The following is a 56,001-nucleotide window of genomic DNA, read 5'->3' on the forward strand; positions in this document are numbered from 1 at the left end:
CGTGCTCATCAAGGAAGGAGTTTTCTTTCTCGAAAACGTTTATAGACTTGATCTGACTGGAATGGGGTTTTCCTGCCAAAATCTCCAGCAATTCACGAGGGAGCGTTAATTCAAACCCTATGTGAAAATCTTCGGTATCGCGTTCATTCGCCAAAACACTGTAACCGATTAGTTCTTTAATCTTGTCAAACAAAACAACAACCTATTTAAATTCACATCAAACGTCTAGTGTAGAGCAGGAACATGACAGAAATGTGACAAGCTCATTTCGTCATTCCCATATCGTTTTCCATTACGTCATGCTGATTGATCTTGAATATTTTAAAACGCGCCCGCATCCGCTATATCCTGCATCGTCATGCCATCGCTCATGGCTTGTGGCTGGAGATTGTCGATCATTTAAGTCTGTTGCAAGGCCTGACTGCCGTTGAAAAAGCCCATCTACGGGAACTGACGACCTTGTTTTTGTATGAAAAAAATTTTATCGGGGCTCAAGGTTTTCAACTGACTGACTACATGCGAGTAGGCATCGCTGTGCAAACCTGCCTGTGCATATTGGAAATTGGACTGAGCTGCTTATCAGGTTGGACGGATGTCATTGTCTACCGAGGTCCTTTTCGCGTGAGTCGGGATACGGCAGATGCCGTTGGTGTCGTTCATCATCAAGACCACGTCTTAAGCGGCGAATCCTGGTCGCGCGGGCCAATCGTGCTATCCTGGGCTGATGTTGAGCAGGATATGCAGCAAAGCCCTCGTAATGTCGTGATCCATGAAATCGCCCATAAACTGGACGCATTGAACGGAACTACCAATGGTTATCCGCCATTGCATTATGGCATGTCTGTATCCGAATGGACGGAGGTCATGAGTCAAGCTTATGAAGCTCTGAATCATAGCCTCGAATACCAATATAACAGTGGGTTAGACCCTTACGCGGCCCACAGTCCTGCTGAATTTTTTGCGGTGGTCAGTGAAGTTTTTTTCTGTCATCCAGAACGGCTGGATAGCCAATTTCCCGAAGTCTATCGGCAATTGCAGTTGTATTATCGTCAAGATCCTAAGCGGCGATTGCACGCTGCTTCCAGAATGATTTAGCCAACTGAATTCATGCATGAAACTACTCAAGAAGCCTGCTAACACCCCAAAGTCCAATCTTTATGCTTGGGTGATCGTTGCCATTGTTTGTGGCGGACTTTTGGGTTAGGCGCAGGGGCAGTCATGGCATTCACGATCGGCAAATATGGTGTAGAAGCCCTCAAGCCGCTGGCGATGCTAATGGGCAGTTTTTATTTGACCTGTAGCTTGTTTGTGGTGGGGGTTTTAGGTGTTATTGGTAGAATGACCCAATTGAGTATTTTTAAGTTGCTTCGCTACATCAAAGAAGAATTGCTGATCGTTTTAGGGACTTAATCATCGGAATCCGCCTTGGTGCCGCTGATGCATAAATTGGAGCAGTTGGGCTGTCCGCGTTCGGTCTTGGGTTTGGTCACGCCATCCGGTTATTCGTTTAACTTGGACGGTACCAATATCTATTTGACCATGGCGGCGCTATTTGTGGCACAAGCCTTGAACATCGAGCTTTCACTGACACAACAGCTAACGCTTCTGTTGGTCGCCATGCTCACCAGCAAAGCGGCTTCAGCCGTGACAGACGCTGGATTCATTACTTTAGCCGCTACCTTGGCTTGTTGTACCGACGGTGCCGGTTGCCACATTGTCTCTGATCTTGGGCATCGACCGATTCATGTCCGAAGCACGGGCGATCACCAACATGATCGGTAATGCCGTTGCCACCATTGTGATCTCGCATTCGGAGCAAGAATTGGATCGGGAAAAGTTACAAGCTGGATTGAATCGACGGACCAAAACATGAAAAAACTTCTGCTATCTATACTGGCGATCATCCTGATCATTGAAGAGTGGCTTTGGGATGCATTATCTGCCTTTGGTCATGTTCTGATTAGGCTGCTCCACCTGGAAGTTGTAGAACGCTGGCTCAGTCAAGCTTCGCCGCACGTCGCATTGATGGCGTTTACGATTCCGCTTCTGATTGTGACGCCAATCAATCTCGCCGCCTTTGCGCTACTTGCACATGGCCTGATTTTGCAGGGCGTATTGCTGGAAATCGTCGCTAAACTTTTGGGTACGTTGCTGGTTTCAAGGGTGTTCGCCCTGACCAAACCACAGCTCCTTACTTTTAGGGTTTTGGCCTTTGTTTACGCGACAATTAGGCGTTGGTTGCGTTGGGCTCATCAAAAAATAACGGAAACCAAGGTTTATAAGATCGCCAAAGCGCTGAAAGCCGAGGTTAAGCAGCGTTTTGCGGCTTGGTTTAAATCAATAAAGCACCATGCCAATGATTGATAATCCTTTGATCCCCGAAGTAACCAGAGCCTTAATTAACGCTCGTCTGCATGTCATTGCCAAAGCACATCAAATTCAAATCCTCTATGCCTGCGAATCTGGCTGTCGGGCCTGGGGCTATCCGTCGCCTGATAGCGATTACGACGTGCGATTTATTTATGTTCATCCTTTGGAATGGTACCTGTCGCCCGTTGACTACGAATTGCAGCTTAAAGCTGCTTAGCTGTGTGTCCGGAAAAGTGTTGACACATCACAAAGGCTCGGCCATTGACGGCCGCACAACCCGACACGACGGTTACCGCAAGAGCCTCAAAATCCGCAAACGGATCGAAGAAGTATTCGGCTGGGCCAAGACCGTTGGCCCGCTACGGCAAACCAAATTCCGTGGTTTGAAGAAGGTCGCCGCGCAAACGATTTTTACCTTTGCCGCTTATAACCTGACGCGAATGGGGGCCATTTTCGGCTGGCGTTACAGTACCGCCTAGGCGGTCGTGCGCCTGAAATCCGCCAAAAGGCGGAATTTAACCCCCTTCGGGGCGAATATAATCGGCTAAAACCGAGTTTTGAAGCCTGATCGGGCTTCCAGGCTGCCAAAAACTCGAAAAAGGGCAGCGAATCCGAAGGTATGCGGGCAATTTTCAACAGCCTGTTAATAGGGGGGCAGCAAACGCCGAAAGCCATGCATCAGTACCAGAAGGAAGAATCCAACATTTCTGATTGCCAGACCAGTGATTGAGAGGGAATGAGCTTTGTCTGGTTTTCCACTCTGGACGGCCATGACTGCCTTTCTTGCCAGATTTTCCATCCAGAAAACTGTGCGAGGCCATTCAATCAGGTCATCCAACCATTGATGGGGAATACCTTGTTTACCGACGCCGGCTCCGATAATGGCTCCCAACATGGCAGCAGTTGTATCCGTATCGCCACCACAGCGAATGATTGCCCGAAGAGCGCTATGAAAATCGTTAGGATAGGACTGCCAAGCGTGCAGCACGGCCGGCACGCTGTGATAAACGTAACCGGTTACTTCCTTTTGGCAACCCAATTTTTTTACAAATTGTTCGGTAGATTCTCCGATATTGACGCTCTCTCGGATCATGATCGCCAGCTCTTGCAGTTCATGACCCGCTTGGAGATGTTCTCGGGTCAAGCGTGCTAAATCTTCTATGAATTCGTCGAAAGATTGATGTCGCATTGAGTTTCTGGCGGCTAATGCGATCGCGAGCGCCCCACATTCTGCTTTAGGATCGGTATGGGTTAGTCGAGTGCTAATCCGAACAAACTGTTTCAACCGGTTTTCGTCCTCAGCGAAGCAAACACCTAATATCGCACTTCGCATGGCAGGGCCATTGCCGGCAGAATAAACACCCTGGTATTTTTTTGGCAGAAATAGCCATAGCTTGAGAATGGAACGGAGCGTGCCTAAGCCGATCCCAGCGGGAAGCCCAGCTAACCACCACCGCAAACGCCAAGCAAAATCCCGTGCAAAACTTTGCTCATTACTGCCAGATACGAGTATCGATTGGGTAATCATGCAGGTATGTTCGGTGTCATCGGAGCAGAGCCCTTTGCCCAATAACAGATGATAGCCATCCAAGGATGGAAACCAGCGGCGTTGACGACGTCTGGAAAGTCCTTCACAGGGCAAACCTAAGGCATCACCAACAGCGGTTCCCAGGATACTGCCAATAGCGGCTTCAGTTAAATCCTTTGCGTTTCTTGTCGACATACTCCCCCAGTGTCACCATGGCCGGCATATAGAGCGCTTTGCGCAGGAAGGCATGGCCGATTTTGGAAAGCCTGGGTTTGCCCTTGATGCTACTGCCCGATTCGTATTGCCTAGGATCGAGTCCGGCAAAAGCTGCGGCTTGTCGGCTATTGGCGAAGCGCGAGGTATCAGCATAGAACGCCAGGATAATAGCGCTGGTGCGCTCACCAATGCCGGGGATGCTGTCGAGCAGTTCGCGTTGTTGCTTTAGATCGGGATGGTGGTCGATATGATCGTTGATGGCGTCAATCAACTGCTGGATAGCGGCATCTAGCCAATTCAGATGCTGCTGAATGTCCTCGCGCACGGCTTCGCGGGCTACCTGTAAGCGGTTGCTTTCTTGGGTGCGCATGGTTTGTAAGGCGTCAAGGCGTAACACGAGTGCGCGTAGTGTCACTTCGGCCTCGCTACGCGGTTGCCAGACAGGCGGTTGACGCTCGGCGCAGAAATCGGCGATGAGCTTGGCATCAATCGTATCGGTTTTACTGCGGGTGAGCCGTGAAGCACCATAGGCCTTGATTTGCGCAGGATTGACGACGCTGACGGTTAAGCCGGCGGTTGCCAGATGCTGAGCAACGTCTTCCCAATAAATGCCGGTCGCTTCCATGCAGACGTGCACGGATTCGGCTTTTTGGGTGTTTAACCACGTCAATAAAGTCGCAAAGCCTTCGAGAGAGTTGGGTATGACTTTGGCGCGAGACTTGCCGCTCGGCAAGCGTAACGCGCAATCCAGCTTGGCTTTTGAAACATCGATACCGAGATAAAAATGGGACATGAAAACCTCAAATGATCTACCTTGTGAATACAGGCTGCCGGAATCCGGGCCGAAGAGACTGTCCGATCGTTGATCGAGGGTGGGTCACTGCTGCAATGATCTACGCGGGGGATTTAAAAATCCAAGCTCCGATACGGCATCCAGTGACCCAAACCTGAGGCGCCCCTCAGGTGTGTTTTCACGGTTGATTATCCCTTGAAAAGCACGGTTTGATAATACAAGGTCCGATTAGCGACAGCGTAATCGGACGCATGTTTTGATTGAAATACCTTTAGGTTTAATGGTTTCGCTATCGCGAAGCTTGATTTAACGCCGGTTCGCGGACCGGCAACCGCGATACTTTTCTTTGCTTGTCCAAAGAAAAGTATCCAAAAGAAAAGACACCCGGATGCCGCTTATTCCCTGCGTTCCTCGCTTTCGGCGGGGGTTGCCGGAAGGCACGTCCCTGTTACCTCCGGCAACGTGCGGCATCCATGCCGCACCCCTTTGGGCTGATCCCGCCGAAAGCTCCGGTACTCGGCGCGGCATACGGGACTAACCCCGTTTGACTGGTAACCAAGCTCCAGCTTGGTTACGCGATTTTGGAAGCTCTAGCTTCCCGATCAAATCAATGAAAGCTGGAGCTTTCAAGGCGTCGTTCCCAAACCGGAGTTTGGGAACCAGATCATGGTAGCCGAGTAGGGTGGGCACGGTTTGTGCCCACGCGGCATTGTTTTAACTGGTAACCAAGCTCCAGCTTGGTTACTTGATCTTGGAAGCTCTGGCTTCCCGACCAAATTAATGAAAGCTGGAGCTTTCAAGACGTGATTCCCAAACTGGAGTTTGGGAACCAGTTATGTAGGCCGGAATAAGCATAAGTGTTTCCTGCGCCTACCGATATGCCAATGTCCATGGAATGCCTACCCCCTCTGGCTAACAAGATTGTGTATTAAAACGATAGCCTTGGATTTTTTCAAGGCAAGCTGTCTCCAATTTTGCTTAAAAACCATCGGCTAGAGTTAGTCACTTGCCGCCACAACTGACTCCACTTCTCCTTGGTTTTGGCGTCCTTCAAACATCTTAGTAAGCGCGCTCGATTGGCTTCATCCATTTGCCGCCCCATGGCTAACAATAACGAATCGATGTTATAGGGTCCCAAGCCGTCGTTATGACTCAGGCTAACCGGAACGATGAGCGTATTTTCAAGTAGCGATAAATCCAGTTGAATAGCATCCATGGCGGCCCGAATGTTGGCGGCCTTGGCACAATTGGGCTCGACCACATCATAGGGTGGCTGCCATTCTCGAACCGGACGCAGCTGATCGATATGTGTAACCGCCACTATCATGGGTGGAATTTTTCGGTTTGGTTGGTCCTTGAAGTGTTGCTGAAATTCCTGTAGAAACCGGCGATCAGCCGATCTAGCGGCATTATTGGCATTACAGACCAATATGACCAAATCGGTTTTATCTAACTCTTGCCGATTGTCAGCCAACCAAGCGGTGTTTTCGCCATAACCCGGCGTGTCGAAAATTAAGCCGGAAAACCGGCCTTCGCTCTCCAGTACATAGGGTACGATGGCGTCCGTGCAAGACACCACATCTGCCGCCGCGCGTGGCGAATCGAACAAGCTATTGATCAAGGTTGATTTGCCGGCATTGGTTTGTCCGGCCAGCAAAAACCGTAACGGTTCTTGGTTCGATGCCGTCTTCAGCGCTTGTTGACCGTCTTCCTTCGACTTGGCTGACAAGACATCAATTTTTTGCGGCTCTACCGCCATGCGCCCGCTGTACAACAAAATCGCATAATGCCCTACTTTCTGAATATACATCTCCAGCAGCCAATCTTGAAGCCGGGGCAGCGTTAAGGCTAACACTTTGGTTTGGGCATAATTTTTAGCTTCGTATAAACCGCCCGTCAGGGGATTTAATATCAGCCGGCCTAAACGAAACGCTGCATTGGCATCACTCAAATGATCCAGCCAACGCTGAAGATTCAATCCATCGGCCAAAGTCACTACATGGCTAAGCGGAAAATTGCTCTGAATTTGTTCATGCAAATCATGGCAAACCTGCTCGGCCATACGCAACAGCTCGGTAACCGGTATATCCATTTCAGGGTGCTTAGCCTTGGGACGATAATGGCGAGCCACCAACACCAATACCTGCTGACCAATCGCCAGCCAGGTATCGATTTGATCCAGTTTTTGCCGAGTCTCTTGGCTAATCCTGGGTATCGAAGCCCGCACCGCGTCCCAAGCCGCTTGGTCGCGTTGCGAAAATGGGGTGTCGAATTTAATAGCGTTATCGGCGAACGGCTTTTTTTGATAGCGATTGAGCTGACGTGCCGCAATCCAGACCATGCCGGCACACAATAGCGCCAGATTTAGCCATAGCCAAAACCAGTGTTGTTGCCATACCCACCATGCCCCGATCACCAACAAGACCAAGAAAGGGATTATCCCAATAACCAATAATGCCAACCAAGGCCATAGCGCATGTTTCATCATGATTCGGATTTTTGCCTGAAGCGTGCTTTTAGCAGTTCGCGCCCACGTTGTAACTGTTCTTCATAAACCGCCTTCAGCATTTTCTCGGTAAACGCATGGCCTTGTTGAGTTTGAGCGTAGTAATAGCCTAAGGTCATGCCCAATGCATAGGTAATGGCGGCGGTGGATAGCCCGGAAATCAAAGATCCCCAGCCGGGAATCAATTTGGCCAGTTCGCGTGCGCCATAGCCAATGCTCAGCCCACCGATACCCACCGCACTGATCACTTCGTAAACGCTCCGTTTCGTCAGCGACACGCCATAAATCGAAGCAATGCTGTGAAACATTTTGCCTTGTACCGCGACGACCAAGGGTATGCCGGCGGCCGGAATTGGGGTCATCGCCAACAGCCCGGCGGAAATGGCATAACCCATCACATGGGGATAAGCATGTTGCGCATAGACATCGTTGAGTTGAGCGGAATGCAATTGGTTTTGCAATAACATTTGCCGCAAGCCCATCGGTAGCGCTGATTCGATGGCGGACCATAATGCATCCAGTCCGTAGTGCACCGGGGCATAGCCATCTTCCGCCTGCGTCAAATCGACGGCGACAAATTGTGCGTTTAAGGCTTTGAAATGCTGCCTTTGCACGCTGATCGAGCGGGCCAAATCCGCTGGGCAATGAATGTCGAATTGATCGCCTGAAAACGGATAGGGTTGAGGATGGTTCGTGGCCTTACTCGGATAGCCTTCATGCAGACAGGTCTGTATGACGAGTAACGGCCATTCAGGATGAGCCATCCGGACTGCTCGAGTTGCCGATAGCACGCCATCCAGCTCATGATCCATCGCTTTGATGACAACCACTAGCAAATGCGCTTGGCTCTGACACCAAGCCATGTCTTCGCTGGGATCATAGTCCGCTTCGCCCAAACCCTTGGTATCCAGAAATCGCACGAAAGCGGTATCTTCGTTGGGAAAGTCAAACACCGCCGACTGCCGTGTACACGACCGAAAGCCTTGCCCAATCTCGGCGCGACTCGAACCGGTTAAAGCTTGAATGATCGAGGACTTACCGCTTTGTGTTTTACCTAATAACCAAAACACCGGAATCGGCATATTTTGACGCGCTTGTTCCAGCTTTTCATGTAACTGGCTATCCGACACGCTGGGATTGAATATTCGATTTATCCAATCCCTGTTCAAAAGTTTATTGATCATAGATTTATTTTGTTACAAAGCGACGCTGGTGATATTGATTGTAACCAATTCAACCGGTTTCAATGGTCCGACCTTTATTTAGGCTGAAGTCTGGCGGCTCATGGTGTTGGATGTTAACCGGTTTAATGGTATGCCGGAACATCGGGAAAGGGGTTTATTCGGCCGGGAGTTTAAGCAGGATCGAAACAACTTGAATCCGCGGGGGTGAAAAGGAGTATAAGTTTAGTATCGGATTGTTTCGATTCGTTGGTGTTCACTGGCAAACAGGCATCATTTCCATGATTTTCAGAAAAACCCCATCAATAGTTTGGAGCAGGCACCATGAGTAAGATGCAAAAAAGCAATAAAGAAAACAAGAAACAACCCTCCCTAAGCCCTAAGGAGAAAAAAGCCGCGAAAAAAGCCAAGAAAGAGTCTATTGGTCAATAAAGGCAAACTCGGCTCGAAAGCCGGCGCAAATTCGACACTAGCCAGGTTCAAAACATAATACGGCGTGGGCACGATAAAGTGCCTACCCTATCCATCTTTGGATAACAATCATTTTCCCAAAGCATGGGATCGGGTTGATTACAGTAAATCCGCGGATGCGCCAATGCACGGGACGCATTTTTCAGGATGTTGAAGTTTGCCATCGCTTGGTAGGCCTATAAAATGGCTTCGAGTACACTTCCGCTTGCCGCGAATTCGGGTGATCGAATGGCCCGATCATCCGTTTTTCATCGGTACCTTATTCGCGTCGCAAGCACGGTCCGTGGCTGAGAAACCGCATCAGGAGTAGGTATTAAAGGGTCTGATGGCAGTCTTAAATTCTGAAATGAAGCAACCTGACAATACCCGTGTTCGTATGATAGACGCGACTTACCGGACGCATGCCCGTGCCGTATTTGCCGCCTTGATCCGTTTGCTGAAGGATTTCGATGTCGCGGAAGAAGCCCTGCAGGATGCCTTCAAGGCCGCTTTGGAACAATGGCCGAAGGACGGCGTTCCGGCCAATCCCAAAGCGTGGCTGGTGTCGGCCGGCCGGTTTAAAGGCATCGACATTATCCGCCGCCGAAGTCGGTACGCGGCTTTGCCGGACGAATTCGAAGACCAGTTAAGCGCCGATGATACCGTTGATTACGACAGCGAAACTATCGAAGACGACCGTTTGCGGCTGATCTTTACCTGTTGTCACCCGGCGTTATCGCCCGAGTCTCGGATTGCGTTGACCTTGCGCGAAGTTTGCGGTTTAAGGACCGAGGACATAGCCAACGCCTTCCTGATTCCGGCACCGACCCTGGCACAACGCATCGTGCGGGCTAAAACCAAAATCCGCGAAACGCGCATCCCTTACTCAAATACCGGCGCCGGACAGGTTGTCGGAACGTCTGGACAGTGTGTTGCACGTCATTTATCTGATTTTTAACGAAGGCTATTTTGCTTCTTCCGGCGATTTATTGACCCGGCCGGACTATCGGCGGATGCCATTCGCCTGGGTCGGTTATTGGTTGAACTATTGCCGGACCCGGAGGCCGTCGGCCTGCTGGCGTTGATGCTGCTGCAGGAATCCAGGCGAGCGGCCAGAACCTTACCCTCCGGCGACTTGGTGCTGCTGGAAGATCAGGATCGCAGCTTATGGGATAGTAGCCGGATTGCCGAAGGCGCCGCTCTGGTCGAACTGGCGTTGGTCTCGCAAAGTTACGGCGTCTATACCGCGCAAGCCGCCATCGCCGCCGTTCACGCCAACGCCTCCAGCGCGGCAGTCACGGACTGGCGGGAAATCGTCGCGCTGTACGATGTGTTACTGGGCATCCAATCCTCGCCGATTATCGAACTGAACCGTGCCGCCGCAGTGGCCATGCGGGACGGACCGGCCAATGGCCTTGCCTTGATCGATGCTTTGCTGAGCCGGGGCGAGCTGACTCGATACCATCTGGCCCATTCGGCCAGGGCGGATTTGCTACGGCGGCTTGGACAAACGGAAGCGGCCAAATCCGCTTATCAGATCGCGCTCCAGCAGGCTCAACAGGAACCGGAACGGCGCTTTTGGGAACGTAGGCTGGGCGAATTGGGGGGTGAATGGTCAGGCCCGACCAATGATTCCCTAAGTTAATCTTCAACCTTAATATTTATGTTCGGCGCGGGGGCTGGAGCTGGTTCTTTAATCACTTGAACTGGGCCAGGAACTTGAACTTCTCGGACTGGGCCTGGAACTTGAACTTCTCGGACTGGACCTGGAACTTGAACTTCTCGAACTGTTGTTTCTGGTGGTAATACACGGCCAGTGCCTTGAGTATGAGTACTTTGAGTAGAATGTGTTTCTTCGGTTTGTTGTGTATATTCTGCGTTTGCGTTGACAGAGATGCCAAGTGCAGCGAATATAATTACTATAATGATTTTTTTCATGTTTTTTATAAATTTAATATTGAGTTATAATTCGGTGGTATTAAACCAGTTATTGAGCCAATGAACGACTCACCATTAATGATAGTGAATTGTCAAGAAGTCTTCAGTGCGCTGACGTACATAGCCCGAAATATCTCCATTTCCCGATTTCTAGCTAACCGCAATTAGGCCACTTTGCGACATTCAATGATTTCAGTGTGTGGCAGCAGTTAAAACCGAAAGCAGCCGTTTAACATTTAATTTAACGGGAGTGTTAGTACGTTTCGATTAAGTTCAACAAGGAATTAGATAGTTAACCAGTATATCTGCTGACAAATGTTGTTCTACACAATAAGCTCTTGATCAGTACAGGATTTTCTATTCCGTATATCATCGCTGTCAGGCGATTATGGCCGATGATGATCAAATTGCAGTCATTGGATCAGATTAAACAATTTGTCCGCAACGCGTCGAACTGAAGCGACCATTGTCCGATCCTGTCTTGATAAATCGTATTATTTTTTTCAACCAGTGTACTCTCATGGTAAAGCTTACTTGGCAGATGTAAATACTACCAAATGAGCAAATACGCTCATCTATTTACCGGGGATGAATAGGCGTGCTTCGCTTTGTGCTGGCTTTGCAACTGAGTTTTGATGGAAGATAATTAGCCGCCTAAAAAAAATTTTTTTCACACCCTGTCGATTTGTCACATCCTGGTTCGACTATAGAGAAAATCACCCAACCCTTAAGCCAAGGAGTCAAGACCATGAGCAAAACCGTCAACCCTGTCCCCGAGCATTGCCCATCCTTAATGCCGTATCTGACTGTCCGCCGCGCCGCCGAAGCGATCGATTTTTATCAGCAGGTTTTCGGTGCGGTGGAAGTCATGCGGCTGAACGCGCCGGATGGCAGCATCGGCCATGCCGAAATCAAAATCGGCGACGCCGCCATCATGCTGTCGGAAGAAAATCCGGCCTGGGGCTCGCAAGCACCGGAAACCTTGGGCGGCAGTCCGGTCACGCTATTTTTGTATGTAGCCGACGTCGATGCGACGGTTGCCGCCGCCATCCAAGCCGGCGCGAAGGAAACGATGCTGGTGGCGGACCGTTTTTGGGGAGATCGCACCGGCCAGGTGATCGACCCTTTTGGGCATCATTGGCACATCGGCACGCATATTGAAGACGTAGAACCTAGCGAACTGCCACAGCGGATGGCCGCAGCCTGTTATGCGGATCAATAGGAGCCTACGATGAGCAACGTAATCAGCGACGTTTTTAACCCGGAGTTTGACCTTAGGTTTGAACGCATTGTCGATGTGCCACCGGAAAAAATCTGGGCGGCTTGGACTACGCCGGACTTGCTTAAACCGTGGTTTTGCCCGTTGCCGTGGCGCACGGTGGCCTGCGAAATCGATCTGCGGCCAGGCGGCAAGTTCAACACCGTGATGCGCTCGCCGGAAGGGAGGGAGTTTCCGAACAGCGGTTGTTACCTGGAAATTGTGCCGAACCAGCGGCTGGTTTGGACCAATGCCTTGCTGCCCGGCTTCCGTCCGGCCGAATTGCCGGAATCCGACGGCAGCTGCGGTGCGTTCGCTTTCACCGGCGGTATTATCTTAAACCCGCACCCGCAAGGCACACTCTATCTGGCGGTCGTTCTGCACGCCGACCAGGCGGGACGCGACCAACATGCCGCCATGGGTTTCGAGGAGGGGTGGGGGAAAGCGCTCGATCAAATGATAGCGATGATCAAGGCCTGGTAAGCGGCATATCATTTTTACGACTTAGCTTTTTCAGGAAATCTCATGACCGAAAGCATTCTTATCGCGATCGTCCTGGCAGTCATCGGTATTCTGGTTTATGTCGGTAAAAAGCCTGACGATTTTCAAATTCAGCGCTCGATCACCATCAACGCTACGGCGGAAAAAATCTTTCCGATGATTAACGACTTGCGCATCAGCCAAACCTGGTCGGCGTGGGAAAAAGTCGACCCCGGCATGCAGCGCCGTTTCGACGGGCCGGCAAGCGGTATCGGGGCAAAATATGCCTGGAGCGGTAACCGGGAAATCGGCCAGGGGGAAATGGAAATCGCGCTATCCAGTCCGAATACGAAAGTCCGCTATCACATGCATTTCATCAGGCCGTTCGAAGGCCGTAGCGATATCGACTTCGACTTATCCGAAAACGGTGGGCAAACGCGGGTGACCCAGACCATGCGCGGCAAGAGCGCCGGAATATTACCCAAGCTGATGTGCGCCTTGTTCTTTGACCAAGACAAGATGATCGGCGGCAAATTCGAACAAGGCCTGGCTGCCTTAAAAACACTTATGGAGGCTTGATATGCAACGAATTACCCCTTGTTTATGGTTCGACCATCAGGCCGAGGAAGCGGCCGTTTTTTATACCGACATCTTTAAAAATTCGAAGATTCTGGATACCGCTAGATATACCGAGTCCGGCCACGAACTTCATGGCATGCCTTCGGGTTCGGTGATGACCGTCAGTTTCGAGCTCGACGGACAATGCTTCACCGCGTTGAACGGTGGCCCGGTATTTACTTTTAGCGAAGCGATTTCCCTGCAAGTCGATTGCGAAACGCAGCAGGAAGTCGATTACTACTGGGAAAAGCTGTCGGAAGGCGGCGATCCCAATGCCCGGCAATGCGGCTGGCTCAAGGACAAGTTCGGCGTATCGTGGCAAATCGTGCCTAACCTGTTACCGAAACTTTTGGCCGACGCCACCAAGGCCAAACCGGTCATGGATGCGGTGTTTAAAATGCAAAAAATCGATATTGCCGAATTGCAACGAATTGCGGCCGAGCGCTAATGATGGACCAGCTTGTGGACGCAATTCAGGGAGGCTTTGCCGTCTCTTGGCTCCCAGGCCGGGAATAGAATCACACGCCAAGGCGGAAATAAAAGACGTTTTTACGTCTTATCAGGTAGGGAATTTTTGCCATAATGACAAGCCTCTTTGTAGCAGGGTTTTGTAGCAAACACCGCTTTTTGAGGCTCAGAAACAAAAAAGCCCTTGATAAACAAGGGCTTTTTGGTATATGGCGGAGAGCTAGGGAAAATACGCGCAAAACCATAACCCATTGTTTATTAAGCTCTTTCTGTTATTGAAAGAAAAGGTCTGTATCATTGCTCTCCGCCACATGATACCCATTAGGCATCGGTAAGGCAATCGGAGTTGTGAATAAAAAAGCCACCGCATAAGGTGGCTTTAATTCCGATAATGCATTCAGCGTTGAGTGTGTAATTCACGCTAACTTAAAAGAAATTAAGTTGGGCGCTTTTTTCTGCCCAACATACCTAGACCAATAAGGCCGGATGTGAACATGAGAGTTGCAGGCGGTAAAGGCACGTGAGTTAATTGAGTATCGCGGATTAGAAAACTACCTATATCGGCTGAAGCTGGATACCATACTGGAAGGGTGTAGTTCAATCTTGTATAGCCTTTGTTTGCCGGGTGTGGGAAGTTTTGAGTTGGAAAAGCTATATAGCGATCAATAAGACCTAATAAATTATTACCTGTAGCAACTAAATTCGGGTCTTGATATAGATAACCAAATGATCTAAAAGCATATGCATCAATTCCATCCTTAGCGTAATAATCGTGCGAGCTTGGGTAGCCAATTGAATTGAAATACACTTTATAAGTGTCACCTAATAATGCAATGACAGGGTCAAGCACCTCAGGAGTGTTATATATGTTATATCCAGTGTATGTCACGAAATCATAGCCTGTGACGTGATTTATAAATAGAAGTAAATCGCTTTGTCTAGCGTAATGCCACCCTTCTGCAGAAAGAATGCTATCGGATAATACTTCAGAATAAGTTCTATTAGATGTAACTGTTAAATCTAGCCAATCCAAGCCAGTTTCAGTGTCGGTTGTGAAATTAGATTGATGAATTAAAGATGCTTCCGACTTTAGCGGACTTGCCGCCAGCAAAATAACATATAAGGTAAGAGCGTTAAAGTTAGTTTCAACAAATCCTAAGTGTTTTTTCATTGATGTTGGCGGATGATTGTTATTGGAATGATAGCTTTATGTAATTGGTCGGTAATTTTACGATAGTGACTTGTAGTCATGTCCTTACAAGTCAGCAAGAGTGCCAGAGTCTTTTTACCATTCTCTACTGCTGAGTCAACCAGCTTTGACAGTCAATTTTACTGGTTCAGCTCGTTAGCCAAATCTCCTTACACCCTATACGGAAACCCCCCTCGATATTTTCCAATTTTCACCCTTGAAATTAACGTCTTCCAGACCGTTGATTTGTATATACGAAAAACACTAGAAATCAGTAGAGTTGGAATTGGTTTTTATAGCAATATTAAGAGTGGTCAAGCCTCGTCAAAATCGACGTCACATTGAAACGGAATAGATGGTATTTCTCTTACTTCAATACTGTCACCGGCGAAGTTTTTTAGTTTGTTGTCGTGGCTATAAATAACATCGGCTTTTTTGGCTATGGCGGTTGCTACAATCATGCAATCAGCTTTTAGTTCTTGTCTAGTAGCTTGTAGATCGTGTTGTGTATTTTTAATTATTCCTGAGTATTTTTTTTCTCGCCAAAGCTTGGCAAAAAGAGCGGAGGCCTGATAGTCATAAGGGCAAATCTGAAAACCTTCTTTCAACTTATTAACTACTAACGAGTGTTGGGTCGAATCTATTCCCGTTAGGAATTCTCCGACAACTATAGACGGAATCATCATCGTTACTTTATTTTTTCGACATTCGGAAAAAAAGGCTTCACTTCTTAATATCATGTCCTCTTGACCCGGAGTTGAGTATTTCCGAATTCCCCAAAGAATAGCGTGCATGTCTAGACAAATAAGTTTCATTATTTGTCCTCGTCATAACGAATATTTGAAACGTATTTCTCAACATCTGTAATATTGTTTAACTGATCGCCTATAATATTGGCTAAATCTTTAAATATCATATTTACATCCTTGCTTTGAAATTCCTCTGCTGAGGTTATTTTAAATTCTTCTAATTCAAGGGTTTTTGAATCCCATTTCGCGAGCCCGTAAAATCTGGCTAAGGAATACAGTTGATGTCCAAGTTCTTTTGCAACATCTTCTGGCACTTCGCAGTAAATTGTTGACCCATCTGTAAGCTCGATCATTGCTTTTGGTTTTTTTCCTCCGACACGGATGACCTTGCCAATTATTTCCGATAGCCCTTCAATGTAGGTTGGGGTTGGTATTTCTGTGCTAGGAGTAATAGTGGCTATTTCAAGTTGATTACCAATTCCAAAAATTGCATCACAATTATGCTTCCTTGAAAAATTAGAAATAGTCTGTAAAGATTTTAGTGTGTTAGATGTTAAAGAATCGAACTCATTATTGTTAATAGCTTGGGTTGTTGTTATCAATATAGGAATTATAATGTTTGCTAGTGAGGTTTTAAAATTTAATCCTATGCTTTTGTCCTCAATTTCCATAATTCCAACGACAATATCATCCTTAGATAAAGTTGGCTGAGATTTTAAGGTCTCATAAATTACCATATCTTCTATCGATTCAAGAATTTCAGCAATTTCCCTTGAGCGAATTAATCCCGGGCTTATTCCTTTGCCTTTTAGTCTTATTCTTATAATATCTTCCATATATTTACTCGCTATATTTTGCTTAAAACAGTTATAGTTTAAGCTGTTCGTGTAGCTATTTTGAATTAACAAAAAGCATGTCGGTTAGTTCTTATAGGATGAATTTTGGCTGATTACATGATGTCGATCAATAATAAACGAGAACGATGATAGCTACTTGTTATTTTTTGATCATGATTCAATCCTAGCTCTTACTCGTTGTAATTGAACCAGTGACCATGCACCTCCGCGAGCGGTTTTGATGCCAAGCTGATTCAATTCGTCACACATGGCACGTTGAGATAGTCCTAGTCCCTTCATTCCCTCGATAATGCCTTTTAACTTATTGGCAAACTCATCGGCGGCTTGCTGGCGCTGTTCAATGTTCGGCTTTAGGTTTGCAGCGCCAGCAGCTCCTAATACTACGCCGCGCGTCTTAGCAATTGCCAGAGCGTCTTTAGTGCGTTGACTGATCCGCTTTGCCTCATGTTCCGCAAATGCGGCCATGATATGTATAGTCAACTCGTTAGCCTCTGGCATGTCACAAGCGACAAAACGCACCTTGCTCTCCATTAAGCCAGATACAAAGTGAACATTACGAGCCAACCGATCAAGTTTAGCGATAATTAATGTAGCTTTTTGCTTTTTGGCCGCATCAATGGCAGCTTTGAGTTGGGGGCGCTTGTTCATGGCATCAGAGCCTTTGCCGGTTTCAACTTCAGTGAACTCTTGCGCTAAGTCCCACTGTCCACCATTCAGATAGGACATCACTGCTTGTTGTTGAGCCTCAAGTCCTAAACCCGACTGGCCTTGTTTTTGTGTGCTCACTCGATAGTAAGCAATAAATTTGCCGGTTGCCATGACTTTTATCCTCTTTGACTACATTACAAGACGAACGTTTAATACGTAGTCAATGATAGTGTAACGGCTGTCTTGATGCAAATGTTTTAGACACCATTACCGAAATAATGTTACAATGTAGCCTCACAAATTTGACAAGGAGTGTAAATTGAAGAAGCAAGGACGAAAGCCGGATGGGGTCAGGGCTTTAACTTCAGCGGAAAAGATGCAGCGGCAACGCGCCTTTGATCGTATCCGCAAAGAAGAGCTTGAACGCAACGGCTGTAAACAAGTCGAGATAGGTCTTCCGCCTATTTACTGGCTGGCGCTACGCGAATCATTATGCAAAGCCGAGCCGGACACACTGGAAGACGCATATTTAATCAATGGGCAAATCTGTTTGGCTATCGAAGAGTTTGTCGAAAGGCGGGCAGAGATTCACCCCAGCTCAACATTGGCAAAGTTGTTCAATAGTGAACACTGGAAGCCAGCAAACCAGCTTGATTTTGAAGTGAGTTATATTCACACCAAGCTAAGCATAAGCAAATTTATCATGGATCAAAACGAAAGGATTTCGAATGAGCACAACACCAATCTGGCTAAATAAATCTGAAGCAGCCACCTACCTACATCGGTTACATGAAGTGACGGTTAAAACGTTTAACCTAAAACAGAACAGGCCAAATTTTCAATCGCTAATCAACGAAAATATCCGTAATCCAAACTCAGGCTCAGCAATTGCCAGCGGACGACCTCGAGGCAACAAAGCCAAGTTTGGAAGCATTCCGCATATCCGCATAAATAACAGGCCGATGTTTTCCAGGCAGCACTTGAAAGAGTGGTTTATCAAGTGCTATCTGCCCACAATGAAGGCTAAATCCCAAAAGGCTGCTTAATGACAGGTCGGCTCAAAACCGCCGACGAACTGAAACAGGCCGTCATTCTTCGGGATGGCGGCTACAGTATCGCGGCCATATCAACTAAGACCGGCATCAGCGCCAGCACCCTATCAAGGCACTTCAAAAAGCACCGTGCAGCAAAGGGAGCATTGACAGGTGAGGCTATCGAACAGGCCAGACAGGAGCTTTTGAACGATGCCGGATTCATCAACGACATTAAGCGGCAAATTGCAGCGGTCATAGTTGACGACCTAGCGCACTTCGCCCGGTTGCGCGAAGCAATGGCGCTAACACTCGAAGGCCTGATGACTGACAGCACCTTGCCGGCACACTACAAAACGCGCGGACTTGCCGCACTCGCTACCACATTAAGGCTAACTCAAGAGGCGGCACGTAAAGCCCTTGCCATTGACGACCAACCCATTGATCAAGATGCTATTCCAGTCTTGACTATCTCTGAACTGACAGCCGAAGAGATTGAAGAGATGCATCAACAACAGAGGGAGATGGTGCAGGCTACAACCATCAGCGCCAACTATGACGACGAGGTGATAGAGACGTTCGATTGATAAGTCAGCGGTGACGTAACGACGGCTCGGGCACGATATACCGATACCCTTAGAAAAAAACCGACTTAGGGGAGGGTATTTTATTCATCGTCCAGAGTCATTTTGAAAATCCGGACCAAATTCAAACAGAAACCCCGGATCATGGACAACAAAAAGCCCCAATCGACGCGCCAACGTCCGGGGCTTTCATAAGGAACAACTGTGAACAAAGATTATACACGGATACCAGTTAATCACGAAGCGGCTAAAAAACAGCGCGAAACCCTCAGAAAGGCGGCTGAAAAAAATAGCGATTTACACGAAAACAGGACCATAAAACCGACTTATGGACCCCGCCAAATACGAGAGGGCATAAGGGTTGCAAAGGCATTGAGCTGGAAGAATGCCAAGAGAGGGCTAGTATATATAGCTGATGGTAATACCTATGATCTAACCACCACACCATCACACAACATAGAGCTTCTAATCCATCACCTACCAAAAGAAGTATCATCAGGCGCCAGCAACGAAGACGGCAGCCCCATAATGTTACCTTTCACGCTGCCGACCACTTACGAGGGGCTCAGCGCAAAGATCAGCCACACCATATCTGACGACAAAAAAATACATTACGGCGGCGACATCGTAAAGCCCTACCTCTACCAGCTAGCCTTATCAGAACTCGAAACACTGAGCCAAGAACAATACCGGCTGACTCCGTTTGTATTCACCACCAGCAAGGCGCTAGAGCGTCGTTTTCAGGGGCAGCAGAAAGACAGGGTGGACTTTCTCCGCGACAGACTGCAGAAAGCGCTTAAAGAGGCTCTACAGCGCCCGCGTGACAACCCAGTGTCATTCTGGTTCGCTCTTGAAATGGCGGGGCGTGGTCAGCCTCACATTCAGGGCAGCATGCTTATTAGGGTAGACGAGCAGGACGCGGTCAGACAGGCCCTCTACGACCTCAACGGCGAAAGAAAAATGGACCCAGACGAGAAACGCGATTGCTTACGGCTTCCGCTACCCAAGCGAGAAAAGCTCTTTGCTAAGCGTGGTCGTCTCTATACCGATCTCAACTGGGCGGATTACAACTTAAAGGAACGCTCCCGCACCTCTAAAGACTTCAACGACAAAAGGCCAATCGTCGCGGTATCTCAGCCTCTAATCAATCACACGAAAGACTATTACAAACGGTTGCGGAAAGAATTTAACCGCCAATGTCGGCTTGAAAAACGCGCCAGCAAGCTTAAAAAACAGCGTAGTGAACTGTTCGGTTCGTGGTGATAAGTCACCGGTTACTTGTTTTACATCAATGATTTAGTCTGATATTTTGCCAATTCCATCAATCTCAAAATAGGAAAACCAAAGTGAATTCCACTGGAAAAACAGCCAGCAACGCCGAAGATTCAGCAAAGATAATGAAAGAAGCTGAGGCCCATGCTAAAACGCCTGAAGACTTGAAAGCACTCAAGCTGGCGAAACAACTCCTTAAAATGACTGAAAAGGAGAGTAGGGAAATTATCGGCAAATAAGGACATCAAACTTAAAAAGGAGAATGCAAAAATGCAACAAATCACCATCGACCAACTAGCCGACATACTGTTGGCGGCAACCATCATCAGCACAACCAATCACGCCGGAATGCTGGCGCATGAGATCAACCACCCAACCATTGGCAAGGCAGCTACGATACAAGGCGACAATGGCGCTTTTTTAATCAGGGGCTAGGAAATGTAACGCCATAGTCTAGCTGTTCAATGATGGCGCTTAAATCGCCTAAATTGTTATCAACATCTTCAATAATATCAGTGTCGGCATAGCCTAAAGTCGTGCCGACATCCTTACCATTTTCGTCAAGCGTTCCGGCTGTGTGACCAACTAGAGGCTGAATTAATTTTGCCGCTTCATGCTTTTTATGACCTTTATCCATCAGGCGCCTAATTAGGTGGCTGATAAAGGTTGATCGAAGAGAGTGCATACCCAATACTTTCTTTTTGAGCGTCTCGTCTCTTAACTCAGTATCGCGTAAATAATCCCGAAAAAATTCTTCAGCGTTGTAACTTGCCTTACCATCTTTCGGCTTCCAGTAATTGAAAATTCTATCGTGCCCGGCTGACTGTATCTTGTGAAGGTAACTCTCGAATCCGCAACTTAATAGCGTGGAGTGTATCGGAACTTTTCGGTGACTTGAATCATTTTTATGCGATTTCTCTACGCCTTCGCCGCCTTCGGTTTCTTCGGTAAAGTTGAAAAACCATACGCCGCTATCATTATCTTTCAAGATGTCGTGCTTTGGGTTGAGTTGGCATATCTCATTAACACGGGCGCCTGTGAACAGGCCGATCATAGCCAGCCAGTATTTGCACGCTTCTTTTTCTTTTGCCAGATAGCCGCGCATCAGGTCATGATTTAATAACCGCTCAACTTCGGCGGTCTTTAGTGACCGCTGTTTTTCTTCGCCAGCCTCACGAGTGCCACCGAACTTATCGTATTTAATATGCTTGGTTGTCAGTTGAATATTCAGCTCTTCGTGATGCAAAGCCAAATACTCAAAAAACAGATTGGCCGAGCTTACATAAGATGAATTAAACGTCTTTGGTCCAATTAGATTTCCGCCGCGCTGCTTTGCATCCTCGATACGCTCCAGAAAGGTCATGCTTTTAAATGCTGGTGTTTGGCCGCCGCGCCCGCCAGGATACTTAACCAGCAGCTTGAAAAAATCATTGATATCTTTTTGGGTAAGTTGGTCTGCTTTTTTATCGCCCATGTAGCTGATGAACAGGCCGCCGAATGCATTAAGTTTAGCTTTGTTCTCTTCACCATGTTTTGATCCTTTGCCTTTGTATTGATTCACAAATTCATCAAACACAATAGAGAGTGCCGGCGCGTTGTCTATTTTGGCCGCTGGTTGTGCGGCGGCGGTTAAGTTGTTGGCTGGTAGAGTAGGGGATGGGGCTTGATTGCTGGTTAATTTACGGAAAGTCTCAAGCTCGGCCAAAATTTTTGCATGCTCTAGCTCTTTCTTGTGCTTGCGGTGAAGCTCAATATTTTCATTCTCTAGTGCTTCAATCTTGGCGTCTTTGGCAATCCTCGCCTTTGCCTCACGGGCGGCTTGCTGGCGAGCGGCTACCATCTTCAAGCGCGCCTGATCGATGCCTTCTTCAGTTGCAATCTCGTCAATCACTTGCTGAAGCAAATCTTCGTCAAAGTCGTCTTGGAATTCTTCGCGGCTCATTGCAGCATCAAGGTAGAAAAAAAGTATTTTTGCCTCACTAGCCAGCCTATAAGCCAACGGCAGCGCGTCTTTATAGCTTTGGGTGTTTAGTGATTGGGTTAGCTCTCGAAGGCCTAACACCGGGCGCATACGCACAGGAACCCACATTCTGAAATATAGCGTTTCACGGCGTCTGTGAATATGCGGATAATTGGACATCGGCGGCTCTGTCTGTATCACCGCGCTGTAGCAACGCGGTGAAAGAGCCTGATAAATCAAGATGGTCTTTGCTTATCAGTGACTTAGATAAGAAAAGGGAATATGGCGGAGAGCTAGTCCGCCTAACAAAAGTCCGATACCGTTTTTTGTTGTCATAAATTCTTGTTAAAAAACGATAAGTTACAAATTTATTGTCCAGTTTGGTTCGATAAAATATACTCCAATCCGATGCCGAAAGTAGGGTAGGAAGTAGGGTAGGATTTATGAGTCGGATTTTGAATAAGCTGAACGCACGCAAGGTTGTGACAATCAAAACTCCCGGTTATCACAGTGATGGTGGAGGTCTTTACCTACAGGTTAGTCCGACACTTTCAAAAAGCTGGATTTTCAAATTTGTCAGGAATAAAAAGGCCACCGAGATAGGTCTGGGTAGTTTTGGCGATATTTCGCTGGAAGCAGCCAGGGAGCAAGCATCTGAATACCGAAAGCTGCTCAAGCAAGGTCTGAATCCTCTGGTGGAAAAACGGAAAATTGAACGCGAGCTTCATTTGTCTGTCGCCAAGTCAATGACATTTGCAGAATGTGCCGCCGCTTACATTGAGATTAATCGCCATGGGTGGAAAAATCCTAAGCATGCTCAGCAATGGTCCAATACTTTAGAACAGTACGCATATCCAACCATTGGCAAACTCCCGGTCATGGAAGTCGATACGGCACTGGTTGTTAAATGTCTTGAAGGAATCTGGACGTCTAAAAATGAAACGGCCAGTAGATTACGAGGTCGCATCGAGACGGTGCTGGATTGGGCGACTGTAAGCAAATATCGAGAAGGTGAAAACCCAGCTCGATGGCGTGGTCATCTTGACAAGATATTACCTAAACCATCCAAAGTTCAAAATGTCGAACATCACGCCGCATTGCCTTACACGGATATATCGGAATTTATTGTAAAACTAAGAAATCAACAAGGCATAGCCGCGCGATGTCTGGAATTTACGATCCTTACAGCTGCACGAACCAATGAATCCATCGGCGCAACTTGGGATGAAATAGATGTTGTCAGTCAGACGTGGACAATTCCTGTCGAACGGATGAAAGCCAACAAATCTCATCGAGTGCCCTTGTCTCCTCGCGCAATGGCTATCGTTCAGGAGATGGGCTTACTCAAAACGAATGAATTTGTGTTTCCTGGGTTAAAAAGAGGTTTGTCGAATATGGCCATGCTGCAACTATTAAAACGCATGGGCCTCCCGGAACTGACGGTTCATGGATTTCGATCTAGTTTTAGGGATTGGGCCGCTGAAACAACCCATTATCCCAATGAAGTAGTTGAAATGGCATTAGCCCACACGATTAAAAATCAGGCGGAGGCCGCGTATCGCCGAGGGGATTTGATGGAAAAGCGATCTCAGCTCATGGCCGACTGGGCCAGATATTGCGAGCAGGGTAATCAGACTTTAAGGTAGTGTTCCGGTTAAGTTCAAATAGTAGCGAGTATGTTTCCGTTCGCCTGTTCGAATCAATGCGCCCTTGGCGACCAGATCCTGTAGATCACGAGTGGTTGTTGCTGAAGGCGCTCCGGTCATACTCCGATATTTATCGGCACTCAGTCCGCCAGTAAAGCCATCCGGACCCTCCCGAAACATTCTGGCCAAGGCTTTTTCCTGACGCGGACTCAGTTGTCCGCGTACGCGGTCGTAGAGCTTGGTTTTTTGAATTAAAAAATCGATCCATTGGTGGGTGTAATCCTGAGCGGCCATCACCAATTCGGCGAAATACACCAGCCAATCAGTCACGTCGATCTGCTTGTTGGCCATTTCCAAGGCAGTGTAGTACGCATTGCGGTGGCGTTCGATGGTAAATGCCAGCGCGATTAATGTCGGTTGCCCCAGGCATTGGGCCAACGCCTTTTCGGCAATCGCGCGACCGATGCGACCGTTGCCGTCCTCGAACGGGTGGATGCTAACGAAATAAAGATGGGCAATCCCAGCGCGTTGTAAGGTTGGCAAGGGCGTGTTTCCATCAGGTGCCGTGCGATTAAACCAATCAATGAACCGATCCATTTCCAGTGTCATTTGGCAGGACGGCGGCGCTTCGAAATGGACCTTGGGCGCATAAATGGGACCGGAGACAATTTGCATCGGGTCGTCGTGTGTTCGATATCGCCCGACATCTTGTAGGTCGCTACGACCAGCGGTAATCCAGGTATGCCAGCGATACAACTGCTCGTGAGTCATTGGCATGGCAAAGTGCTGGTACAGATCGACCATAACCTCTGCTATGCCTTGTTCGGCCGGCGGGACTTTTCGATGGTCGGTGACTAAACCGAATTGGCGGCAAATCGAAGATTGCAGGCTGTCCCGGTTGAGATATTCGCCTTCAATGGCTGATGTTTTCAAGGCTTCATTGCTGATCAGCTCGATGGTCAGCTGCCGTCTGTCGTCTTCAGACAAATGTTTAACCGCGCCGAATGACACTCCGGCGCCAAGCAACAAGCGCTTTTCAAAATTCTCCAGCTGCGTCGCGGTGTAGGTGAAGTGCGGCCAATCCGCCAGTTGCCAATTCCAGATCATGATCCATACAGAATGATTTTATCGATCATAAATATAGCATTTGTTGAGCTATAAAGGGCCTGTTTAAACATCACGCAGCCTGTATTACCACACTGGGCAAATCCGAGCACTGTAACTTTTGAAATTCCAGGAAAATCTCGAACTATTGGAAGCGCTAAATCGGGGGTTGCTTGAAACGCTGCCTGCTCAATAATGAAAAAACTAAGCCGGACAAGCCGATCAACTGTGCATGAACACTTTGGGGGTGGAAACTTTTCAATGCTCTTTTCCCCGAGACACTGAATCCCCTTTGCGTACGGCTGTATTATTGTAAATTTGGTAGCTGCAATAACCGCTCACTACGCCATACCCTAATGACATAGATGGTTTGATTTTGAAGCCAGTACACAATACGAAACGGAGGATGAATCAGTTCACGTATTGTTGGCTCGGAAAATTCTGGAACGATACGGCCGATCTCTGGATGTTCTTCCAGAATTTCGAGGTGATTAATGATTTCGGCAACAAACTTTTCGCCCACTGCGGGGACTTCTTGTTCTTGGTAATAGGCTTGAATATTGGCCAGATCGTTATATGCCGAATCGGCAATCAAAAGTTTCACTCACTAATGCCTAATCGAGTTTTAATCTCGCCAAGATCCATGACTCTACCATTTTTGACATCCATTAGCCCCTGGGCAACGGCTTTCATGAACTCTCGCTCTTCTTGGCATTTCTCATAGTCATCCAGATCCTGAACCACTGCAACACCGCGACCACGGCTAGTCAGCAATACCGGCCTATGCGTTTCCTTAACTTGATTGACAATCTTTCCGGGATTGATCTTGAGATCAGTCAGTGGAATCACGTCTTCAGAAAATTTTGTATGCATGGTTGTCCACCTTAACAGATATGTAATGACCTGATTATAGCACCTGTTAACAGTAGCTAATCGAACGAAGTGGAGCCATTCAGATAGCTGAACAATATTGTTCGCTAGCAGATAGGTTTGGGTTAACCCATAAAACACAAATCCAGCAATTCCCCGTCGGCAGCATATAAAACATATTCACCATCGCCAACAACGATAACGACCTTGCCGGGATTTTTGAACCGCCCCGCGTGTTCACGCAGGGCATCCGGCAAACTTGGGTCTTCAATATCGACCAACTCTTCGCCGTCCCAATCTTCGTTCACAGTTCCCTCCTCAATCGCCGAAAAAAATCGACAATAACAAACCAGTTGCCAGCCATTTCCAGAAACTGTCCTGTCGAGAATCAATATCAAAAATCCAGCATGACAATCGCCAGATTAGGTACATGAATCCCAAAAACGCCAGTATCAAGCCGATTAATGCGCTCATGGCTGCTTCATGTTGCCAGATGAACGGTAAAAGTAACCCGTTGCCAGGGGTTACGCGACTCTTCGAGCGCGGTAATGTAAGCCTGCAAATTTTGCTGGTGGTCCAGTAGATAGCTGATGGTAGCGTTATCCAGGCGAGGCACATAACCCAGGATATGGCCTTGCCATTCCACGCGGACGGCTCGGGGATCATGGACATTGTCTGCTTCACGAATCAATTGCAAGGCATCGGCCACTCGGAGCTGGCTCCAAACGGTTTCGCCGTCGTGATACTGAAACCCGGCAATCGGCGAGCGCAGCAGTTCGATACGATGCTCGGTGTTCGATTGGCCGCCAAGGCTTAGTGTTGCTGCAGATGCACCACCGGCGCCCAGCAGCGCAGTCAGTGTGCTTAAAAAGGATCGTCTGTTCATGAGATTTCCTCTATCGATTCGCCAACCATAAATGACCTTGTAACCACAATCGGCCTTCTATGTCCTGACCGACTTGAGGCGGTTCATTGCCTGACCAAGCCTTGCGTGTGATCAGGATATCCAGATCGGCATCCTCGTCAAAACGCATGACGGTGGCTCGTACACGCCAACCCGTCTGTCCGAGCCAATCGCTAAATTCGCTTACGGTTTTGATGGGGGCGTGAAAGCTGTAATCGTCAGCATCCCATCCGTTGACCGGTAACAACATGGCTGACCCATCCAGAGAAATAGTCATCGTAGTTGTTTCCGCTGTTTGGCCATTCTGCGCATGGCGATTGCTCCAAGCCACTTCATCCGGGTGGCGGTTGACACTCATTTCCACATGCTCTGCTGGGCGAGCATCGTAGGCCAGTCCGGTCAGAATAAATTCATAGCTTTTGCCGGATTGATACCAACTGCGATTGACCAGGAAGCGGTTGTCGAAAAACGTGATACTGGCATCACCCCAACTAGCGGTGATCATCGCTTCCAGACCGCTATCCCAAACCGATACACGACGCAATATCAATGTCTGTTGGATACCTGCATCGCTGAAGGGAAAAAGACTCACCAGACCATTACCGGTTATGTCTTTTTTGACGATAACGGCCAGGCCTTGCTGACGCGTCGGCCAAGCTAATTGAACGCCTTGTGGCCAATGCTCGGGTGTGCGATTGGATGAGGGGTAAAAGTCGCCATAACCGGTTTGTACCAGTGCCTTGGGCACAATCTCAGGTAACTGACCGAAAATGTCTTGGGCATCATCGAAAAATGCCTGCCAATGAGAACCTGGATAATGCGCCACCTCGTCTGTTTCGATACTAAATGTCGAATCGGGCCAGGACAAAGGCAACGAGGTGGTTTTGTCGGAATAATCGACAGAGGCTACTGGTGATTGCGCTAAGGTTTGTTCCAACTCGGTTTTACGCACCAACACTTCATTTTGATTTTCAAGCTGCAGACCGATGTAATCTTCACCGATAAAGCAGACCTGACAAGAACCGTATTCGGGATGCTGCAGCATGCTTTGCAATGTAAGCGCGTCAGTTTTCATAAAGGCCCCGCCAATTTATCCAGTGAAGTTAAAAATACACCGTAAGCCTATACACTGAGTGTCTCAAATACTGAGACACTGACTATTTTTGGTAAATTTGACTGATCTTCGCCGCTTCGTTGGTGACAGATTCTCGTAAAGAGGTTGGAGCCTCAACTTCGACATGGCTGCCGTGGCGCAGAATATCCATCAGCAGTTCACGGTCGTCAGCATAAGGGACTCTGAGTCGGTAGCTGCCATCGCAAAGATCCTCACCCACTTGTTGTGGATGCCAGCTTTCAGAGCGAACCCAGCGGGCGCGCTCAGGTGAGAATTTCAAGACCGCCACGTCGCGAATGGCGCCGGCAAAGATGCCGTAGGCACTGGCAAAGTGCTCGTCCAGTTGTGGGTCGGTAATCTCGATGGCTGGCTCATCGACCATGGACACTGCCTGTAAGCTATCGATAGAGAAGTTCCGCAGTGCCTGCCGCCAGTGGCACCAGGCGTCCAGGTACCAGTTGTCTCGGTAGTGAATCAGGCGTTGTGGTGAAATCCGGCGTGGGTTGATTTCGTTACGACCACGATTCCAGGCCCGTATGTCGAGCTGTTGTCGATTGAATACGGCAGTGGCGATTTCCGTAAAAAAGCGTGGTTGCAGGGTGCGTTTTGCCATGCTTAACAGGCGCACACGCTCGGCGATTTCGGCAGAGGGTTGGCCCCCCGCCTCCAGCAAATCCGCTAGTCTGGTCTGCAGCGGTGCAATATGACGAGCCAGGATGCCAGGTTCTATGTCGGTCAGCAGTTTCTGAACAGCCAATAATGCATAGAGCTCGCCGGCGCTGAACCATAGTCCCGGCAATTCATACGTGGTATTGATGTTTTCGCTGTCGGTGAAACGATAACCCCCAGCCTCCCGGTCCCAAATGATCGGCGCATGCAAACGATCACGCAGATATTCCATGTCGCGATTGAAGGTCGCGCGGGAGATGCCCAGTTCTTCCAGAAAGACGGCAAGAGGCACGATGTGGCGGTGATGAAGGATTTGTTCAATTTTATAGAAGCGTTCCGTGCGATTCATGTGCTTGGTAGCCTAGTTCAAGTTTCAACAATATTACCCCAATGCCCAAGATTAAGTGTTGGCCACTGACTTTACGATGCCAACAATTGGACTATGCGTAACAAGCGTTCAGTTCGAGTCATAAACGATTCTGTTGGGCTCATTATTTGAGCCTGAATCCAAGTAGTGTGTTCCCCAGGCTGGGCAACCGTTTCTCGGGGCGACTGTCGTTATTAGCACACCGATCAGGCGACTTGAGTGCTGACAAGTGAAGCTTGCATTATTAATACACTTGTTTTGAAACAGTGATAGTGTTTTAATAAATCCATGACATTACCCAATGAGCCATCAACACCCAGTTATCCGCTAACGGAGCTTTGTGTGCTAGCCGATTTATCGCCCCGGACGGTTCGCTATTACGTTCAGATAGGACTAGTGGATAGACCTGAAGGGGAAACCCGCGCAGCACGATATGGCGCAAAGCACCTGGAACAGTTGCTGTTAATCAAGAAATGGTCTGCTGCCGGCGTATCACTGGAGCGCATTCGGGAATTGCTCAAGGGTAATGACGCACCGATTCCACCCAGATCAAGGGCGATTGGCTCCATTGAAGTACGCAGTCATCTTCTGGTGGCGGATGGTGTCGAAATCGTGATTGAACCGAGTCGTGCAGGACTGTCGCCCGAGCAAGTGCGAGGCTTCGTCAAAGGCGTGATGGCCGTTTACGCGCAGGTTAGTGGCGAACAAACAGAACTGGAACAACAAAAAGAACCGAGAGGGCAAGACTATGGATAACCGCGAATGTGCGCGTTTGGAAACGCAAGATGGCCAACCGGTCATGTTGTCAGGGGTAAAACTGACGGGCGAATTGCGCGGCTTGTTATTCGAAGCCAGCATTGAACAGCGGTTTTATAACCCAACCCAACGTAACTTTGAGGTGGTCTATACATTCCCGTTGCCTTGGGGTGCCGTTTTGCTCGGTATCGATGTGCTTCTGGGCGATAAACAGCTGAGCGGTACTGTGATCGAGAAGACACAGGCTGAAGCCGGGTATGAAGAAGCCTTATCGGAAGGCAACGCCGCCATCATGCTGGAGAAAAATCATGACCTCAGTTATAGCCTGAATCTCGGCAACCTTGCTGCCCATGAACACTGCGTCATCACCTTGCGTTATGCGCGGACGATGCAGTTTGAACAGCAAGGGCTTCGGTTATTGATCCCTACCGTGATTGCACCTCGTTATGGCGATGACGAACAGGATGGTGGGCTGATGCCTCACCAAGCACCCACGCATAGCTTGCTGGCTGAATATCCTTTTAACCTGGAACTTCGCCTGTATGGCGAATTGGCACAGGCGCGCGTGGCATCGCCCAGTCACCCCGTCGCCGTCAATTTTTGCAGTACTGAAATGGGTAGCGTATTGACGGTCACGTTGGCTCGTGAAAGCTCGCTGGACCGAGACTTTGTTCTGATTCTGGACAAGTTAGCCCATACCTCCATGGCGCTGGCTGCGCGGGATTATGCTCAGTCCGATAGTGTGGCTGTACTGGCCAGTTTTTGCCCTCGCATATCAGCCGGTGAGCCGAATAATACGGCTGTGAAAATACTGGTCGATTGTTCGGGTTCCATGGGAGGTGACAGCATGGATGCGGCCCGTCGAGCGTTACAGGCTATCGTCAAGCAATTGGGTAAAGGCGATCATTTTTCGTTGTCCCGGTTTGGAAGTAACGTGGTCCATCGTTCCCGTGGACTTTGGACATTAACGGATGCCACGCGATTGGCAGCACAGCGCTGGGTGGGCGATTTGGAAGCTGACCTGGGCGGTACTGAAATGGAAGCTGCGTTGATTTCCACGTTTAATTTGGCTAAGACGGCTACGAGCGATGTTTTGATCATTACCGATGGTGAAATTAGCGCTATCGACAGCACCATTGAGTCCGCTAAAGAGTCCGGTCATCGCTTGTTTGTGGTGGGTATCGGCAGTAGTCCTGCGGAAAGCCACTTGCGTCGACTTGCCGAAGCGACCGGCGGCGCTTGTGATTTTGTAGCTCCCGGTGAAACGGTTGAACCCGCTATTATCAGAATGTTTGCTCGTTTACGTTCTCCGCAATTAACGGAGGTGTCAGTGGTATGGCCGGAAGGTGCAAAACCACAATGGGTTTCCCCTATGCCGCCATCGATTTTCGATGGCGATACGGTAAATGTTTTCGGATTCTTCGCATCTGCGCCTCAAGGTAAGGTTCGCTTATTGGGTAAATGGGGTGTTGATGCGGCCCCACAAGAGTTTGCCTGCGCCCATATTAAAGGAGAATTACTGGATGCCCCAACGTTATCCCGGATGGCAGCGGCGATCAGGTTTCAATCGGCTGACGTTAATTCAGAGGCTACACCATTAGCTGTCGCCTATCAGTTGGTGACGGACAAAACCAATTTCTTGTTGGTGCATGAGCGGGATGAGGCTGAAAAACCGGTGGACATGCCGGACTTGCACAAAGTAGCTCAGATGGTTTCCGCCGGCTGGGGTGGTGCTGGATCCGTGTTGTTTTCAATGGCGCCGCCACCGCCAATATCGGCTGCCTACCAATCGGCTGACTTATCAAGGCCTTTGATGTGCAGAAGAGTGAGTTCGGTGAGTGATGCCTCATTGGATTACCTTGATGTCCCCGCTTTTCTGAGAACGAGTGGTCGGACAATTGACCATCGTGACAGTCGATATTGGTCTGAATCCGATCATTACACAGGATTGACACCTTTGGGCGCCAGTAAATGGCTCAGCACCACACCCTTGACCGGTTGGCCGAAGTCATACCGGGAACTACGACGAATGGGACTGGGTATCTGGGTCGTTGATTGGCTGGAGTTTACGTTTGGCAATGAGGACGGCCGGCCAATCGCAGAGGCAACAGTCGTGGAGGCTTTCCTCTATGTAATATCGAAACTGGATGTTCACCAGTCCCTGGATAAGTCTCAAGGATTGATCCAAGGTCTGAAGGCGACCGTTCTGCAGATGCAGAATCGGTTGATAGGCACTACAAAAGTCGGCACGCCTGATGTCGATTTCGATCTGGCAGAAAAAATTATCGTGGCGCTTGAGGGCATGACAACAGATCAGTGGCCTGAGCAAGTGTTCGCTTTAGTCGATGCAACTCACGTTGCCCTTAGTGAGTGTGAACAAAGCGTTAGCCATTTTTAACTTTGCTGAAAAGCAATGAATTAGCGCCATTACATGGAAGCGATCATCCTCGCAGGCATTCAGGGTGCTGGTAAAAGCACGTTTTCTCGGGATCAATATTGGGATACGCATATTCGGATCAACTACGACATGCTGAGGACCCGGCATAGGGAAAAATTGCTGATCGCAGCCTGTTTAGAAGCCAAACAATCGTTTGTAGTCGACGCAACCAATCCATTGATGGCTGATCGCGAGCGTTACATAACCAAAGCCAAAGCCGCGAGATTCAAAGTGGTCGGCATCGAATTTCAAATTTCCGCCGCTATCGCGATTAGCCGAAACGCAAGTCGAGTGGGTAAAAAACGAGTTCCGGAAAAGGCCATCTACGCGACTGCCGCCAAGTTTCAATCACTGTCATTCGATGAGGGGTTTGATGAAATCTGGCTCGTGACGGTGACGTCTGACGGATTAAATATTGAGGAAAAGCGACATGCGCTTTGATGAACTTGACACCATGATGCGAGTATTTGAAACCAATCATGACCACTGCGTGCTCCCCGGATTATATATCGTGGCTCGGCTCGATGGCCGAAGCTTCACAGGTCTTACCCGCAACAAGCATCCTTTTGAAGCGCCTTATGACACCCGCTTCCGTGATCTGATGCTGGAAACAACCCGACATCTTATGGGCTGTGGGTTCCGGGCTATTTATGGTTACACCCAGAGTGATGAAATATCGATGTTGCTTCATCCCGATGAGGACAGCTTTTCGCGCAAGGAGCGCAAGTTCATATCGATACTGTCAGGTGAAGCCAGTGCTAAGTTTTCTTTGGGCCTTGGTGATCTGGCGGCTTTCGATGCCAGATTGTCGTTATTGCCCACCGTTAATCGGGTAGTCGACTATTTTCGTTGGCGCATGGAGGATGCGGCACGCAATTGCTTGAATGGGCATTGCTACTGGACTTTACGCAAGCAGGGCCAAAATGCCGAGAGTGCAGCACTGGCATTAAAGGGTTTGAGCAACCCCCAAAAACATGATCTGCTTTTTGCTGCCGGCACCAACTTTAACGACCTCCCTGCCTGGCAAAAGCGTGGATGTGGGGTCTATTGGCAGCAAATTGAAAAAAAAGGTTTTGATCCACATGCCAATTCAGAAACGACAACCTTTCGCCGTAACCTGAAAACAGATTTTGAGTTGCCGTTTAACGATGCCTATGGAGATTTTGTTCGAGCATTTATTGAAGTCCAGTTGGCATGAACGGCAATGCATGTTACTGAAACTGATTATTAAATTTAATGGAAGTCCAGAGGTAATGGTCTGATTACCAAACTTCGTAATGAGGTTTATTAGGAATAAATATGCCAATAAAGAAAGTAATGACAGAAAATCACGTGCCAGTCAAAATTTGGACTGATGATGTGGATGATCGCTCAATGGAACAATTGGGCAACATCGCAAAGTTGCCATTTATTCACCACCATATAGCAGCCATGCCGGATGTCCATTTGGGGCTTGGTGCAACAATCGGATCAGTCATCGCTACCCATAAAGCCATTATCCCGGCCGCAGTAGGCGTCGATATTGGTTGCGGCATGGTTGCCGCCAGGCTGTCGATTACCGCGAACGACCTGGATGAAAAATCACTGAAAAAAGTTTTCGATCAGATTACCCGCGATGTGCCAGTGGGTCGTGCACAACATGCGGACAATCGTGTGCTGGTCGATGCCGTACAACCCTTTGAACCTGGTTTAAATCGTCTTACCGACCGTCACCCGGAGCTTCTAAAATCATTTGGCAAGTTTTCCAAATGGATGAACCAGATGGGATCACTCGGTGGTGGCAATCATTTCATCGAGGTCTGTCTCGACGAATTCGACCAAGTGTGGGTCATGCTGCACTCCGGCAGTCGGGGTATTGGTAATGCCATTGCCGATCACTTCATAAAACTGGCCCGCAAGGATATGGAACGCTGGATGATCAATTTGCCCGACCGGGATTTGGCCTATTTCCCGGAAGGTACCGAGCATTTTGACGATTACGTCGAGGCTGTGCATTGGGCGCAGGAATATGCGATGCAAAATCGGCAGTGTATGCTGGATTTGGTGCTGTCGGCGTTGGCGCGCCATTTACCGGCTTTCGAAGTGACCACTGAAGTGGTTAATTGCCACCATAACTATGTAGCCCATGAACATCATTATGGTGCCAATGTCTGGGTCACTCGAAAAGGTGCGATTCGAGCAAGAGAAGGAGATTTGGGCATTGTGCCTGGCAGCATGGGGGCTAAGTCCTATATTGTCCGTGGAAAAGGCAATCCAGAAAGCTTTAACTCCAGTGCACACGGTGCTGGCCGTAAAATGAGCCGGACGGCTGCCGAGAAAGCTTTCACTGAGACTGATCTGGTTAATCAAACGGTCGGCGTCATTTGTCGTAAAGACAAAGGCGTTATCGATGAAATCCCTGGCGCTTATAAAGACATCGACCAGGTCATGGCCAACCAAAACGATTTGACAGAGATCTTGCATACCCTAAAACAAGTTGTCTGCGTTAAGGGATAAACCGATAAAAGGCCGCAGTAAGATACAGCAGGCATAGCTAGCTAGAGTTGCAACCAAGGATCGTGCCCATATCGCCCCAGAAACCAGAGCAAGCTTAGCTCCTGATTCTGGGGCGATGTGGGTTTTATATCATTTTACCAAGTCGTATCGACGCAGCCTTCATGGTTACCAATGGCGAGTTCATTGTTCAACTTCCTTGATACATACGCTTGCCTTGGATACCGAGGAATAGTCTCGGCGCCAATAACTTTTCACAACAAGCCATGTTCAGCGAATGAATACACAGTTTCGCCGACGATGAAGTGATCAAGCACACGAACGTCAATCAAGGCCAAGGCCTCTTTAAGTTTTGCTGTAATTGCACGATCGGCCTGACTGGGCTCGCTAATGCCGGACGGGTGATTATGGGCCATGATCAGAGCCGATGAATTATAGTGCAACGAGGCTTTGACCACTTCGCGCGGATAAACGCTAGCGCCATCAATAGTGCCCCGGAATAATTCATCGCAAGCGATGACGCGATGTTGATTGTCCAAGAACAGACACAGAAATACTTCGTGCTCGTACGGCGCCAATTTCAATTTGATACAGTTCTTCGCCTTGTCCGGACTGGTCAAGGCTTCGCCTCGACTGAAGTTGCGGTTGTAGATCTGAATGGCCTCTAAGATGACATCTTGTTCATCGGCCATACGGTAACGATTATTGGTTCCTCGAATGTATAACATGGGCTTTCTCCCGAATCTTAAAAATTGGAGAAAGCCATCCCCTTCCGGGGTGGACTTTCTCCGGAAGGGTTGTCAAAAATGTGCAAAGAGTCATCAGCGACACCTGCAAACGTTGACCGTCGGCAGAGCAAACTTCGCTAAAAATGCTAAATCTGTCGCCATTAATGCGTCGAAAGCGTGCTTGTTAAGTTGTCGTTCGCCAGAAATCGACACCAAAATGCCATGCGCTTATACAGCGGCGGTCATTCATTGGTCTGAATGGGGTTCGACGACATTTCCGCAACGGTGACGACATCGCCACTATTGCCAAGCATGATTTGAAAGGTCCTGGAAAACAACGCCGGATAACTACCGAAAGTCGGCAACAACCGTTGCATTGCATCCGTAGGTTTATCAGCCGTGTTGACCACCACGAAGTTATGAAAATCACATTCATCAGCTTCCTTGGAGGACTCTATGAAGGTAAATTAAAAACTCGGCTTGGCCCGCGGTGATTCGGTAAACGGCGCGTCAGATCAACGCAAACCGCTTACCTTGAATGAAGTCCTGGTACTGCCGGGCTTCGGTTTTGACTTTGAACCGGGCATGCACGCTGCCGTCGATCCAGATTTCCCAGGGCAAGCGTTTACGCTCGCCTCTGACCAGTTCCACCTCGCCAACCCAAAACTCGGCATGTTGGTAAAGCACCTGGCGGGGACTGTCGATACGGACGATGCAATGATCCAGTAATGCTGGACCACCGATATCGCCGGGTTCGATCAACAGCGGCACTTTAATTGTGCCGGTCGAGCGACCAATCCAGCCTATGACATCATGCTCATCGAACCAGGATTGACCGGTTTGGGTATCGCCGTAATACAGTCGAATTTTGCGTCGGCTTTGGCGAAGCTGTTCCAACAACTCAACCACCGGTTCCGGTGTATCGGCGTGGTAACAGGTACCGGATGGCAAGCGCTGATACTGGATGCAATGACCCGTGCCGAAGGTGTGTTCAAAGATGTGTTTCATGATGTTGTCCTCAATGAAAAAACGGAAACATCACGATTCCCCAGCGGGAATAGGACATTCCCGTGTGGGTGGATAAAAATGAGCGCCGAATCGAGTGACTGGGCTAACTCAGGCTTGTACAAATTGTGCGCATAAAAATTTTAGCGCGCAGTTTTTAGGATTGGATGCCCAGTGCAGGTTTTCCCAAGGCTTGTAATGCCAGAGGGATTAACTGATCCAAATCCTCCCAATCGATACTGCCTCCGTTGGTTTCACCTTGTTGATAGGCTTCAATCAAACCCTGGCAAACCCGCATGGCCGATTGTTCCTTCTTCAATTGCCGTACCGAATGATCCGGTTCCGGCAACCGGGCGACGGCTACGCATTCCCAGACCAGGCTTTCATCGCCCGACTCAAGGTACTCATCGGACAATAACGGCATGGCGGCGGTGTCATCCCAAATCGTGGCGTCATTGAATGCCTGCTCGGCAAGCTGTTGTGCCGCTTCGGGACTATCCGCGGTGATACCCACCGACACCCGGTGCACATAGTCGATTTCGTAGGAGACTACGAAGAGCCGATTCATTCCCACCGCCGTGACATTGGCTGAGGCGGAGTTTTCGGCTGGTGATCCGGTTTCCGCCGCTTCACTCTCGATCAATGCGCTTTCATATGGCTCGATCTCTTTGTTGCAGTCCGGGCAGCGATCGTTACAGGCGCAATCCCACACATCCTCCCATTCGGTCTGGCAGTAAGGGCAGCGGTACTGGTTCAGATAGCAAACCGCGCTGTTTCCGGTAGGGGTTGCGCCAACGCTGGGTTGGTTGATTGTTTTCATGGTCGTGTCCTCCAAAAAACGCAGGAACGACCACCCGGCAGGATGGTGTTCCTGCAGGTAAAGAATGCTGATTAAGGCCGAAAATAGGCTCGCACAGCGGGGTTGAATTTGCGCAAAAATCGGTATATGGTGGCCAAAACTCATTAAAAAGCCGAGAAATAGCCATGTTTGACGATATTTTGCGCATTTTTTATTTCCTCAGTCCTAAGCGGACGGAGAGCACGCAACCAGTACGAAAATCGATGGCGATACCACTCGATCCCAGACTGAATGCGTTAAATCTTTGCAAAACCATTTTGACCAAGTTGGATGCCGCGGAAGCCGATGTTTTGCAAAACATCGACGATCCGAAGCGAGCTTGGACGTTGTTGAGCAATATCCGACAATTGCGACGGGAAACCTTTGAGGATCTCCAAGCGCTATTACCGGAGGGCTTTCGCTTCAACGAACCCAAAATTGATTTGGCCAGGCCGGTACGCACCGTAATGACACAAACCGGTGCGACGCTTGCGGTTTTCAATGGCGGACAGACTCACTGACCGGCACGGATAAACCGTTGCCTTTCAGTGCTGCCCGTAATTGGGAGACCTGATGCGAAACTTTCTGAGTTTCTACACCAGCTACCGCAACCGATTGCTTTTTCGAGCGCCGAGGTTTTTTGACCTCAGGCTCGGGACTTTCGATCACTGGTTTGATCTTCAATAATTCTCGTTCGAGCTTGGCGATTTGAATATCCGCCTCATAGATCTCGATGGTTTTTAACTTGGCCTGTAATTGTGCTTCCAGTCGGACAGCCTCACGATTGACAGCGTGATTGCGTGTCTGAATTTCCTGACGCACCGATTCGGACATGGCCAACCAATCCACCTCATGACGAATTTGGGGCCTGATCACCGGTAGCCGGTGTCGCACCAAACGCTGCGCACGATAGCGGTGCAACACTTGAGCCGTTTGTTTCAATGCGCTCAGCAGTTGCAATGCCGTTGCCCAGATTACCCGCAAGGCGAGGATAAACATCGCCAAAATAATGACGCCGAAAATAAAGTTCATTGAAGTTCTCCTAGCAAAAATTAACGAAAACACTTCGAATGAACAGCACCCGGCCGGGCGATGGTCGCCCGAAGCGGGTTTTGATTTGCAGCAGTTAATACCCCTGCGCTTTACATCGGGCTTAACGCACCCGACACGATCACGGTTTAACGTGCTCGCCGCCTAAGGCGGAACGCCGACCGAAGTCGGATTCAGCATTCTTCGAAAAGAACGCATGAAATGTCTGCTTGTCGAATGGACTCCAGGAATTGAGTGCATTCGACAAACTGCGGTTGCAATCAGCTACCCGTAGCCATAATCCAAGGCATTAAGCCAAGGATTGGGCTACGGATAACGGACTGAGGATTACGCCGCTAACAACACCGCTTTCGAGAGCTCGAACAATTGCGCTCTCAGCTCTGATAGATCGTTGATGGCGATGGCAATCGGAAACAAATGACTGACATCCAAGCCCAATCCTACGCCAATCGTTTCAATGCCACTATCGCGGCAGCGCTGCAACAGTTCCAGCGTGCTCAGTGACTCGTTGGGTTGACCATCGGTTATTACCATCAGCACTTTGCGCGGTTCTCGGCAACGCAGCAGTGACGCCGCACCAAACCAAATTGCTTCGGTCATCGGCGTACTGCCGGTAGCCGTCAGCGAAAAGGCACCGGTTCGAGCGTTCACACGTTGGCCATGTTCCAGCAATCGATATACCGAATCATCCTGGCGCCCTGGAAAAGCGGTGACGCCGGGATTAACCCCCGGAATGCCTTCGAATGCCAAGGCCAAGGCCAAAGTGGCTTCCAATGCAATCGGCATTCGCGATTCCACCGGTTGGCCTTGGCTATCGGTGACTGGATAACCCATGCTTTCGGATTTATCGAGTAACAAATGAATCGCCGTATTCGGTGACGCTTTGGTATCTTTGCGCTGAAACAGCTTGGTTTCACCGAGCGGCAACCGATGCAAACGCTTGCCATCCAGTCGCCGGCCACGACAGGCGTGTTGCGTGCGGCTCAGGGTTTGCGATTGCACGATGCCTTGCAGCGCGGCACGGATTTTTCCCGATTCGCCTTGCACTTTGCGCAGTAAAAACGCACCGGCCAGCTCATCCATGGGCGGTTCGAGGCCACTGGGCATCAGCAGTTCCGATACGTTTTCCGCGGCTAACGACAACGCCGATTTCAGCGACTCAAACAGATCCTGCTCGATGTCAGCGTCTTCGGCGGACAATAGGGTTTGCAAGACGCCCATCGGATCGGCAATCTCCGCATTTTCCTCATCTTCACCTTGCGGGTCGGATGTCGAACTGTCGGATGGCGTTGCCGGTTCATCGTCAGGATTTTCCGGATTCGATGCATCATTACCACCGAATTCTGAAGACGATTCATCATCAGTGTCATTGGGTAAACGTTCATCGGCGTCCTTGTCATCCTTGGAATTGGGGTCTTCGGTATCATTTGAATCGGCTGATTCAGCATCCTGATCGGTCTCATCCAGTCCAGGAGGCGTGGTTTCCTGATCGCCCTGTGGTCGTGCCTGATTCCGCTGCCGTTGTTGCTCGAACTCCTGCTCAATCATGGTCAGGATACGGTCGGTCAAGTGCAGACAATCGGACTCCGATTGCAATCCTTCCGGTACTTCAGACAACAAGCCTTTCAACCGGGTCACGGCGCCTTTCGGAAACTTCGCCTTCAGCGCCGCTTCTGTCAGTTCGACCAACGGCAATAAGGCCGTTTGACCTAACACCCGTGCACGCAAACTTTTCAATACAAAGCTGTAGAGAATATTGGCAGGATGATCGTCGATACTGTTGGCCACAAAGTCACCTTTGGCTATCATCTTTTCGATCACCGTGCGAATGGTCAGCCGGGTACCCGGAAAGTCCTTGGCCAGTTCATGCTCGATGCGGACATCTTCAATCGCATTGCATAGGCGCCGGCGTAATACCGATTTGCCATAACGTAACGTAAAATCCGAATAGCGAATATGCGCCGCTTCGTGGGCTAACAACCCCCAGGCAACATCCTGGTAATCCGGATCGTCACCTTCATAGGCCGGCAGTTGAATCGATTTTCCATCGGTATAGGCTTGATCGCCACCGACACTGACTTTGACGCCAAAGCGATTGCCAATGGCGGCCGCGACGATGGGAAATGCGTTGTGTAAGGTTCTATTTTTCATCGTGTGCTCCAATTGTGGAGGCAAACCACGGCCCCAGCGGGACATGACTTTGCCCCCGTGGGTTTAGTGTTAAAGGGTTTCAGCGCATTCAGAACCAGTAGTCCTGGTCAGAATAATCCTCCGATTCCTCATCGCCGCCGCCAGCAGTCACCGTTACCGGTTCCGCCGCGTGGTCCGAATCATGCGTTTGATCGGCCTCATGACCGGTTTCCCGCTCAGACTGATGCTTATCCAGCAAAACCTCCAACGCCCAGTCATCCGATGCCGATTCCACTTCCAGATCATCGTCAAAAATGCCGTCAAACAAATCGGTAAAATCCGGATCGTTTGCAACGGTGTCAGCGATGACAGGTGGAGGTGATGCTAGTAGTACAGATGGCTCGGCCTCCGCTTCATCGACGATTTCATCATCAATATCAATATCAATATCAACGTCAGTGTCAGCATCAGGTGTTAGCTCCGGCGCTTGCGCCGCCAACAAACCTTCACCGTGCCGCCGGGTTTTATCCGGATCGGCCAGCAACATCGCCGTGGCGAGGATTTCTTGCAGTAAACTGCCTTCGATCGATCCCCGATTCGGGATTTTGCCGAGCAAGTCGTCAATGGTTGCTACCACTGGCGCCACCCGATGATCCAGAAAACTCAAACCATCGAGTTTGTCGCGGATGCGTTTGATCGGCCTGAGCGCGTTGCGGGTGACTTGTTCCTTGCCGAGTAACGATTGCTCGACCAGCAAGTTGGCATCCACCGCAATTTCATGAAATATCTGCTCGCTCAAGGAACCGATTTTGCTTTCCAGGCGTTCGACCTCCTGTTTGGGCAACTGTTCGGGCAATGCGACCGAGACCACCAGATAATCAAAGGTCAAGCGGGTGGCAACCAAGGCCACCGAGTCGATGGCTTTTTCGATGATGCCGGCAAATTCCGGATGTTTGACCATCCAGTCTTGTACCGCCGCATCGTAGCCATCCAGAAACTCGGCCCGTGCTTGGGCAAAATCTCCGGCGATACGATCCAGTTCCGCCGTGACCAGCGCCGCTGCCGCGACCGGTACGATGAAGCCGCCGAGAAATCGGGTGCCGACGCGTAAACAAATGCGTTCGGCTTCCTTCTTTAGACGGTTGAACACCGATAACCGGTCAGGATCGAGTAAGCGCTTCGAGCCCAAACTGGCCAAATCTTCCGGTGGCAACTTGCTCCCATCGGCCAGTACCAGATCCTCCTTGTTGAGCTTCTTGCGGGCGCCGTAAATCGTGGCGTCGACTTTGATCAAGACCACTTGGTCCAGAATGAGTTGGGTATGTGTCATGTGTGCCTCCTTGGGAAGAAGGCACACCGACCCCGCAGGGGCGAATGGCCCCTTCCGGGTGAATGTTAAAAACCCTGCATCGAGCCCGATACAGGACTAAACGGCTTGTCCTTCAGCGAATCAAAACCAGTGATCGGTTTGATCCACCATGGCCAACGCCAGGTTGAGCCTCGGTTTCAAAAGCCCCAGGCTTTCCGCCAACGGCCTAAGCACTTCGATGTCGGTATCGAACAACGCCAAAACGTCCGCTTCAGCTTTCAGGTCCGCCGACACGTCGCGGCCGCTTTCGGTAGCAATGCCAACTGAGACGCCGGGAAAGGCGGCATGCTTCAGGGCCATCAACCACAGCCAGGGCAACGCCCCGTGTTCACGGTGGATTTGTCCGCTGAGATCGAAGGCTTCCTCGCCCAGACTGGCATCGTTCAGACGTTGCCAACCGGACCAGTCGCTTGCGGTAAGGCATTGAGCTTGAGACCAAGCCTCCAGATCGCCCAACCAACGCCGAAGCGCGATACCCATGTCGAGCAGGGTCGCGTGCCCGGCGCGGCAATCGACATGCCAATATAGCTTGTCGACCGTGACTGGTGACGTCTGATTTGTTATTGCCTGGCGGCCCAATGGTTGTGATTGGGTTACAGGCAAGGGCTTATCCGGAAACCGGACATTGCCGTTCACGTCAATATCTACCAAGCCGACCCACACATAGCCTTTGGCCTGTTTTTGCCGCTCGATATCGCGTTGCTGAACCCCGTAACGGTTACTCACGCCCGGCAATCGATTAGCCGTTTTGCCCCAGCGGGTGGTGATACTGCCATCCGAATTGCTTCGGACCGCCCAGTCTTTGGAACTGCCATCACTATTGCGATAGCGGAACAAACTCCACACGGCCATGACTAAGCCGCCCAATCGTCGCCAAACACATCCTTGGCGATGCGATGAATCGCTTCGCGTTCGGCGGGTTCGGCTCGGAAGGTCAAGGCCCGATCCAACGAATAGGCGAGGGCATTGGGTGCACTTTTAAAGGTGGCGACCAACGAAGCCCAGCGCACTAAACCGCGCGTCGATAACGTGACTGACAACATGCCGCCGCCGTCCGCACCGCCGATGAATACTTTGCGAATCTGATTGGCGACTTTGATCATGCTTTCCCGTACCGATTCCGGCATGGTTGGCACCACATCGGCCAGCAGTTTCATTTCGTCTTCCGGTTCGGGGTAACCGACTTCCATCAAACGAAACCGATCCAGAAAAGCGAGGTTTTGCCGCAACACCCCTTGATACAATCCCGATTGATCACCAGACCCGGCACTGTTGCCGGTGGCGACCAAACGAAACTTGGGGTGTGGCGTAATCACATCGCCGGTTTGTGGAATCGTTAGAGGTTTCCCTTCGACGATTTCATTCAGGCCGATCAATTCCGCGGGATCGATGGCATCGATTTCGTTGATCAACAGCACATGACCCAAGCGTACTGCCAAGGTCAAAGGGCCATCGATCCACTTCATCGCGCCGCCGTCGACCAGCATGTACTGACCCAACAGGTCGTTGAGTTCCAATCGACCGTGACCGGTGACCGAATGCACGCCCCAATGCAGACGCGCCGCGACTTGTTCCAACAACGAGGTTTTTCCGGATCCGGTGGGGCCGGTCAGGTATAAGCCGTCGCCATTGTGTGCGCCTAAAAACGCCAACACATCGCGCAAGTGATCCTTGCGAAATACATACGGCTTTTTCGTTGGCACATAAAGGTTATTGGCCGGAATAAAGCCTTCCACTTTCATGGATGCCGGGGCCTGAATGCCGAAGGTGTCGGCGATGGAATACGATTGATACATGGTGAGCTCCTCGAGGACTAACCTCAAATGACAAGGGGCGCACCGGCCCCGAGGGGTGATGAGCCCCAACGGGTGATTAAAACCCTGGCAAACCAGGGTAGATAAAGAAATTAACGTAACTGCATTACGCAGTACATCGCCCATTCGGCGCGGGCCAACAGCTCCCGATCCATCAAACGCAGGATGCGCTGAATGTCGCTTCTCAAACCGGGGTCAGAGATTTGACGGTGCATGTCCAGCAGCACACGCTTTTTGGCCTGAATGTCGTCGCTATGGGCAACGTTCAGCCAGCCGTGCAAGGTTTTCCAAAAGTCGTGATTCATAATGACCTCCTTCAATGAATAAAAGGGGTCACCGAGTCCCGCAAAGGTGATGAACCCCAACGGGACAAACAAAAACACCAGGCTTGACGCACCTGGCACACGAGGCAAACGCTCATGCCGCTTAATAACGGAACGCCGGTCGAAACCGGATTCGGGATTCCACGAAGGGAATGCCTGAACGATGCGGGTTTTGGGTTGGGTTTTGCGGCAAAGCCCAGCCTAAAACCGACATGCCAGAACTGAATCAATCATGACGTCAATCAATGAACATCCCGTAACCACCAGGGTTACAGGATGTCGTTAAACGAACCATCAAGACTCAAAACCAAAAGTCCACGCCAACCAAGTCTTTCAAGGCTTGAGCATCAAACGGAACTTCGGCATGTTTACCGTCATCGTCCCGACAGGTCACGCGGACGCGACTGGCAGACGGTTTGCGGTAGGCTTCGAGGTCTGAGGCTTGGATATCCGGCTGCAAAACCTGCAGTGCCGCCTTGTAATCGATGGCACCCTGGCTTTGAAACCGGCTGATCCGCAACCCGGAATGCTCCGCGGCCACGTAATCGCCCATCAACGCCACTAAAGTGTCTTCAATGCGCGACTGCTCATCCTCCAACTGGTTGAGTTGGCTTTTGAGATCCAAGATAGTCAACGCCCGTTGCCGATACGTTGCCGCCAATTGTTGCCATTGCCGTTCTGCATGACCTTTGGGCAAGTACAAATCACGCTCGGGATCCTTGATCGGCTCCTTTTTGTATTTGACCGATGCCCAGAAGTCCATCGCGGACTCGATCAGGGCGGTGAGAAAGTTCTCATCGCGCTGAATCTCGAATTCCACATCTTGGCCTTGATGGTAGAAAAACAAAATGCCGCGTTGTGCTTCGGCGACCAAGAGTTGCTGTTGTACCTGGCACCAATACAACTGATAAGCAGCCGAAGCTTCCCGGTTCAACACCACATCCAAGAACGTGGTCTCGTGCGGACATTTGATTTCCACGGGCTCATTCGCGTCGGACAAACCGTCGAACGAGGCTCGCATCAAGGGATACTGTTCCGACTCGCCGCACAGCGGTAATAACATCAGCTCGTGTTTGTCCTCGAAGCATTGCAAAGCCTCGGGTTCTTGCTGGATGCCGGCGCGGATCAACGGGTTGTTGTCCAGGCTGGCTTCCAGCACTAGGCCGATCTTTTCCGCCCAGAGGCGCCAAGGCGTTTTGTACGGCGAACGATTCATGACGATGACCGCTTCACTGGCACTGACGCCTTGTGAACGCCATTGCCGCCAGGCGTCGGACCGTTGCGAAACATCGATGACCTTCATCGTGAAAATCCGGTCAACTGCACCTGACAACCGAAGCGCACCGGCTCGATACCGAGCTTGCGTAACTGGATCTGGCACCGTCGAGCCCATTGACCATCGCCGAACAGCAACAGCAGTTCGTCTTGCGCCGGCAAACACACCCCGCCAAAACTCTCGGCCAGTGTCGTCAGTTCCGGTCGGCTCAAGCGCTGCGGATTCGGTTCGCTGGGCTGGGGTCGCCACAGGCGTTCCAGAAAACATCGGCCATGACGGCGTAACACCGTGGGTGAATCGTAACGTTGCCAGTCGGTATGACAGGGCACGCGGTTCAATGATTGATCGATAGCATTCATGATCTCTCCTTATGAAGAAATTCAGAGCATCATGAATCCCCCCACGGGCGAGTCATGACGCCCTGAATGGGTGGTAGTTGAATGTGACGGATGCTGAAAACCAGCAGACGCCCGATTGAAAATGGCCTAGCCTGTAGCCTGATTAAGCAACGGAAAAGCCCTGTCCAGCGATATGACTACCGGTTGGCACCCAAAGCCTGACGCGCCTGCGTCATGGCCATCTCTTTGGGTGATAATGGCGGCATGGCGGTACTGTCGGCTTGGCCCAAGGCTTGTGTTGCCCTGGGATTAACCTCCGATACCTTATCCAACTCGGCCAAGGCAAAGGTCAGATCGATGCCTTTGAACTTCTGGTTGGCATAGTCATAGGCCGCTTTCCAGGCGCCGGCCGCCGCAGTGCGACGTACCAGTTCCGCGACCGCTTTTTGCACTTTGGGATGGATTTGCGAGAGATCGATGACACGGTTTGCATCAACGCCGGCATCGCCCGCCCAAACGCGATCTTCATGGTCAGCTTCGGCTGCATTCACAACCGTGGCACTGCCATCGATCACTGTACCGTCGGCTATATCGTCGAGCGTTTTGCCGCCCATCTCCTCGGCCGCGTAACCGCATTCCTCGGGAAAAGCAGCCCTGAGCGACGCCGCTTTACCGCATTTGGCCAATTGCCCCTTGGGGCGTTTGATCCACATCGCGGTCGGTACCTGCGTGTGTTTACCGCCGGCGGTGCTATAAGCCTCCAGCCAGTAGACTTCCTCGGTAAAAGCGCAACGTTTGCCGCCGACGATCCGGTACACAGTAACCGCCACCCATTCGGGAAAGGTCACGGTGACACTGGATTCCTGCCATTGCTCGTTGTCATCCTTGTAGCGACCGGTAAAAGTCTTGGTAACATCCGGACCCCAGACGGGTCTGTCCATGCCGGCCCAAACACCGGTTCTGGACGCGGTAGTCTGGATTTCCATGATGGACGGCCAGACGGTTTCGACATTGCGGCATAAGGCTGCACTCCACATCGGCACGATATGCACCGGCTTTTTGAAGATGTCGAGCTTGCGGGCCTTGCAATAATCCAGCGCCATCAGAATGGCTTCCGAGGTTTTCGCCGTGGGAAAGGTGACTTCGGTCAGCACTTTCCAGGACTGCTCCGACAGTCCATAGCTTTGTTGCGCGGCTACCGGCATCGGCAGGTCGCGGGTTTTGGGTAAGGTATTACGGTTGTTTGGGTTCATGGTGGCTCTCCTTCAATAAAAAAGGGAACGCCTTCGCCCGCTAGGGAATGGTGTTCCCCAGGGGGTTGAAATACCGAAACCTGAAACGGGTCGGCGGTGTAACGGTTAAACCAACGAACGCCAATGATCGGCGTGCTGGGGTTTAATGCATGGGCATATCGCTGTAGTCGTCATCCCAGTCGGCGTCCTCGGCGGCCGGGTTCGATGTTGATGAACCATTGGCAGAGGTTGACGGGGCAGGGCGGTCGAGCAGTTGTAACTCATGCACAACCACTTCCGTGCGGTAGCGTTTTTCGCCGTTCTTATCCCATTGCTGGGTGCGAAGAGCGCCTTCCACGTAGATCTTGCTGCCTTTCTTCAACAGATCGCCGGCGGTATCGGCCAGTTTTTTAAAAAACACGACCCGATGCCATTCGGTACGTTCCTGTTTGGCGTTTTTTGTATCTTTCCAAACCTCACTGGTTGCCAAACGCACCGCCACGACTTTGCCGCCGTTATTCGGTAAATAGCGAATATCCGGATCGGCGCCGAGACGGCCTAGCAAGATGACTTTGTTCACGCCGCGATTGGCCATGATGACATTCCTCCTGTCGGCCGCGCCCGACTCAACGATAACAATACCCAGCGGCGCGGCGATGGGCATGCCAAAGGGCCGAATCCCTGCGGGAATCGACACGCCCGGCAGGGTTAAACAATAAAAACTCACATCAGGCTTGACGCACCTGACACGCCGATGGACAAGCACCGTCGCCGCTTAAAAACGGAACGCCGACCAAAGTCGGATCATGACGTGATCAAACACCTCATGAGCTGTGATGTAATTGGAGCAGATTTTTTGGAAGAGTCGTTCGCGAAAGCTCGACAATTATCGAGCTTTCGCGAACAGGCATTGGAAACAGACACCGTATGATTGGGCTATCGTTAATCTTCCCAAATAGGTGCTGACATGGCAGAAAGTCTGGTTCAACCCAAAAGCAAACGACACACGATCAGTCGGCCGATATTTGAGCGTACGTTTAGCATCAACAGCGAACAAGCCATTCGGGTGATTCGTGATAGCTATCACCGACTGATGGTGTCCTTGTATGCGATTGACGTGATCCTGCGCATCATCGGCAGAGAGGAAACGGTCGATGAAATCGAAAGCATTGTTAGCCAGATGATTGCCGAATGCGCGGAGCAACTGCAGCAGGAAAAGAGTCGGCTAGAAAAACTCAAAGCCAACAACGGCATCAGCGAAACGCCGACGTACACTCATCCCAGGGAATTTGTGGCCAAAATTGCCTCGCCGCAGATTGCGCAATTCGTCGAGTTGATTCGTTTACTGGATCAATTGATGATCGTGATGGACACCTTGTGGCTGTGCCAGGTCATCTCCAACAAACATTGCATTGCCGCGCGCCTGGAGTGGCAGCAGCGATTGCAGCGACTAGCCAATAAAATAGTGACGATGGAGCGGCATGCGCACCAGGCGGCGTATGAACAAGGGCATGGAGAGGAATTAAAAATTGCTAGATTGGAATCAGGCTTGAATGTGGAGCCGGAATCCAAGTTGGATACCGATTTGCCGAAGGAGGAACGTCACATTTGACTCAAGCACTTGGTGAAAAATAGACAGTTCGTCACCGAGTCGATCCTGCGTAAACCGTTTAGCTTATGATTGTCATGACAACGTCTGGCAGCTATACTGCTCATCTATGCCTAAGGGAGGTATTATGGCCACTCAATCGACACGCACCACCAAACTTGACCTGCGATTATCGCCCGAAGCAAAGCAAACCTTGAGCGCGGCGGCACAAGCAGCCCATTGCTCCGTCAGTCAGTTTGTATTGGCGAGTGCCTTATCACGCGCCGCCGAAACGCTTAGCGAGCGACAACGCTTTGAACTCAATGCCGAGCAATGGGAGCATTTCATGGCTGCACTCGATGCACCGCCGCAAGTTGTGCCCCAGATTCAGCGTTTGTTCCGCGAGCCGAGTCCCTTTGAGCTGCCGACGACCGAATGACGGGGTTTCGTATTGAGAAGCTACGGCGCGATCATCCCGTTGATAGCTTTACCTGTGGGCGCGATGAACTTGATCGCTTTCTTATTCGCTATGCGCTAGGCAATCAGCAAGCCAACGCTTCGCAAACCTATATCGGTCTGCATGACCAGGAGGTCATCGGCTTCTACAGCCTGGTTGTGGGCGAAGTCGCCTTTGGCGATGCGCCGGAGCGCTTGACCAAAGGCTTAGCCCGTCACCCTGTTCCCGTCATGTTGTTAGCACGGTTGGCTGTAAGTACCCCATGGCAAGGCCGCAAGATTGGTTCCGGCCTATTAAAAGACGCCATGCTACGCACATTGCAGGCTGCCGACATTGGCGGAATTCGTGCTTTTGCTGTTCACGCCAAGGACGAGCCTGCTAAACAGTTCTACGAGCGGTTTGGTTTTATTCCCTCACCGACTGACCCCTTGCACCTTTACCGTCTCATCAAGGATTTACGCCGTTCTCTCGAAGCATAACGTCGAAACTATGCGCATTAACCCCATCAAGTGGCGATGGCAAGATTTCCGCAAGGATTGAGTGATTGGACGCGCTGACGACATTGCCCTGTTCCAGTTGCAATGCGAGGTTTTAACAACGCTTTCGGTTCCTGCATGGATCAGTGGCCGATGCTAGCAAAAGCTGCATTTAAGGGGCATTTACGCACGAGTTGAGCCTGATCCATCCGGTTCATCGTACCTCATTCACCGATCAATTTTTTGATGCTGTCTTTACTGATCGTTGACAGCGTGAGCTTCTTGACTTCCTTGGCTTTCAAGTCCAAGGGCTGAGTTTTGCCGAGTTCCAGCAGTTTGGCGATGACCAACTTGTCGGATTTCAATAAAAAGTCCTTGAGTGTGATTTTTTTCACCCGTACGTTATCGACGCCACCTTTAGCCTTTTCGGTATGAACCAGTCCCATGACGATAAAATAGGAAAATGCCTTGTTCACGGTCGTTTTCGTGATGCTCGCATCAACCTTATGACATAGATCGAATAAGGCCGTTCTGAATTGCGCAGCATCGGGGCAGATGTCTTTCAAGGCCACGGCGTGTTTGTAAATTTTCTTCAGCGTATCGGCATTGTCTGGCAGCGCATTGTGTTTTTTCAGCAGAGCTTTGTAGGCTTCTGCGGTTGCAACGGCTTTGACTGTTTCGGTTGGTTGGGCAGGCTTCGCTAGACTGGCGAAATTGGTGGTGCCGTTTTTGCTGATTTGAATGGCGTCGTTAGCGGTTAGGAAGTTCGTGAACGTTTTAAAGCCGTAATGCTTTTCGTCGAAGTCGGCCGCAGTCTGCTTGAGAGAACCCTTGATTTGTCCGATATCGACCGGCGTAGGCGATGCCTTCAAGTGGGTAATGACCAACTCATTGGCCTGTGCCAGCGTAAGGGTTGGTTGGGAATTCGGTAATGGCTGCGGAGTTAGCGACTCCTGTGGCGAAGCCTCATTGCCGATCAACGTGTTAATGACATCGTCCGTATAAATGAACCGAGTGCAAGACGTCTTGACGCATTCGCTCAAGGTAGAATGCTGGCCAACGCCGATCACATCCTTGTCCATTTCCCGAAGTCGGCGAAAGACTGGCGTAAAGTCTGAGTCGCCGGTGACCAGCACAAAGCAGGTAATATTCGGTAATTGCCAGGCGCATTCGATGATATCCAGCGTCATCTGAATGTCCGCCGTATTCTTGCCGGTCACGGGATGGTAGCAGTGGATGAGCTCAAACCCGGATCGATTGATAGCCGCTTGGTGCATGGCCAAATTCGGCTTGCTCCAAACCCCATAAGCGCGACGGATAATGATCTGGCCATACTGATTCAGTTCTTCCATCAGTAATCTAACGCCGTCGTGCTTGATCCAGTTTGTAACATTCTCAGCATCTACGAATACCGCAATGCGATTGGCTTTTTGCTGTGTCATGACGGATGCGGTGTATTCAAATCCGGTTTCACTTTATCTCCAGGCTACCTTGCTGCGTTAGGGAATGAAGCGACAAAATTATCCATCAACATGGAATGGCTTCATTTAAAATAGTCTATCGCCGTCAATGTTGGTTGGCATTATAAATCCGCAACGATTCTTCGTATTCTGCCTGGAGATCAAACCCAATATCCTGTCCAGGCGCGACTTGTTCCAATGCAACGTACATGAAGCAAACCACCTGCAGGCCGGTGTAGTTGCCGGGGATAGATCGAAGCTGATAGGTTTTATTGGGATTATTCACATCCAAACCACTTTGTCCCAAAGCGGCGGTTTCCATGGCGACACCCGCCACTTCTTGATGCGACATGCCTTGAAGCGCCTTTAGCGCATGCAGGCAGTAGTCGATGGCTTGCGGATTGAGCGATCCGGTTTGGCGAAATTTATCGTAAGCGATGCCACGCAAGATTTCTTCAGCACGCTCTGCCGCTTTCGAACCCGGCGCTACATCGATGACTTGCGTCAGTAAGGCTGACGCTCGCTTTTTGATGGCTTCGTCTTTATGCGTAGCCAGTAAGTTTTCTGCTAATGCCAATAACGCGATGGAATCCTTGGGGCCCGCTCTGACCGCATTTTCCAGTAAGGCGGCCGCATCCGGTTCGTTGAACTTTGACGCAATATAACCGGCAGTGCGTAGAGCATATTGATCGTTTGGCGCTAACTGAACCGCCTTTTGCGCGGCTTGATCGGCTTCGATGATTTGGTTGTTCCGCATGTAAGCCACAGCCAACGCCACCCAGCCATGGGCGTAATCCGGTTTGAGGCGAATCAACGTCGATAACAACTCAATGGCCTTGCCCAGATTGCCTTCGTCGCTGTAGACCATGCCCAAGTTGTACAGCACAATCGCGTTATTCGGATGCTCGGACAACAAGGCTTCGAAAATGGCTTTGCCTGTCGCATAAACGCCGCGCTGCAATGCATCCAGACCTTCGTCTGACTTGGCCTTTGCTTCCAAGTCTTCAGCGATGATCAAGGTATCCTGTTCGATGCTGACGTTGGCAAACATCCCGTCAGCGGCGTACTCTTCGGAAACATGTCGAATCAAGGTATCCGCGAAACCGGGTGCATTCGGGTCACGGCAGGTTTCCGGTAAGGCCGACAGATCGTAATCGGCGATTTTGATAAAAACGGTACTCGGTGTTTGCATATCAGGGTGTCATCCATTCAAAACGGTCATTCAAATCCAAGCGGTTCAACCACGCATTGACCAGTTCGGTATCCGATACATCGGCCTTACTGCCGGTGACATCACCCACCAATCCAGTGCAAATCGCTTCAAAACCAGCCTGCTTGAACGGCGCAAAAAAATCGGTTCGCTCAAATAAATAATCGGCAGCCAAAGCGTTTGCGCCGTTGATGGCTTGATGACTGCGTAATATCCATTCAGGAAACTTTGCTGCATCGATGCCTAATGATCGTTCGCCGTCTTCTTTTTCCAAAAGGAAATGTGTCAACTGACTGTCGCGTAGCTCCGGATAGTCTCTGAATATCTGCGCCGACAGTTTGATCAAAGGTGCTGCACTGCGAATCTGGCTGCCTAATTGCGCCAGTAAATTCTCCGCAAGAGACTTTGCCATCTCAGGTGCATAACCCAGTTCGCGAAATTCACTGACCGCTTTGTCGCGGCTGGTTTGCGAAGCGGTTAAATGCCGTTGTTCGCGTTGTGTGTAAAAACGAATCGCCAGCCCACATTGCACGCCAACCAGATAGGGAATGTCCGGTCTGTTGGGATTGACTGAAATCCGCAATTGTTTGGACCATTGCGCTTCGCTCAAATGCAGAACGGCGCCTACTTGGAGGGTATCGTCCCAAGTCACGCGAACCGGTAGGTTGCTGATTTTCTCGGCTTTTCGGATTAAGCCGGCTGCTTGCTTGTAGGTAGTGTCTGGCATGCATCAAAAGATGAAATCGTATTAGCCGGACAGTTTAACTTTTTTGCAATTGGATAGCCCGGTTTTTAAGTCCTGAGCGCTGAACCAATGGCTTGAATTCGGAGATCAAATTGGTAAATCACTGTTTCAGTTATCCGTCTAATTGCAAGGTCAAACATAATGCTGATGGGCTTTTGTGAGCATCGATTGAATATCCTGTCGTAGCTCTGATGGTGAAATGACTTCAATTCGATCGGCTTCACCCATAATCCACCAGCGCAACTGCCAGGTATCCAGAACATCGGCTGTCAACAACTTGAATCCCAAGCTGTCGGCTTCGGAAACGATTTGGTTTTCACTGAGAGGCGATTCTTGAAGTATCAATGCCAAATGGTCGCGAATTTTTGCCTCAAGGCGGATGGGCGATGCGGTACCAAAATGTCCCTGCCGTTGGGCAAATTGGTGCAAATCAAAGCCGTTTTTTCCTCGACAATCGTCTGCTAGAACTTCTACCGTCAACATCCGATGCAAAGCATAAAGATATACATCTTCATATTCGTTGGCCATGGCGGCCAAGTAAGTAATTGGGCCACGTTGAATCAAACCTAAAGGATGCAAGCGGTATGCTTTGGGCTCGGCGTCAACCTTTTGAGTAGCGTGGTAGCTCACCCTTAGCTGTTTTTCATTTAGCAACGCATCATGCACTGCCTCAAGAATTTCACCTCTGACTTCTGGTGGGATAAGCGGTTGTGCCGGTTGAATCACGCAAATTTTTTCAGGCCAATGGGTGATTTGGCTTTTCTTATGCAGCTCTAGTGTCTGGTGGGCTTTTGTGAAAATATCTTGCAATGGACGAGTCAATAGCACAGGCAACGATTGGCTCAGATAGCGTTCAACCATTACCAGCGACAACGCTTCCGGCAAGGTAATGCCACCCTGCAATTGTGCATCTTTGCCTACCCAACGATAGCCATGGGCTAAGCCAGCTTTCGCCTCGCCGTTTCCCTGACTGTTGTCGTTACATTCCAACTGCGGATAAGTTTCTAGTAACGATTTCATATCGCGGCGAATGCTGTGCGTTTCTACTGCGTAACCTTGTTGTTGCAAATCATTGACGATTTCTCCAACGGTTACCCATCGCTCAGACCGCCCGCTCAGCCGACGAATGCTTTCCAACACCAATAGCCGTCGCTGCAGAACAGCTTGAGATTTTTGATCAGGCAAATTTCGCTCCTTACAAGCCTAAAATTTCTAATGTCTTACCCTGACACACTTTGTAAGGGTCATCCGTAAGCTATACCCTAGATCAGCACAGCGCGCCTAATCTTCAACCAGCATGAGGGAATTAGCCATGAACAGTTTAGCCTTTGAAATCGGTTTTGATCATTACCGTTTTGGTTTGCCTTTGGAAATTAGTCGTTTCCAAGACTGTCATCGTCCCCAAATTCGCCATGGCTACGAAGCAGCCAAACTTCAGAAGGTGTCTCAGAAAAAGCCTGATCTATTCGATAGAAAATTGCTTGCGATCCGTGACAGAGCATTCATCAAAAGCCTGGAAGTTTCAATCACCAAGAACGACCTGCAAGAAAAATTAGCTGAAGCAGGCGAAAACTGCCCAATTACAGGCCAACCCTTCACGTTTGCTGAAAATCAAACCACCGACTGGTCAGTGGATAGAATCGATAATACGCGCGGTTACTGTCCGGACAATATTGTCATCGTATCGACAATTGCCAATCAAGCAAAAGGGGATTTGGATTTATCCGGTTTGATCAAATGCGCACTTGGCAAAGGCCACGCGGATGAAACGTTGAGCCCCGGTGAATGGATTCGCATGGCTCGCTTTTACTATCACAAAATGGATATGCAAAAACCGCTTTGTTTTTGCCGCTTACTTGCCGAGCAAGCGCCTTTGTGCGACCAGATACTGTTGCTGCAACTGTTCAAAAACCGGGAAAAGCGAGCATCCGCCTTCTTGAAATGTTTGGAAAAGCACTCGGGCAAAGACAGTGTCTGCAAGGCAAAGAAGTTGACGCATAAACGTGTCTATCATCGTGCCGACATCGGGTTAGACGTTCTGTACGACAGTCCTAAGCTGTACGGCTGGGTTCAGGATTTCAAGAAAACCATCATTGCTCACAGCAAGGAGTTTGATGCGTTACTAATGGATTGCCTGTTTGCATAAGCAGCGGTGACGCGACTGATTTCGTTGTTGACTAAGGGATATTAATATTGCGATGCGGAGTGTTTATTGGGATTAAGTACGCAAAAACACGGCAGCCTCGACCTTGGTGGATGTTAGAATTAAGAGAAGACGAGTGCGCGTTGAACGCAGCAATCGCTAAATTTTGGCATTTATACCTCCTAATAATTTTATACATGGACAGTCTGCTCAAGCCGCTTAATCCTAAAAAAGCATCATTCGGTCGACATGAAACATTCGCACTCCGTTATTCATGGTTAACCAAAGGATTTCAGGCTTTCGAAAAAAACCAATCCATATTTTCTTCTGACGAATCCACGATAGAACTCGGCGTCGGTAAAAACATGGTCAACGCCATCAAATACTGGTTGAGAGCCAGCGCTATGTTGCTGGATACAGACGAAGGCTTAGAAACATCAGCGCTTGGCGAAGCCATTCTTTCTGACAATGGCTGGGATCCTTATCTTGAAGACGAAGCCACGCTTTGGCTTATTCATTGGCAATTGGCCACGAATGCGGAACTGGCTACAGCCTGGTATTGGTTTTTCAATTGTTACCATAAGGCCGAGTTTACGACTGATGATGCCATGGAAACGTTAGCTGAGTTTGTGCGTAACAACCTGAATGGCAAGCACTCGGAAAGAACCGTAAAACAAGAAGTTGCAATGATATTGCGGATGTATTGCCCCTCTAAAGGCAATGCTAAATTGATTGAAGAAAGCTTGGATTCGCCATTAGCCTCTCTAAAACTGGTTACTGCTGTAGAAGACCTACACATTTACCGTTCCTATGGCAATTTGCAATCGAGTTTACCGATAGAACTGGTTGGCTATGCCGCCAACGAAATATTTAATCAACGGCAGACCGAATATCTTCCAATTGCCGATCTAATGTACGGCCCAAAAAATGGGATTGCACTGGGAAGCATATTCAGACTGACAGAAAGCGCCTTGTTGGCAAAATTAGAAAATTTAGTGAAAGCATACCCCGACATTTTTCAAATCAATGAAACCGCTGGCGTCAATCAGCTTTACCGGCAAGATAACACGACCGAGTCCCTGACTTTTCTTAGGTCTTATTATCAACCTACCCGGTGATGGCGGCGATATGAAAGATATTGGACAAGTAGACACCCATTACACCCGTTCTATCAACTTAGAACGAGATGCCGAGTCAAGCGATGTTCTTAGGGCTTATATTCCAACATCCCGAGCCGTTCAAACTTTAGACAAAATCGCACAAACATTTAACCAAAAGGCGATGCCTAGAGCATGGTCTTTAGTTGGGCCGTATGGATCGGGCAAGTCGTCGTTTGCTGCGTTTCTGGCGCATCTTTTAGAAA

The 56,001-nt window shown here is 49.7% G+C and carries 63 protein-coding genes and 3 pseudogenes (2 of these 66 only partly in view); 30 read left to right on the forward strand and 36 right to left on the reverse strand.

The window, feature by feature from the left end; translation table 11 throughout:
* Positions 1-193, reverse strand: the 5' portion of a protein-coding gene (locus IVG45_RS03150) for a hypothetical protein (RefSeq protein ID WP_196436446.1). Its footprint begins 17 nt before the window's first position; only the first 193 of its 210 coding nucleotides appear in the window; the start codon lies at positions 191-193; the stop codon falls past the left edge of the window.
* 119 nt (positions 194-312) lie between these two features.
* Between IVG45_RS03150 and IVG45_RS03155 the strand changes: the two genes are divergently transcribed.
* The 5 genes and pseudogenes from IVG45_RS03155 to IVG45_RS22535 form a co-directional block, all read left to right on the forward strand.
* A complete protein-coding gene (locus tag IVG45_RS03155) occupies positions 313-1,095 on the forward strand; it encodes a zinc-dependent peptidase (protein WP_196436447.1) in 783 nt (260 codons plus the stop codon).
* Positions 1,096-1,218: 123 nt separating this feature from the next.
* Positions 1,219-1,782: pseudogene (locus IVG45_RS03160) on the forward strand (cation:dicarboxylate symporter family transporter).
* Between the two features lie 87 nt (positions 1,783-1,869).
* Positions 1,870-2,364, forward strand: a complete 495-nt coding sequence (locus tag IVG45_RS03165) for a hypothetical protein (RefSeq protein WP_196436448.1) — start codon at positions 1,870-1,872, stop codon at positions 2,362-2,364.
* A complete protein-coding gene (locus IVG45_RS03170; RefSeq protein ID WP_230874732.1) occupies positions 2,357-2,587 on the forward strand; it encodes a DNA polymerase beta superfamily protein in 231 nt (76 codons plus the stop codon). The genes IVG45_RS03165 and IVG45_RS03170 overlap by 8 nt, the downstream gene beginning before the upstream one ends.
* Before the next feature lie 22 nt (positions 2,588-2,609).
* Positions 2,610-2,849, forward strand: a pseudogene (locus IVG45_RS22535) (transposase); the annotation flags it as partial.
* 164 nt (positions 2,850-3,013) lie between these two features.
* Here IVG45_RS22535 and IVG45_RS03180 read toward each other — a convergent pair.
* The 4 genes from IVG45_RS03180 to IVG45_RS03195 form a co-directional block, all read right to left on the reverse strand.
* Positions 3,014-4,093, reverse strand: coding sequence for an ADP-ribosylglycohydrolase family protein (locus tag IVG45_RS03180; RefSeq protein WP_196436450.1), 1,080 nt, complete (start codon positions 4,091-4,093; stop codon positions 3,014-3,016).
* Entirely contained in the window at positions 4,062-4,907 is an 846-nt protein-coding gene (locus tag IVG45_RS03185) for an IS110 family transposase (protein WP_230874733.1), read from the reverse strand. Before IVG45_RS03185 ends, IVG45_RS03180 begins: the two co-directional genes overlap by 32 nt.
* A 952-nt stretch (positions 4,908-5,859) precedes the next feature.
* Complete coding sequence (locus tag IVG45_RS03190) at positions 5,860-7,395, reverse strand: GTPase (RefSeq protein ID WP_196436451.1); 1,536 nt, start codon at positions 7,393-7,395, stop codon at positions 5,860-5,862.
* Entirely contained in the window at positions 7,392-8,597 is a 1,206-nt protein-coding gene (locus IVG45_RS03195; RefSeq protein ID WP_196436452.1) for a GTPase family protein, read from the reverse strand. The genes IVG45_RS03190 and IVG45_RS03195 overlap by 4 nt, the downstream gene beginning before the upstream one ends.
* Before the next feature lie 814 nt (positions 8,598-9,411).
* On the opposite strand from IVG45_RS03195, the gene IVG45_RS22540 reads away from it, so the two are divergent.
* Both IVG45_RS22540 and IVG45_RS22545 read left to right on the forward strand, forming a co-directional pair.
* Entirely contained in the window at positions 9,412-10,002 is a 591-nt protein-coding gene (locus IVG45_RS22540; protein ID WP_230874734.1) for a sigma factor-like helix-turn-helix DNA-binding protein, read from the forward strand.
* A pseudogene (locus tag IVG45_RS22545) lies at positions 9,974-10,689 on the forward strand (RNA polymerase sigma factor). Before IVG45_RS22540 ends, IVG45_RS22545 begins: the two are co-directional and overlap by 29 nt.
* Here the strand turns inward: IVG45_RS22545 and IVG45_RS03205 are convergent.
* A complete protein-coding gene (locus IVG45_RS03205; protein ID WP_196436453.1) occupies positions 10,686-10,982 on the reverse strand; it encodes a hypothetical protein in 297 nt (98 codons plus the stop codon). The pseudogene IVG45_RS22545 and the gene IVG45_RS03205 sit on opposite strands and share 4 nt — an antisense overlap.
* 748 nt (positions 10,983-11,730) lie before the next feature.
* On the opposite strand from IVG45_RS03205, the gene IVG45_RS03210 reads away from it, so the two are divergent.
* The 4 genes from IVG45_RS03210 to IVG45_RS03225 are packed head-to-tail and all read left to right on the forward strand — an operon-like array spanning position 11,731 to position 13,786.
* Complete coding sequence (locus tag IVG45_RS03210) at positions 11,731-12,204, forward strand: VOC family protein (RefSeq protein WP_196436454.1); 474 nt, start codon at positions 11,731-11,733, stop codon at positions 12,202-12,204.
* 9 nt (positions 12,205-12,213) lie between these two features.
* Entirely contained in the window at positions 12,214-12,723 is a 510-nt protein-coding gene (locus IVG45_RS03215) for an SRPBCC family protein (RefSeq protein ID WP_196436455.1), read from the forward strand.
* 42 nt (positions 12,724-12,765) lie between these two features.
* Complete coding sequence (locus IVG45_RS03220; RefSeq protein WP_196436456.1) at positions 12,766-13,299, forward strand: SRPBCC family protein; 534 nt, start codon at positions 12,766-12,768, stop codon at positions 13,297-13,299.
* A gap of 1 nt (position 13,300) precedes the next feature.
* Entirely contained in the window at positions 13,301-13,786 is a 486-nt protein-coding gene (locus tag IVG45_RS03225; protein ID WP_196436457.1) for a VOC family protein, read from the forward strand.
* A 456-nt stretch (positions 13,787-14,242) separates the two neighbouring features.
* Here IVG45_RS03225 and IVG45_RS03230 read toward each other — a convergent pair whose 3' ends face one another.
* The 4 genes from IVG45_RS03230 to IVG45_RS03245 form a co-directional block, all read right to left on the reverse strand.
* On the reverse strand, positions 14,243-14,977 hold the full coding sequence (locus IVG45_RS03230; RefSeq protein ID WP_196436458.1) for a VPLPA-CTERM sorting domain-containing protein: 735 nt from the start codon (positions 14,975-14,977) through the stop codon (positions 14,243-14,245).
* 332 nt (positions 14,978-15,309) lie between these two features.
* Positions 15,310-15,810, reverse strand: a complete 501-nt coding sequence (locus tag IVG45_RS03235; protein WP_196436459.1) for a type II toxin-antitoxin system VapC family toxin — start codon at positions 15,808-15,810, stop codon at positions 15,310-15,312.
* Positions 15,810-16,580, reverse strand: coding sequence for a hypothetical protein (locus tag IVG45_RS03240; protein WP_196436460.1), 771 nt, complete (start codon positions 16,578-16,580; stop codon positions 15,810-15,812). The genes IVG45_RS03235 and IVG45_RS03240 overlap by 1 nt, the downstream gene beginning before the upstream one ends.
* A gap of 171 nt (positions 16,581-16,751) precedes the next feature.
* Positions 16,752-17,420 carry a recombinase family protein gene (locus IVG45_RS03245; RefSeq protein ID WP_196436461.1) on the reverse strand — a complete coding sequence of 223 codons (669 nt, stop codon included), beginning with the start codon at positions 17,418-17,420 and terminating at the stop codon, positions 16,752-16,754.
* A 148-nt stretch (positions 17,421-17,568) separates the two neighbouring features.
* Between IVG45_RS03245 and IVG45_RS03250 the strand changes: the two genes are divergently transcribed.
* The 6 genes from IVG45_RS03250 (at position 17,569) to IVG45_RS03275 (ending at position 20,571) form a co-directional block, all read left to right on the forward strand.
* The gene (locus IVG45_RS03250) at positions 17,569-18,006 is read left to right on the forward strand and encodes a hypothetical protein (RefSeq protein ID WP_196436462.1); all 438 of its coding nucleotides are present in this window, start codon (positions 17,569-17,571) and stop codon (positions 18,004-18,006) included.
* Entirely contained in the window at positions 17,978-18,295 is a 318-nt protein-coding gene (locus IVG45_RS03255; RefSeq protein WP_196436463.1) for a hypothetical protein, read from the forward strand. The genes IVG45_RS03250 and IVG45_RS03255 overlap by 29 nt, the downstream gene beginning before the upstream one ends.
* Positions 18,295-18,867, forward strand: coding sequence for a hypothetical protein (locus tag IVG45_RS03260; protein WP_196436464.1), 573 nt, complete (start codon positions 18,295-18,297; stop codon positions 18,865-18,867). The genes IVG45_RS03255 and IVG45_RS03260 overlap by 1 nt, the downstream gene beginning before the upstream one ends.
* Before the next feature lie 201 nt (positions 18,868-19,068).
* A complete protein-coding gene (locus tag IVG45_RS03265; protein WP_196436465.1) occupies positions 19,069-20,127 on the forward strand; it encodes a hypothetical protein in 1,059 nt (352 codons plus the stop codon).
* A gap of 83 nt (positions 20,128-20,210) precedes the next feature.
* Positions 20,211-20,375, forward strand: a complete 165-nt coding sequence (locus IVG45_RS03270; RefSeq protein WP_196436466.1) for a hypothetical protein — start codon at positions 20,211-20,213, stop codon at positions 20,373-20,375.
* 31 nt (positions 20,376-20,406) lie between these two features.
* Positions 20,407-20,571: a hypothetical protein gene (locus IVG45_RS03275; protein ID WP_196436467.1), complete on the forward strand. Its 165-nt coding sequence runs from the start codon at positions 20,407-20,409 to the stop codon at positions 20,569-20,571.
* Here the strand turns inward: IVG45_RS03275 and IVG45_RS03280 are convergent.
* Positions 20,561-22,276 carry a DUF6538 domain-containing protein gene (locus IVG45_RS03280; RefSeq protein ID WP_196436468.1) on the reverse strand — a complete coding sequence of 572 codons (1,716 nt, stop codon included), beginning with the start codon at positions 22,274-22,276 and terminating at the stop codon, positions 20,561-20,563. The two genes, IVG45_RS03275 and IVG45_RS03280, sit on opposite strands and share 11 nt — an antisense overlap.
* Before the next feature lie 275 nt (positions 22,277-22,551).
* Here IVG45_RS03280 and IVG45_RS03285 point away from each other — a divergent pair, with 275 nt between their 5' ends.
* A complete protein-coding gene (locus IVG45_RS03285; RefSeq protein WP_196436469.1) occupies positions 22,552-23,742 on the forward strand; it encodes a tyrosine-type recombinase/integrase in 1,191 nt (396 codons plus the stop codon).
* On the opposite strand, the gene IVG45_RS03290 is transcribed toward IVG45_RS03285, so the two are convergent.
* From IVG45_RS03290 to IVG45_RS03325, 8 genes are all read right to left on the reverse strand, one after another.
* The gene (locus IVG45_RS03290) at positions 23,734-24,849 is read right to left on the reverse strand and encodes a Fic family protein (protein WP_196436470.1); all 1,116 of its coding nucleotides are present in this window, start codon (positions 24,847-24,849) and stop codon (positions 23,734-23,736) included. The two genes, IVG45_RS03285 and IVG45_RS03290, sit on opposite strands and share 9 nt — an antisense overlap.
* 304 nt (positions 24,850-25,153) lie before the next feature.
* The gene (locus IVG45_RS03295; RefSeq protein ID WP_196436471.1) at positions 25,154-25,450 is read right to left on the reverse strand and encodes a type II toxin-antitoxin system RelE/ParE family toxin; all 297 of its coding nucleotides are present in this window, start codon (positions 25,448-25,450) and stop codon (positions 25,154-25,156) included.
* The gene (locus IVG45_RS03300; RefSeq protein WP_196436472.1) at positions 25,447-25,719 is read right to left on the reverse strand and encodes a type II toxin-antitoxin system Phd/YefM family antitoxin; all 273 of its coding nucleotides are present in this window, start codon (positions 25,717-25,719) and stop codon (positions 25,447-25,449) included. Before IVG45_RS03300 ends, IVG45_RS03295 begins: the two co-directional genes overlap by 4 nt.
* 122 nt (positions 25,720-25,841) lie before the next feature.
* Positions 25,842-26,024 (reverse strand): hypothetical protein, encoded by a 183-nt coding sequence (locus IVG45_RS03305; protein ID WP_196436473.1) that lies wholly within the window; start codon positions 26,022-26,024, stop codon positions 25,842-25,844.
* Between the two features lie 10 nt (positions 26,025-26,034).
* The gene (locus IVG45_RS03310; RefSeq protein WP_196436474.1) at positions 26,035-26,190 is read right to left on the reverse strand and encodes a hypothetical protein; all 156 of its coding nucleotides are present in this window, start codon (positions 26,188-26,190) and stop codon (positions 26,035-26,037) included.
* 7 nt (positions 26,191-26,197) lie between these two features.
* A complete protein-coding gene (locus IVG45_RS03315; protein ID WP_196436475.1) occupies positions 26,198-26,602 on the reverse strand; it encodes an HIRAN domain-containing protein in 405 nt (134 codons plus the stop codon).
* Between the two features lie 10 nt (positions 26,603-26,612).
* Positions 26,613-27,695 carry a hypothetical protein gene (locus tag IVG45_RS03320; protein ID WP_196436476.1) on the reverse strand — a complete coding sequence of 361 codons (1,083 nt, stop codon included), beginning with the start codon at positions 27,693-27,695 and terminating at the stop codon, positions 26,613-26,615.
* An 82-nt stretch (positions 27,696-27,777) separates the two neighbouring features.
* The gene (locus IVG45_RS03325) at positions 27,778-28,752 is read right to left on the reverse strand and encodes a helix-turn-helix transcriptional regulator (protein ID WP_196436477.1); all 975 of its coding nucleotides are present in this window, start codon (positions 28,750-28,752) and stop codon (positions 27,778-27,780) included.
* A gap of 306 nt (positions 28,753-29,058) precedes the next feature.
* Between IVG45_RS03325 and IVG45_RS03330 the strand changes: the two genes are divergently transcribed.
* The 5 genes from IVG45_RS03330 to IVG45_RS03350 all read left to right on the forward strand — a co-directional run bounded on the left by IVG45_RS03330 (position 29,059) and on the right by IVG45_RS03350 (position 34,459).
* The gene (locus tag IVG45_RS03330) at positions 29,059-29,526 is read left to right on the forward strand and encodes a MerR family transcriptional regulator (protein ID WP_196436478.1); all 468 of its coding nucleotides are present in this window, start codon (positions 29,059-29,061) and stop codon (positions 29,524-29,526) included.
* Positions 29,519-31,924: a VIT and vWA domain-containing protein gene (locus IVG45_RS03335; RefSeq protein WP_196436479.1), complete on the forward strand. Its 2,406-nt coding sequence runs from the start codon at positions 29,519-29,521 to the stop codon at positions 31,922-31,924. Before IVG45_RS03330 ends, IVG45_RS03335 begins: the two co-directional genes overlap by 8 nt.
* A 33-nt stretch (positions 31,925-31,957) precedes the next feature.
* Positions 31,958-32,404 carry an AAA family ATPase gene (locus IVG45_RS03340; RefSeq protein WP_196436480.1) on the forward strand — a complete coding sequence of 149 codons (447 nt, stop codon included), beginning with the start codon at positions 31,958-31,960 and terminating at the stop codon, positions 32,402-32,404.
* Positions 32,394-33,161, forward strand: a complete 768-nt coding sequence (locus IVG45_RS03345) for a tRNA(His) guanylyltransferase Thg1 family protein (RefSeq protein WP_196436481.1) — start codon at positions 32,394-32,396, stop codon at positions 33,159-33,161. The genes IVG45_RS03340 and IVG45_RS03345 overlap by 11 nt, the downstream gene beginning before the upstream one ends.
* 101 nt (positions 33,162-33,262) lie before the next feature.
* Positions 33,263-34,459 (forward strand): RtcB family protein, encoded by a 1,197-nt coding sequence (locus tag IVG45_RS03350; protein ID WP_196436482.1) that lies wholly within the window; start codon positions 33,263-33,265, stop codon positions 34,457-34,459.
* Positions 34,460-34,710: 251 nt separating this feature from the next.
* Here IVG45_RS03350 and radC read toward each other — a convergent pair whose 3' ends face one another.
* The 3 genes from radC to IVG45_RS03365 form a co-directional block, all read right to left on the reverse strand.
* Positions 34,711-35,184 (reverse strand): RadC family protein, encoded by a 474-nt coding sequence (gene radC / locus IVG45_RS03355; protein WP_196436483.1) that lies wholly within the window; start codon positions 35,182-35,184, stop codon positions 34,711-34,713.
* 510 nt (positions 35,185-35,694) lie between these two features.
* Entirely contained in the window at positions 35,695-36,192 is a 498-nt protein-coding gene (locus IVG45_RS03360; RefSeq protein WP_196436484.1) for a hypothetical protein, read from the reverse strand.
* 154 nt (positions 36,193-36,346) lie between these two features.
* Complete coding sequence (locus tag IVG45_RS03365; RefSeq protein ID WP_196436485.1) at positions 36,347-37,009, reverse strand: hypothetical protein; 663 nt, start codon at positions 37,007-37,009, stop codon at positions 36,347-36,349.
* Positions 37,010-37,173: 164 nt separating this feature from the next.
* Here IVG45_RS03365 and IVG45_RS03370 point away from each other — a divergent pair, with 164 nt between their 5' ends.
* The gene (locus IVG45_RS03370; protein ID WP_196436486.1) at positions 37,174-37,548 is read left to right on the forward strand and encodes a hypothetical protein; all 375 of its coding nucleotides are present in this window, start codon (positions 37,174-37,176) and stop codon (positions 37,546-37,548) included.
* On the opposite strand, the gene IVG45_RS03375 is transcribed toward IVG45_RS03370, so the two are convergent.
* From IVG45_RS03375 to ssb, 10 genes are all read right to left on the reverse strand, one after another.
* Positions 37,526-38,059: a hypothetical protein gene (locus IVG45_RS03375; RefSeq protein ID WP_196436487.1), complete on the reverse strand. Its 534-nt coding sequence runs from the start codon at positions 38,057-38,059 to the stop codon at positions 37,526-37,528. The genes IVG45_RS03370 and IVG45_RS03375 overlap by 23 nt on opposite strands.
* A 345-nt stretch (positions 38,060-38,404) precedes the next feature.
* Positions 38,405-40,228, reverse strand: a complete 1,824-nt coding sequence (locus IVG45_RS03380; protein WP_196436488.1) for a VWA domain-containing protein — start codon at positions 40,226-40,228, stop codon at positions 38,405-38,407.
* Between the two features lie 88 nt (positions 40,229-40,316).
* Positions 40,317-41,537: a DUF3150 domain-containing protein gene (locus IVG45_RS03385; protein ID WP_196436489.1), complete on the reverse strand. Its 1,221-nt coding sequence runs from the start codon at positions 41,535-41,537 to the stop codon at positions 40,317-40,319.
* A gap of 120 nt (positions 41,538-41,657) precedes the next feature.
* Positions 41,658-42,428 carry a hypothetical protein gene (locus tag IVG45_RS03390; protein WP_196436490.1) on the reverse strand — a complete coding sequence of 257 codons (771 nt, stop codon included), beginning with the start codon at positions 42,426-42,428 and terminating at the stop codon, positions 41,658-41,660.
* A 2-nt stretch (positions 42,429-42,430) separates the two neighbouring features.
* Positions 42,431-43,372 (reverse strand): AAA family ATPase, encoded by a 942-nt coding sequence (locus IVG45_RS03395; RefSeq protein WP_196436491.1) that lies wholly within the window; start codon positions 43,370-43,372, stop codon positions 42,431-42,433.
* A 110-nt stretch (positions 43,373-43,482) separates the two neighbouring features.
* Positions 43,483-43,695 carry a hypothetical protein gene (locus IVG45_RS03400; RefSeq protein WP_196436492.1) on the reverse strand — a complete coding sequence of 71 codons (213 nt, stop codon included), beginning with the start codon at positions 43,693-43,695 and terminating at the stop codon, positions 43,483-43,485.
* A 319-nt stretch (positions 43,696-44,014) separates the two neighbouring features.
* Positions 44,015-45,016, reverse strand: a complete 1,002-nt coding sequence (locus tag IVG45_RS03405; protein WP_196436493.1) for a YqaJ viral recombinase family nuclease — start codon at positions 45,014-45,016, stop codon at positions 44,015-44,017.
* Positions 45,013-45,348 (reverse strand): hypothetical protein, encoded by a 336-nt coding sequence (locus tag IVG45_RS03410; RefSeq protein WP_196436494.1) that lies wholly within the window; start codon positions 45,346-45,348, stop codon positions 45,013-45,015. The genes IVG45_RS03405 and IVG45_RS03410 overlap by 4 nt, the downstream gene beginning before the upstream one ends.
* A 176-nt stretch (positions 45,349-45,524) precedes the next feature.
* A complete protein-coding gene (gene bet / locus IVG45_RS03415) occupies positions 45,525-46,580 on the reverse strand; it encodes a phage recombination protein Bet (RefSeq protein WP_196436495.1) in 1,056 nt (351 codons plus the stop codon).
* Positions 46,581-46,722: 142 nt separating this feature from the next.
* Positions 46,723-47,286 carry a single-stranded DNA-binding protein gene (gene ssb / locus IVG45_RS03420; RefSeq protein ID WP_230874736.1) on the reverse strand — a complete coding sequence of 188 codons (564 nt, stop codon included), beginning with the start codon at positions 47,284-47,286 and terminating at the stop codon, positions 46,723-46,725.
* Between the two features lie 240 nt (positions 47,287-47,526).
* Here ssb and IVG45_RS03425 point away from each other — a divergent pair, with 240 nt between their 5' ends.
* The 3 genes from IVG45_RS03425 (at position 47,527) to IVG45_RS03435 (ending at position 49,083) form a co-directional block, all read left to right on the forward strand.
* On the forward strand, positions 47,527-48,171 hold the full coding sequence (locus IVG45_RS03425) for a hypothetical protein (protein ID WP_196436496.1): 645 nt from the start codon (positions 47,527-47,529) through the stop codon (positions 48,169-48,171).
* 124 nt (positions 48,172-48,295) lie between these two features.
* Entirely contained in the window at positions 48,296-48,586 is a 291-nt protein-coding gene (locus tag IVG45_RS03430) for a type II toxin-antitoxin system TacA family antitoxin (protein ID WP_196436497.1), read from the forward strand.
* Positions 48,583-49,083, forward strand: coding sequence for a GNAT family N-acetyltransferase (locus IVG45_RS03435; RefSeq protein WP_196436498.1), 501 nt, complete (start codon positions 48,583-48,585; stop codon positions 49,081-49,083). Before IVG45_RS03430 ends, IVG45_RS03435 begins: the two co-directional genes overlap by 4 nt.
* Before the next feature lie 221 nt (positions 49,084-49,304).
* On the opposite strand, the gene IVG45_RS03440 is transcribed toward IVG45_RS03435, so the two are convergent.
* From IVG45_RS03440 to IVG45_RS03455, 4 genes are all read right to left on the reverse strand, one after another.
* The gene (locus IVG45_RS03440; RefSeq protein WP_196436499.1) at positions 49,305-50,522 is read right to left on the reverse strand and encodes an NYN domain-containing protein; all 1,218 of its coding nucleotides are present in this window, start codon (positions 50,520-50,522) and stop codon (positions 49,305-49,307) included.
* Between the two features lie 124 nt (positions 50,523-50,646).
* Positions 50,647-51,732, reverse strand: coding sequence for a tetratricopeptide repeat protein (locus IVG45_RS03445; protein WP_196436500.1), 1,086 nt, complete (start codon positions 51,730-51,732; stop codon positions 50,647-50,649).
* Between the two features lies 1 nt (position 51,733).
* The gene (locus tag IVG45_RS03450; RefSeq protein WP_196436501.1) at positions 51,734-52,477 is read right to left on the reverse strand and encodes a hypothetical protein; all 744 of its coding nucleotides are present in this window, start codon (positions 52,475-52,477) and stop codon (positions 51,734-51,736) included.
* A 150-nt stretch (positions 52,478-52,627) separates the two neighbouring features.
* Positions 52,628-53,680, reverse strand: coding sequence for a helix-turn-helix transcriptional regulator (locus tag IVG45_RS03455; protein WP_196436502.1), 1,053 nt, complete (start codon positions 53,678-53,680; stop codon positions 52,628-52,630).
* A 127-nt stretch (positions 53,681-53,807) separates the two neighbouring features.
* Between IVG45_RS03455 and IVG45_RS03460 the strand changes: the two genes are divergently transcribed.
* The 3 genes from IVG45_RS03460 to IVG45_RS03470 all read left to right on the forward strand — a co-directional run.
* Positions 53,808-54,641, forward strand: a complete 834-nt coding sequence (locus tag IVG45_RS03460) for a hypothetical protein (protein WP_196436503.1) — start codon at positions 53,808-53,810, stop codon at positions 54,639-54,641.
* A gap of 194 nt (positions 54,642-54,835) precedes the next feature.
* A complete protein-coding gene (locus tag IVG45_RS03465; protein WP_196436504.1) occupies positions 54,836-55,756 on the forward strand; it encodes a DUF4007 family protein in 921 nt (306 codons plus the stop codon).
* Between the two features lie 10 nt (positions 55,757-55,766).
* Positions 55,767-56,001 carry the 5' end (the start) of a DUF6079 family protein gene (locus tag IVG45_RS03470; RefSeq protein WP_196436505.1) on the forward strand. It continues 3,173 nt past the right edge of the window, so only the first 235 of its 3,408 coding nucleotides appear in the window; it begins with the start codon at positions 55,767-55,769; its stop codon lies beyond the right edge, outside the window.

It is taken from the genome of Methylomonas sp. LL1, from assembly GCF_015711015.1.
GTDB lineage: Bacteria > Pseudomonadota > Gammaproteobacteria > Methylococcales > Methylomonadaceae > Methylomonas.

Bases quoted from the DNA above. Each gene is read 5' to 3' on its own strand.
- IVG45_RS03335 (WP_196436479.1), top strand. From the start codon at position 29,519: ATGGATAACCGCGAATGTGCGCGTTTGGAAACGCAAGATGGCCAACCG.
- IVG45_RS03320 (WP_196436476.1), bottom strand. From the start codon at position 27,695: ATGAAAACTGACGCGCTTACATTGCAAAGCATGCTGCAGCATCCCGAA.
- IVG45_RS03410 (WP_196436494.1), bottom strand. From the start codon at position 45,348: ATGAATGCTATCGATCAATCATTGAACCGCGTGCCCTGTCATACCGAC.
- IVG45_RS03460 (WP_196436503.1), top strand. From the start codon at position 53,808: ATGAACAGTTTAGCCTTTGAAATCGGTTTTGATCATTACCGTTTTGGT.
- IVG45_RS03245 (WP_196436461.1), bottom strand. From the start codon at position 17,420: ATGGCAACCGGCAAATTTATTGCTTACTATCGAGTGAGCACACAAAAA.
- IVG45_RS03185 (WP_230874733.1), bottom strand. From the start codon at position 4,907: ATGTCCCATTTTTATCTCGGTATCGATGTTTCAAAAGCCAAGCTGGAT.
- IVG45_RS03370 (WP_196436486.1), top strand. From the start codon at position 37,174: ATGTTTGACGATATTTTGCGCATTTTTTATTTCCTCAGTCCTAAGCGG.
- IVG45_RS03290 (WP_196436470.1), bottom strand. From the start codon at position 24,849: ATGATCTGGAATTGGCAACTGGCGGATTGGCCGCACTTCACCTACACC.
- IVG45_RS03220 (WP_196436456.1), top strand. From the start codon at position 12,766: ATGACCGAAAGCATTCTTATCGCGATCGTCCTGGCAGTCATCGGTATT.
- IVG45_RS03300 (WP_196436472.1), bottom strand. From the start codon at position 25,719: ATGCATACAAAATTTTCTGAAGACGTGATTCCACTGACTGATCTCAAG.
- IVG45_RS03465 (WP_196436504.1), top strand. From the start codon at position 54,836: ATGGACAGTCTGCTCAAGCCGCTTAATCCTAAAAAAGCATCATTCGGT.
- IVG45_RS03260 (WP_196436464.1), top strand. From the start codon at position 18,295: ATGACAGGTCGGCTCAAAACCGCCGACGAACTGAAACAGGCCGTCATT.
- IVG45_RS03360 (WP_196436484.1), bottom strand. From the start codon at position 36,192: ATGAAACACATCTTTGAACACACCTTCGGCACGGGTCATTGCATCCAG.
- IVG45_RS03390 (WP_196436490.1), bottom strand. From the start codon at position 42,428: ATGGCCGTGTGGAGTTTGTTCCGCTATCGCAATAGTGATGGCAGTTCC.
- IVG45_RS03310 (WP_196436474.1), bottom strand. From the start codon at position 26,190: ATGAGCGCATTAATCGGCTTGATACTGGCGTTTTTGGGATTCATGTAC.
- IVG45_RS03275 (WP_196436467.1), top strand. From the start codon at position 20,407: ATGCAACAAATCACCATCGACCAACTAGCCGACATACTGTTGGCGGCA.
- radC (WP_196436483.1), bottom strand. From the start codon at position 35,184: ATGTTATACATTCGAGGAACCAATAATCGTTACCGTATGGCCGATGAA.
- IVG45_RS03230 (WP_196436458.1), bottom strand. From the start codon at position 14,977: ATGAAAAAACACTTAGGATTTGTTGAAACTAACTTTAACGCTCTTACC.
- IVG45_RS03165 (WP_196436448.1), top strand. From the start codon at position 1,870: ATGAAAAAACTTCTGCTATCTATACTGGCGATCATCCTGATCATTGAA.
- IVG45_RS03340 (WP_196436480.1), top strand. From the start codon at position 31,958: ATGGAAGCGATCATCCTCGCAGGCATTCAGGGTGCTGGTAAAAGCACG.
- IVG45_RS03205 (WP_196436453.1), bottom strand. From the start codon at position 10,982: ATGAAAAAAATCATTATAGTAATTATATTCGCTGCACTTGGCATCTCT.
- IVG45_RS03215 (WP_196436455.1), top strand. From the start codon at position 12,214: ATGAGCAACGTAATCAGCGACGTTTTTAACCCGGAGTTTGACCTTAGG.
- bet (WP_196436495.1), bottom strand. From the start codon at position 46,580: ATGAACCCAAACAACCGTAATACCTTACCCAAAACCCGCGACCTGCCG.
- IVG45_RS03325 (WP_196436477.1), bottom strand. From the start codon at position 28,752: ATGAATCGCACGGAACGCTTCTATAAAATTGAACAAATCCTTCATCAC.
- IVG45_RS03350 (WP_196436482.1), top strand. From the start codon at position 33,263: ATGCCAATAAAGAAAGTAATGACAGAAAATCACGTGCCAGTCAAAATT.
- IVG45_RS03395 (WP_196436491.1), bottom strand. From the start codon at position 43,372: ATGTATCAATCGTATTCCATCGCCGACACCTTCGGCATTCAGGCCCCG.
- IVG45_RS03445 (WP_196436500.1), bottom strand. From the start codon at position 51,732: ATGCAAACACCGAGTACCGTTTTTATCAAAATCGCCGATTACGATCTG.
- IVG45_RS03400 (WP_196436492.1), bottom strand. From the start codon at position 43,695: ATGAATCACGACTTTTGGAAAACCTTGCACGGCTGGCTGAACGTTGCC.
- IVG45_RS03225 (WP_196436457.1), top strand. From the start codon at position 13,301: ATGCAACGAATTACCCCTTGTTTATGGTTCGACCATCAGGCCGAGGAA.
- IVG45_RS03255 (WP_196436463.1), top strand. From the start codon at position 17,978: ATGAGCACAACACCAATCTGGCTAAATAAATCTGAAGCAGCCACCTAC.
- IVG45_RS03435 (WP_196436498.1), top strand. From the start codon at position 48,583: ATGACGGGGTTTCGTATTGAGAAGCTACGGCGCGATCATCCCGTTGAT.
- IVG45_RS03365 (WP_196436485.1), bottom strand. From the start codon at position 37,009: ATGAAAACAATCAACCAACCCAGCGTTGGCGCAACCCCTACCGGAAAC.
- IVG45_RS03315 (WP_196436475.1), bottom strand. From the start codon at position 26,602: ATGAACAGACGATCCTTTTTAAGCACACTGACTGCGCTGCTGGGCGCC.
- IVG45_RS03345 (WP_196436481.1), top strand. From the start codon at position 32,394: ATGCGCTTTGATGAACTTGACACCATGATGCGAGTATTTGAAACCAAT.
- IVG45_RS03170 (WP_230874732.1), top strand. From the start codon at position 2,357: ATGATTGATAATCCTTTGATCCCCGAAGTAACCAGAGCCTTAATTAAC.
- IVG45_RS03385 (WP_196436489.1), bottom strand. From the start codon at position 41,537: ATGACACATACCCAACTCATTCTGGACCAAGTGGTCTTGATCAAAGTC.
- IVG45_RS03235 (WP_196436459.1), bottom strand. From the start codon at position 15,810: ATGAAACTTATTTGTCTAGACATGCACGCTATTCTTTGGGGAATTCGG.
- IVG45_RS03190 (WP_196436451.1), bottom strand. From the start codon at position 7,395: ATGATGAAACATGCGCTATGGCCTTGGTTGGCATTATTGGTTATTGGG.
- IVG45_RS03280 (WP_196436468.1), bottom strand. From the start codon at position 22,276: ATGTCCAATTATCCGCATATTCACAGACGCCGTGAAACGCTATATTTC.
- IVG45_RS03425 (WP_196436496.1), top strand. From the start codon at position 47,527: ATGGCAGAAAGTCTGGTTCAACCCAAAAGCAAACGACACACGATCAGT.
- IVG45_RS03330 (WP_196436478.1), top strand. From the start codon at position 29,059: ATGACATTACCCAATGAGCCATCAACACCCAGTTATCCGCTAACGGAG.
- IVG45_RS03240 (WP_196436460.1), bottom strand. From the start codon at position 16,580: ATGGAAGATATTATAAGAATAAGACTAAAAGGCAAAGGAATAAGCCCG.
- IVG45_RS03405 (WP_196436493.1), bottom strand. From the start codon at position 45,016: ATGAAGGTCATCGATGTTTCGCAACGGTCCGACGCCTGGCGGCAATGG.
- IVG45_RS03375 (WP_196436487.1), bottom strand. From the start codon at position 38,059: ATGAACTTTATTTTCGGCGTCATTATTTTGGCGATGTTTATCCTCGCC.
- IVG45_RS03180 (WP_196436450.1), bottom strand. From the start codon at position 4,093: ATGTCGACAAGAAACGCAAAGGATTTAACTGAAGCCGCTATTGGCAGT.
- IVG45_RS03210 (WP_196436454.1), top strand. From the start codon at position 11,731: ATGAGCAAAACCGTCAACCCTGTCCCCGAGCATTGCCCATCCTTAATG.
- IVG45_RS03440 (WP_196436499.1), bottom strand. From the start codon at position 50,522: ATGACACAGCAAAAAGCCAATCGCATTGCGGTATTCGTAGATGCTGAG.
- IVG45_RS03195 (WP_196436452.1), bottom strand. From the start codon at position 8,597: ATGATCAATAAACTTTTGAACAGGGATTGGATAAATCGAATATTCAAT.
- IVG45_RS03450 (WP_196436501.1), bottom strand. From the start codon at position 52,477: ATGCCAGACACTACCTACAAGCAAGCAGCCGGCTTAATCCGAAAAGCC.
- IVG45_RS03430 (WP_196436497.1), top strand. From the start codon at position 48,296: ATGGCCACTCAATCGACACGCACCACCAAACTTGACCTGCGATTATCG.
- IVG45_RS03380 (WP_196436488.1), bottom strand. From the start codon at position 40,228: ATGAAAAATAGAACCTTACACAACGCATTTCCCATCGTCGCGGCCGCC.
- IVG45_RS22540 (WP_230874734.1), top strand. From the start codon at position 9,412: ATGAAGCAACCTGACAATACCCGTGTTCGTATGATAGACGCGACTTAC.